General features: G+C 52.5%; 46 protein-coding genes, 1 tRNA gene and 1 pseudogene. 32 read left to right on the forward strand and 16 right to left on the reverse strand.

The features are described from left to right. Window positions 1-447 precede the first annotated feature (447 nt). The 4 genes from glyQ to QJQ48_RS24165 all read left to right on the forward strand — a co-directional run bounded on the left by glyQ (window position 448) and on the right by QJQ48_RS24165 (window position 4,491). Window positions 448-1,338: a glycine--tRNA ligase subunit alpha gene (gene glyQ / locus QJQ48_RS24150; RefSeq protein ID WP_346293811.1), complete on the forward strand. Its 891-nt coding sequence runs from the start codon at window positions 448-450 to the stop codon at window positions 1,336-1,338. Window positions 1,339-1,458: 120 nt separating this feature from the next. Continuing rightward, on the forward strand, window positions 1,459-1,941 hold the full coding sequence (locus tag QJQ48_RS24155) for a DUF4079 domain-containing protein (RefSeq protein ID WP_346293812.1): 483 nt from the start codon (window positions 1,459-1,461) through the stop codon (window positions 1,939-1,941). 124 nt (window positions 1,942-2,065) lie between these two features. Next, on the forward strand, window positions 2,066-4,324 hold the full coding sequence (locus QJQ48_RS24160) for a ComEC/Rec2 family competence protein (RefSeq protein ID WP_346293813.1): 2,259 nt from the start codon (window positions 2,066-2,068) through the stop codon (window positions 4,322-4,324). Window positions 4,325-4,404: 80 nt separating this feature from the next. Next, window positions 4,405-4,491, forward strand: a tRNA-Ser gene (locus QJQ48_RS24165). Between the two features lie 75 nt (window positions 4,492-4,566). Here QJQ48_RS24165 and QJQ48_RS24170 read toward each other — a convergent pair. The 3 genes from QJQ48_RS24170 to fraC are packed head-to-tail and all read right to left on the reverse strand — an operon-like array spanning window position 4,567 to window position 7,165. Next, window positions 4,567-5,346, reverse strand: a complete 780-nt coding sequence (locus QJQ48_RS24170) for an ABC transporter permease (RefSeq protein ID WP_346293814.1) — start codon at window positions 5,344-5,346, stop codon at window positions 4,567-4,569. Window positions 5,347-5,406: 60 nt separating this feature from the next. Next, entirely contained in the window at window positions 5,407-6,615 is a 1,209-nt protein-coding gene (locus QJQ48_RS24175) for a DUF5357 family protein (RefSeq protein ID WP_346293815.1), read from the reverse strand. Next, window positions 6,602-7,165 (reverse strand): filament integrity protein FraC, encoded by a 564-nt coding sequence (fraC, locus tag QJQ48_RS24180; RefSeq protein ID WP_346293816.1) that lies wholly within the window; start codon window positions 7,163-7,165, stop codon window positions 6,602-6,604. Before fraC ends, QJQ48_RS24175 begins: the two co-directional genes overlap by 14 nt. Window positions 7,166-7,259: 94 nt before the next feature. Here fraC and QJQ48_RS24185 point away from each other — a divergent pair, with 94 nt between their 5' ends. The 5 genes from QJQ48_RS24185 to QJQ48_RS24205 all read left to right on the forward strand — a co-directional run bounded on the left by QJQ48_RS24185 (window position 7,260) and on the right by QJQ48_RS24205 (window position 13,474). Then, the gene (locus QJQ48_RS24185; RefSeq protein WP_346293817.1) at window positions 7,260-8,393 is read left to right on the forward strand and encodes a cob(I)yrinic acid a,c-diamide adenosyltransferase; all 1,134 of its coding nucleotides are present in this window, start codon (window positions 7,260-7,262) and stop codon (window positions 8,391-8,393) included. A 69-nt stretch (window positions 8,394-8,462) separates the two neighbouring features. Next, window positions 8,463-9,809, forward strand: a complete 1,347-nt coding sequence (locus QJQ48_RS24190; RefSeq protein ID WP_346293818.1) for a cytosine deaminase — start codon at window positions 8,463-8,465, stop codon at window positions 9,807-9,809. 28 nt (window positions 9,810-9,837) lie between these two features. Continuing rightward, a complete protein-coding gene (locus QJQ48_RS24195) occupies window positions 9,838-10,614 on the forward strand; it encodes a cysteine hydrolase family protein (RefSeq protein WP_346293819.1) in 777 nt (258 codons plus the stop codon). An 82-nt stretch (window positions 10,615-10,696) separates the two neighbouring features. Further along, the gene (locus tag QJQ48_RS24200; RefSeq protein WP_346293820.1) at window positions 10,697-12,049 is read left to right on the forward strand and encodes an FAD-binding oxidoreductase; all 1,353 of its coding nucleotides are present in this window, start codon (window positions 10,697-10,699) and stop codon (window positions 12,047-12,049) included. Between the two features lie 297 nt (window positions 12,050-12,346). After that, window positions 12,347-13,474 carry a site-2 protease family protein gene (locus tag QJQ48_RS24205; RefSeq protein WP_346293821.1) on the forward strand — a complete coding sequence of 376 codons (1,128 nt, stop codon included), beginning with the start codon at window positions 12,347-12,349 and terminating at the stop codon, window positions 13,472-13,474. Window positions 13,475-13,697: 223 nt separating this feature from the next. Here the strand turns inward: QJQ48_RS24205 and QJQ48_RS24210 are convergent, their stop codons facing one another. From QJQ48_RS24210 to QJQ48_RS24220, 3 genes are all read right to left on the reverse strand, one after another. Continuing rightward, window positions 13,698-14,189, reverse strand: a complete 492-nt coding sequence (locus QJQ48_RS24210; RefSeq protein WP_346293822.1) for a cupin domain-containing protein — start codon at window positions 14,187-14,189, stop codon at window positions 13,698-13,700. A gap of 553 nt (window positions 14,190-14,742) precedes the next feature. Next, a complete protein-coding gene (locus QJQ48_RS24215; protein WP_346293823.1) occupies window positions 14,743-15,291 on the reverse strand; it encodes an REP-associated tyrosine transposase in 549 nt (182 codons plus the stop codon). A gap of 186 nt (window positions 15,292-15,477) precedes the next feature. After that, window positions 15,478-16,926, reverse strand: coding sequence for a M12 family metallopeptidase (locus QJQ48_RS24220; RefSeq protein WP_346293853.1), 1,449 nt, complete (start codon window positions 16,924-16,926; stop codon window positions 15,478-15,480). 276 nt (window positions 16,927-17,202) lie between these two features. Between QJQ48_RS24220 and QJQ48_RS24225 the strand changes: the two are divergent. Then, window positions 17,203-17,400 (forward strand): annotated as a pseudogene (locus QJQ48_RS24225) (phage integrase N-terminal SAM-like domain-containing protein); the annotation flags it as partial. A gap of 462 nt (window positions 17,401-17,862) precedes the next feature. Continuing rightward, window positions 17,863-18,108, forward strand: a complete 246-nt coding sequence (locus tag QJQ48_RS24230; RefSeq protein ID WP_346293824.1) for a hypothetical protein — start codon at window positions 17,863-17,865, stop codon at window positions 18,106-18,108. A 500-nt stretch (window positions 18,109-18,608) separates the two neighbouring features. Here the strand turns inward: QJQ48_RS24230 and QJQ48_RS24235 are convergent, their stop codons facing one another. Beyond that, window positions 18,609-19,244: a peroxiredoxin gene (locus QJQ48_RS24235; RefSeq protein ID WP_346293825.1), complete on the reverse strand. Its 636-nt coding sequence runs from the start codon at window positions 19,242-19,244 to the stop codon at window positions 18,609-18,611. 539 nt (window positions 19,245-19,783) lie between these two features. Between QJQ48_RS24235 and QJQ48_RS24240 the strand changes: the two genes are divergently transcribed. The 3 genes from QJQ48_RS24240 to QJQ48_RS24250 all read left to right on the forward strand — a co-directional run bounded on the left by QJQ48_RS24240 (window position 19,784) and on the right by QJQ48_RS24250 (window position 21,579). Next, window positions 19,784-20,134 carry a hypothetical protein gene (locus tag QJQ48_RS24240; RefSeq protein ID WP_346293826.1) on the forward strand — a complete coding sequence of 117 codons (351 nt, stop codon included), beginning with the start codon at window positions 19,784-19,786 and terminating at the stop codon, window positions 20,132-20,134. A 172-nt stretch (window positions 20,135-20,306) separates the two neighbouring features. Then, window positions 20,307-21,491, forward strand: a complete 1,185-nt coding sequence (locus QJQ48_RS24245; RefSeq protein ID WP_346293827.1) for a TPM domain-containing protein — start codon at window positions 20,307-20,309, stop codon at window positions 21,489-21,491. Then, complete coding sequence (locus tag QJQ48_RS24250; protein WP_346293828.1) at window positions 21,445-21,579, forward strand: hypothetical protein; 135 nt, start codon at window positions 21,445-21,447, stop codon at window positions 21,577-21,579. Before QJQ48_RS24245 ends, QJQ48_RS24250 begins: the two co-directional genes overlap by 47 nt. A 50-nt stretch (window positions 21,580-21,629) precedes the next feature. On the opposite strand, the gene QJQ48_RS24255 is transcribed toward QJQ48_RS24250, so the two are convergent. Further along, window positions 21,630-22,430, reverse strand: coding sequence for an HAD-IIB family hydrolase (locus tag QJQ48_RS24255; RefSeq protein WP_346293829.1), 801 nt, complete (start codon window positions 22,428-22,430; stop codon window positions 21,630-21,632). Window positions 22,431-22,470: 40 nt separating this feature from the next. Here QJQ48_RS24255 and QJQ48_RS24260 point away from each other — a divergent pair, with 40 nt between their 5' ends. Together QJQ48_RS24260 and QJQ48_RS24265 are read left to right on the forward strand one after the other, a co-directional pair. Continuing rightward, window positions 22,471-24,117 (forward strand): peptidase M15A, encoded by a 1,647-nt coding sequence (locus tag QJQ48_RS24260; protein WP_346293830.1) that lies wholly within the window; start codon window positions 22,471-22,473, stop codon window positions 24,115-24,117. Between the two features lie 104 nt (window positions 24,118-24,221). Continuing rightward, window positions 24,222-24,980, forward strand: a complete 759-nt coding sequence (locus QJQ48_RS24265; RefSeq protein ID WP_346293831.1) for a hypothetical protein — start codon at window positions 24,222-24,224, stop codon at window positions 24,978-24,980. Here the strand turns inward: QJQ48_RS24265 and QJQ48_RS24270 are convergent, their stop codons facing one another. Both QJQ48_RS24270 and QJQ48_RS24275 read right to left on the reverse strand, forming a co-directional pair. After that, complete coding sequence (locus QJQ48_RS24270; RefSeq protein ID WP_346293832.1) at window positions 24,981-26,249, reverse strand: glycosyltransferase family protein; 1,269 nt, start codon at window positions 26,247-26,249, stop codon at window positions 24,981-24,983. A 157-nt stretch (window positions 26,250-26,406) separates the two neighbouring features. Beyond that, a complete protein-coding gene (locus QJQ48_RS24275; RefSeq protein WP_346293833.1) occupies window positions 26,407-27,558 on the reverse strand; it encodes an RpoD/SigA family RNA polymerase sigma factor in 1,152 nt (383 codons plus the stop codon). A 602-nt stretch (window positions 27,559-28,160) separates the two neighbouring features. On the opposite strand from QJQ48_RS24275, the gene speB reads away from it, so the two are divergent. From speB to QJQ48_RS24290, 3 genes are all read left to right on the forward strand, one after another. After that, window positions 28,161-29,351, forward strand: coding sequence for an agmatinase (gene speB, locus QJQ48_RS24280; protein ID WP_346293834.1), 1,191 nt, complete (start codon window positions 28,161-28,163; stop codon window positions 29,349-29,351). A gap of 3 nt (window positions 29,352-29,354) precedes the next feature. Then, the gene (hypA, locus tag QJQ48_RS24285; RefSeq protein ID WP_346293835.1) at window positions 29,355-29,741 is read left to right on the forward strand and encodes a hydrogenase maturation nickel metallochaperone HypA; all 387 of its coding nucleotides are present in this window, start codon (window positions 29,355-29,357) and stop codon (window positions 29,739-29,741) included. Between the two features lie 61 nt (window positions 29,742-29,802). Further along, window positions 29,803-30,204, forward strand: a complete 402-nt coding sequence (locus tag QJQ48_RS24290; protein ID WP_346293836.1) for a DUF1622 domain-containing protein — start codon at window positions 29,803-29,805, stop codon at window positions 30,202-30,204. Here the strand turns inward: QJQ48_RS24290 and QJQ48_RS24295 are convergent. Continuing rightward, entirely contained in the window at window positions 30,174-31,574 is a 1,401-nt protein-coding gene (locus QJQ48_RS24295) for a sensor histidine kinase (RefSeq protein WP_346293837.1), read from the reverse strand. The two genes, QJQ48_RS24290 and QJQ48_RS24295, sit on opposite strands and share 31 nt — an antisense overlap. Window positions 31,575-31,928: 354 nt before the next feature. On the opposite strand from QJQ48_RS24295, the gene QJQ48_RS24300 reads away from it, so the two are divergent. The 10 genes from QJQ48_RS24300 to QJQ48_RS24345 all read left to right on the forward strand — a co-directional run bounded on the left by QJQ48_RS24300 (window position 31,929) and on the right by QJQ48_RS24345 (window position 41,942). Further along, window positions 31,929-32,468 carry a DUF2721 domain-containing protein gene (locus tag QJQ48_RS24300; protein WP_346293838.1) on the forward strand — a complete coding sequence of 180 codons (540 nt, stop codon included), beginning with the start codon at window positions 31,929-31,931 and terminating at the stop codon, window positions 32,466-32,468. A 235-nt stretch (window positions 32,469-32,703) separates the two neighbouring features. Next, on the forward strand, window positions 32,704-33,873 hold the full coding sequence (locus QJQ48_RS24305) for a pyridoxal phosphate-dependent aminotransferase (RefSeq protein ID WP_346293839.1): 1,170 nt from the start codon (window positions 32,704-32,706) through the stop codon (window positions 33,871-33,873). Window positions 33,874-33,936: 63 nt separating this feature from the next. Further along, window positions 33,937-34,308, forward strand: coding sequence for a hypothetical protein (locus tag QJQ48_RS24310; protein ID WP_346293840.1), 372 nt, complete (start codon window positions 33,937-33,939; stop codon window positions 34,306-34,308). Window positions 34,309-34,337: 29 nt separating this feature from the next. Continuing rightward, complete coding sequence (locus tag QJQ48_RS24315) at window positions 34,338-34,604, forward strand: hypothetical protein (RefSeq protein WP_346293841.1); 267 nt, start codon at window positions 34,338-34,340, stop codon at window positions 34,602-34,604. Between the two features lie 316 nt (window positions 34,605-34,920). Next, a complete protein-coding gene (gene pcrA, locus QJQ48_RS24320; RefSeq protein WP_346293842.1) occupies window positions 34,921-37,272 on the forward strand; it encodes a DNA helicase PcrA in 2,352 nt (783 codons plus the stop codon). Window positions 37,273-37,574: 302 nt separating this feature from the next. Beyond that, window positions 37,575-38,270: a hydrogenase nickel incorporation protein HypB gene (gene hypB / locus QJQ48_RS24325; RefSeq protein ID WP_346293843.1), complete on the forward strand. Its 696-nt coding sequence runs from the start codon at window positions 37,575-37,577 to the stop codon at window positions 38,268-38,270. Between the two features lie 89 nt (window positions 38,271-38,359). Then, window positions 38,360-39,409 carry an ABC transporter substrate-binding protein gene (locus QJQ48_RS24330; protein WP_346293844.1) on the forward strand — a complete coding sequence of 350 codons (1,050 nt, stop codon included), beginning with the start codon at window positions 38,360-38,362 and terminating at the stop codon, window positions 39,407-39,409. Window positions 39,410-39,502: 93 nt separating this feature from the next. Further along, window positions 39,503-40,345 (forward strand): ABC transporter permease, encoded by an 843-nt coding sequence (locus QJQ48_RS24335; protein ID WP_346293854.1) that lies wholly within the window; start codon window positions 39,503-39,505, stop codon window positions 40,343-40,345. Window positions 40,346-40,406: 61 nt separating this feature from the next. Next, on the forward strand, window positions 40,407-41,441 hold the full coding sequence (locus QJQ48_RS24340) for a sodium:calcium antiporter (protein ID WP_346293855.1): 1,035 nt from the start codon (window positions 40,407-40,409) through the stop codon (window positions 41,439-41,441). A 159-nt stretch (window positions 41,442-41,600) separates the two neighbouring features. After that, window positions 41,601-41,942 carry a hypothetical protein gene (locus tag QJQ48_RS24345; RefSeq protein WP_346293845.1) on the forward strand — a complete coding sequence of 114 codons (342 nt, stop codon included), beginning with the start codon at window positions 41,601-41,603 and terminating at the stop codon, window positions 41,940-41,942. Here QJQ48_RS24345 and trmB read toward each other — a convergent pair. After that, window positions 41,872-42,570 carry a tRNA (guanosine(46)-N7)-methyltransferase TrmB gene (trmB, locus tag QJQ48_RS24350; protein ID WP_346293856.1) on the reverse strand — a complete coding sequence of 233 codons (699 nt, stop codon included), beginning with the start codon at window positions 42,568-42,570 and terminating at the stop codon, window positions 41,872-41,874. The genes QJQ48_RS24345 and trmB overlap by 71 nt on opposite strands. A 158-nt stretch (window positions 42,571-42,728) precedes the next feature. On the opposite strand from trmB, the gene purB reads away from it, so the two are divergent. Next, entirely contained in the window at window positions 42,729-44,024 is a 1,296-nt protein-coding gene (gene purB / locus QJQ48_RS24355) for an adenylosuccinate lyase (RefSeq protein WP_346293846.1), read from the forward strand. Window positions 44,025-44,031: 7 nt separating this feature from the next. Here the strand turns inward: purB and QJQ48_RS24360 are convergent, their stop codons facing one another. Together QJQ48_RS24360 and QJQ48_RS24365 are read right to left on the reverse strand one after the other, a co-directional pair. Beyond that, window positions 44,032-44,826 (reverse strand): E3 ubiquitin ligase family protein, encoded by a 795-nt coding sequence (locus QJQ48_RS24360; RefSeq protein WP_346293847.1) that lies wholly within the window; start codon window positions 44,824-44,826, stop codon window positions 44,032-44,034. A gap of 60 nt (window positions 44,827-44,886) precedes the next feature. After that, a complete protein-coding gene (locus QJQ48_RS24365) occupies window positions 44,887-45,441 on the reverse strand; it encodes a PadR family transcriptional regulator (RefSeq protein WP_346293848.1) in 555 nt (184 codons plus the stop codon). A gap of 155 nt (window positions 45,442-45,596) precedes the next feature. On the opposite strand from QJQ48_RS24365, the gene acs reads away from it, so the two are divergent. After that, window positions 45,597-47,567 (forward strand): acetate--CoA ligase, encoded by a 1,971-nt coding sequence (acs, locus tag QJQ48_RS24370; RefSeq protein WP_346293849.1) that lies wholly within the window; start codon window positions 45,597-45,599, stop codon window positions 47,565-47,567. A 392-nt stretch (window positions 47,568-47,959) separates the two neighbouring features. Continuing rightward, window positions 47,960-50,170, forward strand: a complete 2,211-nt coding sequence (locus tag QJQ48_RS24375; RefSeq protein ID WP_346293850.1) for an NACHT domain-containing protein — start codon at window positions 47,960-47,962, stop codon at window positions 50,168-50,170. Here QJQ48_RS24375 and QJQ48_RS24380 read toward each other — a convergent pair. Beyond that, entirely contained in the window at window positions 50,167-50,298 is a 132-nt protein-coding gene (locus QJQ48_RS24380; protein ID WP_346293851.1) for a hypothetical protein, read from the reverse strand. The genes QJQ48_RS24375 and QJQ48_RS24380 overlap by 4 nt on opposite strands. A 143-nt stretch (window positions 50,299-50,441) precedes the next feature. Continuing rightward, window positions 50,442-50,979: HARBI1 family protein (locus QJQ48_RS24385; protein ID WP_346293852.1), on the reverse strand; the 538-nt coding region annotated here is incomplete at its 5' end.

A 50,979-nucleotide genomic window follows, 5' to 3' on the forward strand; every position in this document is an offset into this window, starting at 1 on the left:
CGGCTCCCTTGGCAAACTACCCACTCTCGTGTTACAGTCTTACCAATTTAGCCTCAGTTCTATCAAAATTGAACAGGACGTTTAATTCGTCTTTGGCTTTCAAACTATTTAACTGTCTAGGTCCGGCTCGCCCTCCAGGACTTCACTTCCGTGTCCCCCCTTCAGGCGCTTTACTAATATAGCCAACCGACACAGCACTGTCAACAAAAAAGTCTGCTTTTTTGAAAAAAGACTTGAAAACCTCATATTGCAAGGCTTTGCTGTTCTAAATGTTAGGAAGAAGGCGGCAGCAATTCGATTGATTAGCGCAGGCTGAGCAATTAAGTCAGAGCGAATCGAGAGAAGAAGGCGAGTGATCGATGCTGCAGGCTGCCAAGGTGTCTCTTCTTCCGAGGAGACAAGGTTTTAGCTATAGTCAGGCAAGATATCTGTTCGAGGGAGAAGCGAGTGAACTTTCAGTCGGTTATTGCTACGCTGCATCAGTTCTGGGCTGAGCGTGGCTGTTTGATTGTGCAGCCCTATGATACGGAGAAAGGGGCTGGGACTAAGAGTCCGCATACGTTCTTGCGGGCGATCGGGCCTGAGCCTTGGTCAGTGGCTTATGTAGAGCCTTGCCGACGACCTTCGGATGGCCGCTATGGAGAAAATCCCAATCGTTACCAGCACTACTATCAGTATCAGGTTCTGATTAAGCCATCCCCTAGCAACATTCAAGAAACCTATCTGGCGTCTTTGCAAGCTTTAGGTATCCGGCCTGAGGATCACGACATTCGTTTTGTCGAAGATAACTGGGAGGATGCAGCTGTAGGAGCTTGGGGTGTGGGCTGGGAAGTCTGGCTCGATGGGATGGAGATTACCCAGTTCACCTATTTTCAGCAGTGCGGTGGGATTGACTGCGATCCGGTTTCAATTGAGCTGACCTACGGATTAGAGCGTTTGACGATGTATTTACAGGAAGTAGACGCGATCGCCAAAATTCAGTGGAACGACCAGATCACCTATGGCGATGTCCACATGCAGGGAGAGATTGAGCATTCGGCCTACAACTTCGATGCCTCAAATCCAGAGCTTTTATTCATGCTGTTTGATCTCTATCGCAAGGAAGCTGAGCAGCTAATGGAGAAAAAGCTGGTACTCCCTGGCTACGACTACGTCCTAAAGTGCTCCCATACTTTTAATCTGCTAGATGCTCGCGGCGTCATTTCGGTCACAGAGCGCACCCGGTATATTCGTCAGGTGCGGGCTTTAGCAAGGCAAGTGGCGCATCTTTACTTGGAGCAGCGTGAAGCTATGGGTTTTCCGCTGTTATCAGAAAATGTATCAGTCCAGGCTGCTTGAGCGCAGTGTCTACAGCTAGTTGTTTAAGAAGGCTGTCTGTTCAAAACAGCACAGGTGACAGCCTCTGCTATTGATGGCCTGTTAGGAAATGTAAGCGTGAACTTGATTGGTGGAGTTGTCATGGTTTCTAATTTGAGAGCATCTTTAGAACCAATTGCGGGCTGGTTCCGCAATTTTGGTATGCCTGAGCCTATCGTCCACTGGGGTCATCCCCTGATGATGGGAATTGTTATTTTTGTCATGGGCACTTTTGTAGCCTGGGCTGGCTGGCGGGGACGTACTGCAGCAGACAAGGAAGTTGCGGTAGAGAATAAGTCTAATCACCGAAAGTTAGCTCCCTGGCTATTTACCTTCATTGCGCTGGGCTATACAGGGGGAGTGCTATCGCTAGTTATGCAAGAACAGCCCATTTTAGAAAGTCCGCATTTTTGGACAGGGTCAGTCGTGGTGGGTTTGTTGGCAACAAATGGTTTCATTTCCGCTACTAAGTTTGGCGGGAATCAGGCAGCTTTACGAACAGCGCATGCTTATCTCGGTACGGTAGCGATCGCGCTCATGTTTATTCATGCCTTTTTGGGACTGAGACTGGGGCTATCTATTTAAGTCTTCTGAGTTAGCTGAACCGAAACAGCATTTTTCCAGCTCTGCAGCCGCAGGGCTTTTTTTTCGATAATTCTGACAACTGAATGGGCTAGCTAGGGTGGGTGCCTAGAGGAACTAGCCTAAGATGACGCCAATGACTGGCCTGATTGTTTGCTTAGCCTATGTTTTAGGTTTGCTGGCATCGGGCTTACCAATTTTATGGTCAGACTCTACCAGCTTTTTAGGACTACCGCTCGGCGGTTATGGACTGGTTTTAGTAGGTTTGGGGTTGGCAGCTAGTTTGCCGCGCCGCTGGTATCAAGGGCCAACTAAGTCCGGGTGGATAATAGCCGGATTAGTGGGACTGGTGGCGGCGGGCTACTGCAGCTACCGCACACCTCAGCCTACCAGCACTGATATCAGCCAGCTCCTGGGCGAGCAAGGAGCGCAGCCGACTTTAACAGTACGCGGAGCGATCGCCCAGTCTCCTCGGCTCAACCGCAGCGACAAGGGCCAGCTTTGGGTCAACGTCCGCTCAGTGCGAGAAACCGGCGGCACTCGCGCTCTGGCTTTGACTGGCAAGCTATACGTTACGGCACCTAAGCTACAGATTACTGGACTGCGCCCAGGTCAGCAGGTTTTGATGTCAGGTCGGCTTTATGCCCCTCAGGCAGCTCAAAATCCCAATGGCTTTGATTTTCAGCAGTATCTGGCCAGTAAAGGCTGTTTTGCTGGATTTGTAGCAGACGAGCTAGAGCCTGCTGCAAAAGCGGGCTGGGGACTTTGGCTGTTGCGGCAGCGAATTGTGCAGGCCCAGGCACGATATTTGGGGAGTCCGGCAGGGCCGCTAATGAGCGCTATGTCCCTGGGGCGCAAAGCCGTAGATTTACCCTTTGATGTGCAAGATACTTTTATGCAGGCGGGTTTGGCCCATACGCTAGCAGCCTCTGGCTTTCACGTATCGCTAGTGCTAGGGCTGGTACTGAGCCTGACGCGATCGCGAACTGGTCTTACTCAGGTCATCAGCGGCGCGATCGCTCTGTTTGGCTATGTTTGCCTGACTGGCATCCAGCCCAGCGTCATGCGGGCAGCCTTGATGGGAGCAGGCGCGCTGGTAGGTTTAGCAACTGAGCGTAAAGTACACCCCCTAGGCTGTTTGCTTGTGGCTGTAACGGGCTTGCTCTTGTGGCAACCTACCTGGATCTGGGATATCGGTTTTGAGCTGAGCGTAGCAGCCACATTTGGCCTGATTGTGACAGCCCAGCCGCTGAGCCGTTGGCTAGACTGGTTGCCCAACTCTATTGCCATGCTAATAGCGGTTCCTATAGCCGCAAGTCTATGGACAGCGCCTCTACAGCTCTATTACTTCAATACGCTACCGACCTATAGCCTTTTGCTCAATGTGGTCGCCACGCCGCTAGTCACTCTCATCAGTTTAGGCGGCATATTCTCAGGCATCGTTGCTCTAGTTTGGCAGACGGGGGGCAGCGCGATCGCCTGGCTGCTTTACTATCCGATTTATCTGCTCATTGCTTTAGCAACCTTTTCCAATCAACAGCTCGGCAGCGCGATCGCGATTGCCCAGGTTTCAACTTTGCAGGTGGTGGGACTCTATAGCCTGTTCATGCTTGGTTGGCTGCAGCCTTGGCTGAGAGGGCGACAGTGGCTAGTGGGGGCGATCGCCTGTGGCTTGGTCATTTTTCCGGCTTGGTCTAGCGGAGCAACACTGCGACAGATCACGGTGCTGTCAGCGGCCCAGCAGTCTGCTCTGGTGATGCAGCAAGCTCGTCAGGCTGTGCTCATCAGTGATGGTGATGCTAAAACCGCTAGTTATACAGTCTTGCCATTTCTAAAACAGGCAGGCGTCAATCAGCTACAGGCAGGGATCGTACTCGACAACAGGCCAGAAACTATCGAAAACTGGGCCAGAGTTCAGCAGCAAGTATCCATTCAAAAACTGTTTGCGGCAGTCAATTTTGAATCTCAAAAGCTCAAAGCCCAACTATTGCCAGTCGGTCAAACCACCGAGCTAGCGATCGTTGAAGTCCAGAGCCTAGGAACCCAATTTCCCATTTTGCGGCTGACGTTTCAGGGGCAAGCTTGGCTAGCGGTCGGACAACTACCTGCTGAGGCTCAGCAGCAGCTAACGAACGCTGGAGAAGTGCTGCGCAGCCAGGTGATTTGGTGGACGGGCGATCGCTTAGAAGCTAGCCTGCTCGATGCTGTTCAGCCAGAAGTCGCCATTTATTCAGGCCAAAATCTAGACGAAGCGGTGATTGAGCAGCTTCGCGATCGCGGGATTAAAACCTTTTGGACCGGGCGGGACGGCGCGATTCAATGGACACCGGAGCTAGGCTTTCAAGCGGCTTTAGCTCAAGGCAGGGACGCGATCGCCCTAGAATAGCTAGTCCCCAGGACTTTAAAGTGATTTTGAGGGCGATCGCTATTTATAGGCAATCAACGCTAAAATAACTTGGATCGCGGGGAGAGGTGGCAGAGCGGTTGAATGCGGCAGACTCGAAATCTGTTATAGGGTCACACCTATCGAGGGTTCGAATCCCTCCCTCTCCGTTCTTTGTTTTTCCAAATCAATAACTATTATTTACGGGCAATGTCTTGAAGAGACGGACAAGCCTGCTTTGACAGTTAAAACTGCCGCCGCGAAAAAACGAGCGTAGCGATCGCCAAAAGCAGCACCGTGTACAGCAAGGCATATAGCACGTGACTTGCCAGCGCCAGCGGCTCTGGCAAAAGCTGCATCCCATAGATGGCTTCGTTACGCAGATTTAGCCGCTCTAGATCAGGCAAGATTAGATAGAGACCGTTCGTCACACGCTGGATAGCAGGATTTTCGCTCAGTTGCCCTAGCTCTACAATATCCTGACTGAGATGTCCCATGAGGTAGACCGCAAAGGCCAAAAGGGTTGCCAGAAGCGAACTGGTAAAGACGCCGAACAGCAGCGCGACTGCAGTGAGCAGCACCATCTCTAGAAACGTAAACAGAATTGCCAACAGAATACTCTCTAGGGGGTACTCAATCCCATTTAGGGTGAGCACGCCGAAGAAAATAGCTGAGAGCAGGCCAATGAGCACCGCGATAACGGCTGATAGGCCCAGATGCTTGCCCAGAATAAACTCCGTCCGGCTGACAGGTTTAGAAATGAGCACCAAGACTGTACGCTTTTCGATTTCTTTATTGATCAGTCCCGTACCGACGAAAATAGCGACAACCAGTCCCAACAGGCTGATACCGGCCAGCCCTAGATCCAGCGTAATTTTATCCTCAGTCCCGGCGGCTACTTCTGGCAGCAGCAGCGAAGCCGCTAACATCAGCAGCGCAAACAGGGCAATGAGATATAGCACGCGATCGCGGATGACTTCTAAAAAGACATTGCTGGCAATCACCCAGGTTCTGACAAAGCTCAAAGATCGCCTCCTAGCAGCAAGACACCAACCGTTCTAAAGTGTATCCCTACAGGCTGTACATTAAGGTAATCCCTCTACGAAATCGGTAGCTAGCTCGCAGTCTACAACCGCCAGCGGCGTTGGCGGCGGAGAGGGAGTGCTTTGCTCTGCGTTTTCATCCGTTGGGGTGGCTGGCGGCAACTGCCTGTTAACCGCGCAGGTTTTTTCTAGATAAAAACCATTTCCTGTAGACGTGGGTCCTAGCCAGATTGACTGTAGACGTAGCTCGTATCCTACGGGCGTTTCATAGGGACGCGGTGCCCGTAACCGCCAAAGATCGCGCTCTGCGGGTGCTTCTAAGCGATTTTTAGCAGCCTGTTCAATCGGGATGAGCTGATCTTCAATATTGAGCAGCCAGCGCTCAACCCGTGGCCAAGGCAGACCGTTAAGCTGCTGTTCGACTTCTGCTTCAGCCGCGACTAAAAGTGGAATTCCCTGCGGTAAACGCTCTCGGTCAGACGGCAGCCGATAGACGAAGTTGCTGTTGCTAAAGTCGCTGACTAACAGGGTGGGATACTCCTCTAACCACCGCTGTACCCGAAAATAGAACTGTAGCCAGCCGCTCAGCAGCAGGCTAAAAACAAAAAGTAGGGCTAACTGCTGTCGCGTAGAAATAGCAGGCTTTTTGAAAGTAAAGTTCCAGCGCAGCACGTTAGGCACAATAGCGATCGCAGCTGAGACGATTGGCCAAGTCACGATCGCAGGCGTCAAATTACCGTCATTGGCCCAAGGGCTAAAAACAAAGGCGCACAGCAGAGCACCACTAGCCCAGGGACTCAGCGGCATTCCGAACAGCTCTACATCGTTAACAGATAGTCCCCAGCCAGTCCCAATAATTAGAAAAATCCAACCGAAAGAACTGAGTAGGTTAATCGTCAGGGCATTGGCATTCACCAGCTCAGCCAGTAAAGAGGTCAGCCAAGAGAACAGGCTCAACATCAGTATCGTTTGCCACGAATTGTATTCTGTGACGGATAGGGCTGTGAGCAAACCCCAACCGCCGCCAATCGTCGTTAGCAACCAGCCAACTGTGATGACGAGATTGGCGGTAGATTCGTTAATGCCTAACTGAATAACGGCGATCGCCAGCAGTAAGCTGACCAACCCGATCAAAAAAATCGTTTGCCAAGAAACTAAGGTAGGCGGTCTAAAAACTCGGGTAATTTGGTCAAACGACTGCATAGGCGTTTCCACAAAGCCGATGATGGCAACAAATTTAGTTGATTTCAAACACTGCCTGCAACAGCAGTAAGAGAAAGATAGCGCTGAAACTAAGGGCATTAGCCTGCAGCACGGCAATGGACTGCTGAGAAGGGGCCTCAAAACCGAGTCCGCCCCGTCTGGCTCGCTGATAGCGTTCTTGGCGGGTGGCAGCGGGCTTTTCTTTCGTTTCCGTCTTAGCGTCTAATATGCGCTGCAGCCAGTCGAGTCCCTGCAGTTTGACGCCAAACGTTAGAAAGAAAGTGAGAAAACCAGCGGCAATAAAAAACAGGCCGATATTTTGTTCTGGATTAATAAAAAATTGATCAAAGAGAACAAAACTTAGGATTTGAGTTCTGAGTTCCGGCGGCAGCAGCGGCTCTAGAGCCAAAAAGGTAAACCATCCCAAACTGGCTGACAGCAAATTGATGGTCGTTGCATACTCAATACTGGTGCGATAGCCCAGCCTTAGCTTCTGCCTGAGAACGCTGGCCTCCAGCGCGATCGCCACCAGCAGAAACAAACACTGAAAAATAATGGCTCTGATTGGAAAAACAGACTCCATAGGTTCGAGCGCCATAGCAGAGATCTGGCTACAAGAGTATCCCGTTTTGTCCATAATTGACCTCCGGTTTCGCTAAAATGCTCATCTGGGCCATCAACGGGAACCGCAAATGACACGGGCTGGCATTGGCATTCGCACCGCTCAGCGCCATAATGAGCGCCTAGTCGGGCAAATTCATGTCTATGACGGAGAGGGAAAGGGTAAGTCCCAGGTGGCGCTGGGGGTAGTGCTGCGCTCAATTGGACTAGGCATTCAGACTTTCATGGAGAGCCGGGTGCTGCTGCTGCGATTTCTCAAGGGGCCGGGGCGTACCTATGACGAAGATGCCGCAATTGAAGCTTTGCAGCGAGGCTTTCCGCACCTAATTGATCAGGTGCGCACTGGACGGGCTGAGTTTTTTGGCCCGGAAGAAATTACCCGCTTTGACAAGCAAGAGGCGCAGCGAGGCTGGGACGTGGCTAAGGGAGCGATCGCCTCTGGTCTGTACTCCGTTGTTGTCTTAGATGAGCTAAATCCAGTTTTAGATTTAGGTTTGCTGCCGATTCATGAGGTGGTTAAAACGCTGAAGAACAAGCCAGAGCATTTAGAAATTATCGCCACCGGGCGCGGTGCCCCCCAGCCGCTGCTAGAAATTGCCAATCTACATTCGGAAATGCGGCCCCATGCCCATCTGGACACTCATTTTCAAGGCATTGACGGCATTGAGATCTACACGGGCAGCGGCAAGGGAAAGTCTACCAGTGCCCTGGGTAAGGCGCTGCAGGCACTGGGACGGGGGATCAGTCAGGACAAGTCCCACCGGGTACTGATCATGCAGTGGCTCAAAGGCGGGCAGGGCTATACCGAAGATGCGGCGATCGCGGCTCTGCGTCAGAGCTATCCCGACCTGGTTGATCACCAGCGCTGTGGCCGCGACGCGATTGTCTGGCGGGGGCAGCAGCAGGAAATTGACTATGTAGAAGCCGAACGGGGCTGGGAAATTGCCCATACGGCGATCGCCTCTGGAATGTACAAAACCATCATTCTCGATGAGCTAAACCCTACGGTGGATCTAGAACTGCTGCCAGAGGAACCAATTGTGCAGGCCCTGCTGCGTAAGCCGAAAGATACTGAAGTAATCATCACGGGCCGCTGCAAAAATCCACCTGCCTATTTTGAGCTGGCTAGGGTTCACTCAGAGGTCTTCAACCATAAACACTATGCTGAAAGCGGCGTCGATCTCAAACGCGGCGTTGACTTTTAGCGAAATCAGCGGTTTACCCCATTACTTTGTCAGAATAAGGGGGATTCCCATGTTACAAGGTTAGAATTCTTGAGTTCTTTTGCTACTCTGCCTGCGGGCGATCGCTATTGGCTGCTCAACGCCCGCGTTCCGCTCGTTTTTCTAGACTCCAGGCGCGAATGGTCACCGCTACCTCACCTCAGCCATCCCCCAGTTGCTGAAGACCTAGTTGCGGTAGATATCGAAATCAGCAGCGGCCAAATCACCTGTCTGCAGCCTGCAGGTCAGCCTTTGCCGCCAGAAGCGGTCGGTCTCGATATACAGAAAGGTCTGATATGGCCCTGCTTCGTGGATGCTCATACCCACCTAGATAAAGGTCATATCTGGGAGCGAATGCCCAACCCAGATGGTACCTTCGACAGCGCCCTAGCAGTCGTCGCTAAAGATCGAGAAAAGCGCTGGGACGCTGAAGATCTCTATCGCCGTATGAACTTCGGCCTTAAGTGCAGCTATGCCCACGGCACCCAGGCCATTAGAACTCATTTAGACGCCTTTGGAGATCAGGCCGCCACTAGTGTTGAAGTTTTTCAGGTGCTGCGTCGTGAGTGGGAGGGACGAATTGCGCTAGAAGGGGTTTGCCTAGTGTCTTTAGACTATTACCAAACCGCTCAAGGGGAGCAGCTAGCCGACTTGATGGCTGAGGCGGGGGGCATTTTGGGCGGCGTTACGCAAATGGGACCAGACTTAGACGATCAGCTCGATCGCTTATTTAGCCTGGCACAAGAACGTAATTTAGCGCTTGACCTGCATACCGACGAGAGCTTAGATCCCAACGATATTACCCTGCGCCACGTGGCTATGGCGAAGCAGCGACATGGCTTTAGCGCTCAGGTTACCTGCGCCCACTGCTGTAGCCTGTCCGTGCAAGCGCCCGCTGTGGCTAACGCAACGATGGACTGGGTAAAAGAGACAGAAATCGCTATCATCAGCTTGCCTATGTGCAATCTGTACCTGCAGGATCGTCAGCCTCAGAGAATGCCTCGCTATCGCGGCGTCACCCTGCTGCACGAGCTGAAGCAGCGCGGCATTCTAGTAATTTTAGCCAGCGATAACTGCCGCGATCCTTTCTTTGCCTATGGCGACCATGATGCCTTGGAGGTATTTACCCAGTCGGCTCGCATCGGCCACCTCGATCGCCCTTTTGCAGACTGGCCTTTAGCCGTGACTCGCCTGCCGGGTGAGCTGATGGGTCTGCCTGACAGCGGCCGAATTGCAACGGGTTCAAGCGCTGATTTGATCGTCTTCAAGGCTCGCACGTTCAATGAGCTACTGGCTAGACCTCAAAGCGATCGCATCGTGATTCGTAAGGGTCAGGCCATCGACACCACGCTGCCAGATTATGCCGAACTTGATGACTTGATGGCAGAGCTTGAGTAGAATTTGAGCGACGCGATCGGCCCCAACCATGTCAGACACACCGGAATTACGCACACTCGGAATCCCCCCTACGGCCTGGCAGGTCAATGCCGATATGGCTGATATTACCCGTCCGGCCCTGCCGCCGCGAATAGTGAGCTTTCTGACTCAGACCAAGAAACTGCAGGTAGACTTGAGCAAAACGGCCTGCATCGTGGTGGATATGCAAAATGATTTTTGCCACCCCGACGGCTGGCTAGCTCATATTGGCGTAGACGTGACGCCCGCTCGCCAGGCGATCGCGCCCCTTCAAACCCTGCTGCCCCAACTACGACAGGCTCAGATACCGATTCTTTGGGTCAACTGGGGCAACCGCCCTGACCTACTGAATATCAGCGCTGGGCTGCGCCACGTTTACAATCCCACTGGCGACGGTGTAGGACTGGGCGATCCCTTACCGAAAAATAAGGCACAGGTGCTGACCAAGGATAGCTGGGCGGCGGCGGTGGTCGATGAGCTAGAACAGCGGCCAGAAGACATCAAAGTCGATAAGTACCGCATGAGCGGATTTTGGGATACGCCCCTTGATAGCATTCTTAAGAATCTGGGGCGGACTACGCTCTTGTTTGCTGGAGTGAATGCCGATCAGTGCGTGCTTTGCACGCTGCAGGACGCTAATTTTTTGGGCTACGACTGCCTTCTGTTGCGGGACTGTACGGCGACAACTTCCCCTAGCTTTTGTATGCAGGCTACTGTTTACAACGTGAATCAGATCTTCGGCTTCGTGACCGAGTCGGCCCACATCTCAGCGGCGATCGCGGCCTAGAAATCCTATGCGGACGGGTTAAACAATCCATGTCCTAGGATTCCTGTAAAATCCCTATCAAAACCCGCCTCTACGAAAATCTATGACGACCACAACCAATTGGGATACCCTCGCTGCCGCGCTTGGCGATATTGAAATTATTCGCGATCGCGCCCAGGTTGAAAAACTGTCAAAGGATTACTACTATTTCAGCCCGGTGCTGCAGGAGCAGCTTGCCGATAAAACCGCTGATCTGGTGGTGCGGCCTAAGTCAGAAGCAGAGGTGTTGCAGGTGGCTAAAGCCTGCGTGGAGAGGAAGCTGCCCGTGACGGTGCGCGGCGCAGGGACAGGCAACTACGGCCAGTGCATTCCACTGGCGGGGGGAGTCATTCTGGATCTGAGCCGCCTGAATCAGGTGAAGTGGGTGAAGCCAGGAGTAGCCTGTGTAGAAGCCGGGGCTAAACTGTCTGCGATTGATAAGGTGACGCGGCAGTCGGGCTGGGAAATTCGCATGTATCCGTCTACCTACCGTACCGCGACGATTGGTGGCTTTATTGGCGGCGGCAGCGGCGGCATTGGCTCAATTACCTACGGCCAACTGCGCGATCGCGGTAATCTCAATGCCGTCCGGGTGGTAACGATGGAAGACGAACCGCGCGTGCTAGCCCTGCGGGGCGATGCCGTACAGCAGGTGCTCCACGCCTACGGCACCAATGGCATTATTACCGAGCTAGAAATTCCGCTGGGGCCTGCTTATCCCTGGGTAGAGCTGATTGTTACTTTTGATGACCTGATGGCGGCTGCCAAGTTTGGTCAAGCCCTGGGAGATGCCGACGGCTTAATCAAGAAACTCATTAGCATTCACGCTTGGCCCATCCCCAGCTACTTTCAGGCGCTCCAGCCCTATTTACCTGAGGGCAAACATGCCGCTTTGCTGATGGTGGCAGAGCCATCGCTAGAGCTGTTTGAAGAAATGGTCAAAGCCTGGGGGGCTGAAATTACTTACCGCAAGAGCGCTGTTGAAACGGGTAAAGGCACAGCGATCGCGGAGTTTACCTGGAACCACACCACTCTCCACGCCCGCAGCGTCGATCCCAACTTTACCTATCTGCAAACCCTGTTTCCCCATGATCCAGAGCTGAAGCTGGTAGAGCACATGATCAACCACTTTGGCGACGAAGTGCTGATGCATCTGGAATTCTTTCGGGTCGAAGGTAAAGTGATTCCGGCGGCGCTACAGCTAGTCCGCTACACCAGCGAGAAACGCCTGAACGAAATTATCCGCTATCACGAAGACAAAGGTGCATTTATCGCCAACCCCCACACCTACATCATGGAAGATGGCGGTCGCAAAACTATTAATCCAGCCCAGGTCAATTTCAAAGCCCAAGTAGATCCCTACGGCCTGCTGAACCCTGGCAAGATGCGGGGCTGGCTAGAACGGCGATCGCAGTAGTATGGGGCCTATTGGTATTGTGTCAGCCCAGCGATAGAGGAGTAAATCCGAACCGAAAGGAACGGTTCTCTAGCTGAGAATGAATTTACATTTTGTTACGATCTAAACTGTAATGAGTTAAGCAGCCATAGCTAATCAACCCTGTAAGGCCACGGCGCGACCTAACGCACCGCGACAAGATTCAATCGGTTCGCTGACGCGATCGCCCAATCTGCTGAAAAGCTAGGCTTCGGCTCATAGATCGCACCTGACTTAGTTCTCAGAGCGCGATCGCCCTGTAGTATCTTTGAGGTGCCCATGAACGGCGGTATACGTGCGGGCAATTTGTTCGGCATTCCCTTTTACATCAACACATCTTGGTTTTTTGTCTTAGCTCTAGTGACCTGGAGCTATGGCAGCGGCCTAGCCTATGAGTTTGACACCCTGACCGGGTTAGCCCCCTGGATTTTAGGACTGGTGGCGGCGCTACTGCTGTTTGCCTCGGTGCTAGCACACGAGCTAGGCCACAGCTTTGCGGCTATTCGTCAGGGAATCAAGGTGCGCTCCATCACCCTGTTTCTCTTTGGCGGACTGGCAGCCCTAGAGAAAGAGTCAGACTCGCCCGGAAATGCATTTTGGGTAGCGATCGCGGGTCCAGTGGTTAGCCTGATTTTGTTCGTGGCTTTGACCACAATCAATACCGTGCTGCCTACCAGCGGCCCAATCGAGGCAATTCTGAGTCTGCTGGCTTACCTGAACCTAGTTTTGGCTCTGTTTAACCTAATTCCCGGATTACCTCTAGACGGCGGTAACGTGCTCAAGGCACTGGTCTGGAAAATTACGGGTAATCCCTACAAAGGTGTGGGCTTTGCCAGTCGTGTAGGTCAGTTTTTTGGCTGGACAGCGATTGTAATCGGCGTACTTTCGGTTTTGGGCGTAACGCAGTTTGGCAGCGTCTGGACAATTTTGATTGGTTTCTTCCTGCTGCAAAACGCTAATCGCTCGGCTCAGTTTGCAGAAGTGCAAGAACAGCTAGACGGTCTTACCGCGGCAGATGCCATTACGGCTGACAGCCCCATTGTGCAGCAGTCGACTACGCTACGACAGTTTGCAGACGACGCCGTTTTGACCGCTGACAAGCGCTGGCGCAAGTATCTGGTCGTTAATGAGTCTGAGCAACTGATAGGCACAATTGCCGTGTCTGCTCTGCAGGATGTACCCAGAGAAGATTGGGAGACTGTCACCGTGAGCGATCGCCTGCAGCCGATCGAAAGCGTGGAAGAAGTTGGCTCAGACAAGCCTCTGCTAGACGTGCTGAAGCTGTTTGAAGAGAAGCGAGTTTCTGAGCTAGTGGTCCTCGGTGAAGATCGCAGCCTGCTAGGGCTTCTAGAAAAGTCGTCTATTGTGCGGCTGTTGCAGAAGCGATCGGAAGTGACGCCTGCATAAGGGCTAAAACTTTGTGAAATGTCAGAGGCGCGGCGTTGGCTGCGCCTTTTTGCTGTGGACTAGGCTAGAGCGCTCCGAGCGGAGACAGAATGAAATAAGGCGGGATGATTAGCTCTGGGTATGGCTGCGCCAAAGCGAAGCGTAACCCAACAAGATCCTTGCCGCTGTTGGGTTTTATTCCGTACAGCTTCCCAGAAGCGAGCTACACCCCAACCCAAAATCACTAAGCATCGTTCGCTGAGTCAAAGCTTTTGGCATCCGACATATTATAAATTTCTACAGCTTCCCCGAGTCTAAGCATTCGCTTACCTAAGCGAGGAAAGTCTGCAATTTCAATATCAAGATTCTCTCCGCCCATTAAATAAATTAGCAGCTCATCATATGGATTCCGCAAATGATGGGCTACTGATGGTGTTGGAAATCCCATAAAATCGCCGGTCCCGACTTCAAACTCTTCACCATCAATTTCTGCTATGCCGCGACCAGAAATGATATAAATCCATTCTTCTTCTCGATGATGAGCATGGTAAATAAATGATTCCTTCCCAGGAGGTATTTTTGCAAGACTTACACCTACTCGTTTGAGTCCAACTGTGGGGCTTAGTCGGGTTCCGCTGATTTGTGAATTAGAGTTTAGCGGATGAGAAAAGGTAGCTTCTTGCTCAGCTATTTCGCTGGCTCGCAAAAGATAGACTCTTTTCTCCGGCTTTGCCATATCAACGATTGCTCCTTGTCAAAATATCTTCGCAACTATTCTCTAAACCAGCGCTTTCGGTAACTCATCCAAGACAGTAGGTGGGAGCTAAATTTGACTGAATGCTGACGCATCAAATCAAGTTGACCTGCGATCGCCAGATTCAAAGCGGGGGGGTGTTACTGACGACGGGCATAGGTGAGGGAAATAGATTCGGGGATGAGGAGTTGCAAGCTCATGATTGGGAATGGAATGAACTACGCATTATTCTAGTCTTGCTAATGTGATGAAATTACTGACTGAAGAATAAAATTTCCCAACATTAGTTCATATATTTTGCAACAACTCTATTTACTCAACGCATCCCCTAGTTTTTTCCTTTTGTTGAGGATTATGAGCGGTTGAGCAGACAGTCACCGATGATGTACTGGTAGTCCGTAAAGCAACATGAGAAAAAATAACTGTGCATATTATACTGGGAACTACTGCTGCTATAGACAGACAAGCCGCATAACGAAAAAGATGAATGCGATTGCGGATCCTGTAGTGTGCGTTGCGGCAAGCAAACGCACCATTACTCCCATCGTCCATCCAGCCCAAACTCAACTGGGCATTCACCCCAATTTGGCGGATAAATCCCTTCAATAATCAATCGATGCACACTTGAAAATTGCCATTCTGTTGGCACTTGGCACAATTGATCATGCACTGGATTGTAGTGAATATAATCACAGTGTTGAGCAAAATCGGTTTCGTCTCGAATCAAATGTTCCCAAAATCGACGCTGCCATAGATTGCGCTCCTTCCGCTTCCTGCGAGAATCTGAAACATTCATATCAAGTTTTAACTGAGTTCCATAATGCCTTGTGACATAAGTTTTGATTAGACGCAGACGAGTGGATAAGTCGCTGTCGTTTTGAGGTAAAGTCCAAAGACAGTGGAAATGCTCGGGTAACAGCACGAAGGCATCAATCGCAAAAGGGCGAGTTTCTCTAACCTGATTGATAGCTGTCCGTAGCGCATGACGACCAATCTCACGACACAGCCAGGGCTGGCGTTGATAGGTGACTTGGGTGATGAAGTAGGTGCCGCCTGCAATTCCGGGTCTTCGATAGTCAGGCATGAGAGAATACAGGTCAAAGATTGATATTAAGACGCTCGACAAAATGGTGCGTTTGCTATTCAGCAACGCACCCTACAAGATCCGCGATCGCACTGCGTTATGCTAGGCATGCTGCCAAGCCGGAACCCCAAAAAACTTACTCCTCTTCACCAACCTGTTAAACAACATTACACGGGGCGTGTAATCTTAGTCGCCTGCGTTGGTTGCAAACGTCGGACCCTCGTTCCATTTGTTTGATCTATCGCGGTAACAATGCACGAGTTGATTTCCGCATCGTGCGACAATTTCGAGATTGTTGCCAAAGTTGCCTTGGATCAACGACACATCATCAACATCGCCTAGGTTGGTCAGATGTGTTCCGCCATTATGCCAGGGTACTCCTGACGCATCGTTGTCACGGTAATAATGGACAATCCCATTGCCGGACGCAGGTGCGACAACTTCAAAGTTGCCGCGAGTGCCATAGCGCCCTTGAATAAAGCCGGGCGTACCCCCAGCATTTGTAGCGAAGGTTGGCCCTTTTTGCCAGTTACTGCCTTCCTCACGATAGCAATGCACGAGCTGATTTCCGCATCGTGCGACAATTTCGAGATTGTTGCCAAAGTTGCCTTGGATCAACGACACATCATCAACATCGCCTAGGTTGGTCAGATGTGTTCCGCCATTATGCCAGGGTACTCCTGACGCATCGTTGTCACGGTAATAATGGACAATCCCATTGCCGGACGCAGGTGCGACAACTTCAAAGTTGCCGCGAGTGCCATAGCGTCCTTGAATAAAGCCGGGCGTACCCCCAGCATTTGTAGCGAAGGTTGGCCCCTTTTGCCAGTTACTGCCTCCCTCACGATAGCAATGCACGAGTTGATTTCCGCATCGTGCAACGATCTCCAAGTTGTTACCGAAGTTGCCTTGAATTAATGAAACATCATTGACGTTCCCCAAATCAGAGAAATGTGTAGTGCCGCTATGCCAGGGTACTCCTGACGCATCGTTGTCACGGTAATAATGGACGATCCCATTCCCAGATGCACCGGTGACAACCTCAAAGTTGCCGCGCGTACCGAAATCCGACTGTACAAAGAATCCTGATGATCGGATTCCATACATGAACTCGGCGGCCCGCAAGTCTCCTGTGCTTAAGTGATTTCGCTGCCCCATGCCGGCACATTGGCCGAGTTGATTCGAAATAGATCCAGTAATGTTGCCGTAATGCATTACGGAATCACAGTCATACGGTCCAATGAGCAATGCGTCGTTTTCAATGTCGTAGTTCACACCCGTTCCTGTCACATTTACGAAAGTGGCCCGATCAGAGCGTTGATGTTCATGATAGAGGCCAAGAGCGTGACCAATTTCGTGCATCACATTGCCCCAGTGAAAGGTTCCTGACACATTGCAACGGATTAGCTGTGCCACTCCGTCACGCTGACGTCCCACAGCCGTACGGCAGGACGATGTGTGCCCACGGAAGACAACGTGTTCGGCCTCACCATTCCGCGGAATTAATTGAACCACAGAGTTATTGTTCCAAAAGTTGATAGCCTGCTCGACTGTCTGTCGGTTTGCAGACCTAGCGGGAAAGTCACCGTCATGAATCTCAAACGGTACTCGACCAAGGGACCAACGGAATCTCATTCCGTCTCGGAACAATGCCACGGCAATTCTCCTTGTGGATTTGAGGTTTGCTGCCTAACTATTATTAGAGGGAAAGTTTCCACCTAAGATCCCCATACGGGTAAATAGGTGGAATTACGTCCGCCTAAGATCCTGTTTTGGGTAGATAGGTGGAATTACGTCCGCCTAAGATCCCCATACGAGTAAATAGGTGGAATGATTCAGTATAATCATCCCTCCGGTTTCAGGTTGAACTTGCTTAGAGTTTATTCATCAGCTCTTTTCAGGCGTCTACTCATGCCAGCAGAACCTCGCCCTAAGAAGCTACTCGACCAGGTTAGAGAGGCTATTCGTTTGAAGCATTATTCCTACCGCACGGAACAAACCTATGTGCAATGGATTCGCTGCTACATCTTGTTTCATGACAAGCGTCATCCCCAAGAGATGGGTGTTCCTGAAATAGAAGCCTTCCTCACCCATCTAGCGGTGCAAGAGTAGGTTGCAGCCTCTACTCAAAACCAGGCTTTTATACTCACGTACTCAACCGAGGGGGACGCGGCGTGAGAAGCCCTTTAGATGCATAGCTTCGCACCGCTATTGACGCCGATCGCCCAATATTCTAAACTCACTCATTAAGCTGTGGCGATGCAATCGTTACAGCCGTTCACACAGACTCAAAAACCTAGCGCTCCCTAGAGGTGTTGTCACCACCGCCTAGAGAGCTAAAGCCCCCAAACTATCAGCCAGTTCGGGATGGCTCTAGGGGTGATTTTACCCTTAGCCACCTCGCTTTGCGCTTCAAAGTTGCGGGGTGGCTATGTTTTTGTGCGCTGGGTGATGGGAAGCCCAGAGATTCACAGCGCCAGCGATAGAAAGTGCCTAGACGCTTTCAGCTACTCGCTGCTCGGTTTCTGGCTTCCCGCCCCAGACTCAAATTCACTCAAGGAGTAAAATTCCATGTTTCAAGAAAATCATTGCGGCGATCGCCCATCCTGCGCGATCGCCCCGCCTGCTCATGAGACATCTGATTCGGACGATCAGGTGCGCATCCTCATGTACGGCCCCTGGCCCTGCGTGCGGCTGGAAATTCATCGATTGCACGTGCTGGGCTATGCCGAAGCGATCGCCTGGAGCAAGCCCATGCCCACCGACCGCCCCGGTGAAGTCAAGGTCATCCTCACCAAGCGCTGCCGCCTCGACTAGGCAATTTCGATGCTGTTCAACCGGAGCTGTTAGGCATACCCTTCCTACAGCTCCGGTGCCCCATTTTTACCTGTTCCGCCCAGTAAGAAAACGGAGAGCGATCGCCCCTCCTCAGATCTAGTACGAGCACGGCAATACCGTGCTCCAATAGTAGGCTATGCTTCAATCGGTAACGCATTAGAAACCCCACGCCCTTGCCTAACCCGCTTTGAGCCAATTTGCTAGCCAGCGGCGGCGTACGTCCACAAAGGAGCCACAGTTAGCACATTTCCTGATTCCCCGCACACCAATTCGCAATAGCTGAGTGCTGTCGCAGTGGGGACACTGTCTCTGATTTCTCATAACAAAGCTTGACGGAATACTGGCTTTCACTACAGTTCTAACCAGAGAATTCCCTAAATCATTTCCAGCAGAGACACTGGCTCAAGTGTCCTACTGGCTAGCCAAAAAAAGGGGCGCATTCTAAAGAATGCACCCCGGTATCCCAGACGACTTAAAACTTACTTGTTGGGCTGAGGCGTCATACGCAAGTAAGGCTTGACCTCAGTAACTCCCTTGGGAAACTTCTGCTTAGCTTCTTCGGTAGGAATTGCCGGAGAAACCACCACATCTTCCCCTTCCTGCCAGTTGACAGGAGTGGCTACGCTGTAGTTATCCGTGAGCTGGAGGGAATCAATCACCCGCAGAATTTCCTGGAAATTCCGCCCGGTGCTGGGGGGATAGGTGATGGTGAGGCGGAGCTTATGCTGCGGATCGATCACGAATACCGTGCGCACCGTGACCTTAGCATTGGCATTGGGGTGGATCATGCCATAGAGGTCAGAGACTTTCTTGTCAGCATCCGCAATGATCGGATAGTTGACGTTGGTGCTTTGCGTCTCATTGATGTCGCTGATCCAGCCTTTGTGAGAGTCGGCATCGTCAACGCTGAGGGCAATGACCTTAGCATTACGCTTTTCAAATTCAGACTTAAGCTTGGCTACTTCGCCTAGCTCAGTGGTGCAGACAGGGGTATAGTCTGCTGGGTGAGAAAACAGCACAACCCAGCTATCACCGGCCCAGTCATAAAAATCGATTTCACCCTCAGAAGTCTGCTGGGTAAAGTTAGGGACTGTATCGCCAAGTTGAAGCGTCATATCGCTATTACCTAAATGATTTGCAAGGAGAAGACTAAAGAACAAACTCAGCCCGTTTACTAAGCTATCTTGCCATAAACCCCGGTTTTCCGGTCGGACTTTAGATGATTGTTTACAATCCTAGCTCAAAACGTTGTGCTGGCTACAGAATTCCGTATTGTAATACCCTCTATCGGAAGATTGAGCTTCTCTAAGATTTTCTTCGAGTCAGCTCGTTCTTCTGGAAGATGAAACTAGGCGATCGCTCACCTATAAAAGAATAAGGTCTTTGACTCTGACCTATATGAGTGATCAGCCCGATATTGCTGAGGCAGTCGGGGGCTGTAGGAGAAAACTTCGGTTGGCTTTTTACAGCCGTTAGGTGCCTGACGCCGGTCAGGCAGCTTTTGTCATCTCTAAGCTCAGTTAAATTAATCAAAATTAAAGACTCCGGGACACACAGACGCCTACTCTAGTCATACAGCCATTGGCAGACCCCTGCTTATCGGTTCGTGCTGTCCCTTTATTGTTGAAAGACATAGTTTCTGGAGGAACTTTGTATGAAATTGCTAGGTTTTAATTTTTCTAAAAAAGTTGTACGGGTGTGCTTGAGCTTTGCGATCGCTGCGGTACTCATGCTTTCCTACGTGTCTCCCGCAGCCGCTTTAGGCGGTCGTCAGAGCGCTCCTAATGAAGGCGTAGATCAGCTTCAGGGAGTGCAAGAGAAGTCTGAGCAAGCCCTCAAGCGTGAACCCCGTTCGAGAGAGGATGTGCAGTCCGATGCGGCCCAGGGCACTAATGAGATTCAAGGTGCCGCAGACGCTGAGAAAATGTATCGCCCTGAGAATTCTCAGGCTTCCGAGTCGATTGAGCAGCGGGTAGAAGAAGCCCTCAGCGACGTTACCCCCTAGTCTCGTTGTTTCTAGCGGTAATAGTTGCTCTAACAGGCCGCGATCGCTAGCCTGACGCTTATTTAGCCAAAATCTCTCTTCCCTGAGGAAGAGAGATTTTTTTGGTCGCTGTCTGAAATGTGGGTATTACTAGGTGTATCTAAACGATGGTATAGATGATACTCCTACACCCATGCTGATAAACAGACCCCAGGCTTTAACTCGGTGGATGCGACAGGGGATAGTAGCGACCATAGCGGCGATCGCCACCGTTCTGCTGTCCTTGAGTCCGCAGCTTGTCTTGGCTCAAAGTAGCTATCCAACTGCCAGCGATAACTACATCAATGACTATGCTCAACTGCTAACCCCCGAAGATACGGCTAGCGTTCGCCAATCGTTGGCGGAACTGGAAGCCCAGCATGGCGTTGAGGCCACCGTGGTTACTATTCAATCTATTCAGGATTACAACACAGGCGATCTCAGCATTGAGTCTTTTGCCACCAGTCTCTTCAACACCTGGGGTATTGGGGATGCTGAGAAAAACAATGGCGCTTTGCTTCTAGTGGCTGTAGGCGATCGCAAGGTCAGAATTGAAGTGGGATCAGGCTACGGTACGACTCTCGATTCAGCCATGAAAGCAATTATTGACCAGCAGATAGTGCCCCGCTTCAAACAAAATGACTATAGCGGCGGTATTCGGCAGGGGACGGAGGCCATCATTCAGCGCCTCACTCAGGCAACAACAGCTCCACAGACAGCAACGCCTGCGCAGCCGCTCTCTCAGGGCACAGCCCCAGCTCCTGCCTACAGCTCACCTCCCAGCGCAGCGGTGACATCTGTTCCGGCTAGTTCTGAACCGGGAGCGGGCTGGATAGTCGGCGGGGTCGTGGGGACAGGTGCCTCTCTCTTGGGCCTCAGGAAATATTTGCGCCATCGGCATCGTCGCTGCCGGGACTGCGGCACCTTGATGGTGCGATTAGACGAGTCTACTGATAACCAATACCTCAGCCAGGGCCAAAACATAGAGGAACATCTCAAATCGGTAGACTATGACGTTTGGCAATGTCCTACCTGTCAGACCCACGATATCAATCGCTACAACAGCCTGTTTTCCCACCACAAAACCTGCCCTAACTGTCGTTTTAAGACCCTGTCATCCAGCCGCCGCACCCTCAGCAGCCCCACCTACTCCTCCAGCGGCACGGCGCTTGTGACCGAGGACTGCCAAAATTGCAGCCATCACAATTCTTATACGGTGACCATTCCCCGACTAGAGCGCAGCAGCAGCTCTTCTTCGTCTAGTTCTTCCTCTTCTAGCAGCGGCGGCTCCTTTGGCGGCGGCAGTTCATCCGGCGGTGGGGCCAGCGGGTCTTGGTAAAAACGACTCCGTTGGCGGCTTTCGCGATCGCTTAGAGTTTGAGAGTATTGATGGCGATCGCTTCCGGCTGATCTGGGCTGGAACCTAAAATTACTGCTGGCGCAGCGAGCCGTCCCAGTGAACAGCCCAACTCTGTCCTTAGGAACGATGCTGGCGAGCAGCTAGAATTCTGGCCGCCAGTTCATTAAAGCCAGCGATTTCTGCCGCCTGGGTCATGTAGGTAGGCAAGTGCTGCAGGCGATCGCGGTAGTCGGCCAGGTTTGCCACGCCCACAGCGTTGGGAAACAGCGAAGAGTCAAATAGACTTTCATCATTGGGACTGTCACCCACCGTCAGCACGGCTTCAGGTGGAATCGCGGGAAAGTGGGTTTGCAGCACCTTACGCAAAGCCGGAGCCTTATCCTGCTGCAGCGGGCGAATATGACACTGCACCGTACTGTAGGTAAAACCCCAGCCTGCGGCCTCACAGGTTTGTCGCAGCCAGTCCAGCTCTGACACAGACAGGCCCGCGACATCAAACGTCCAGTCGGTCAGCCGAAAACGGTTATCGGCTGACTCCCGAATCTGCGGCAGTTCTGCCCGTAGCTGCGTAAACAGCTGGGCTAGGGTCTGGCGGTGGCTGTCCCAGTCAGCAACTTCGACGAGAACGTTCGGTTCAGCCTGCGTTTTGGTAAAAAAGAGGCCGCCATTTTCAGCGATCGCCCCCGCTACCGGCAAATAATGCGCTAGAGCGCTCACCCAGCCCGCCGATCGCCCTGTCACAATTAGAACGAATAGACCCGCAGCCTGTAGCTGTAGCAGCGTTTCTAACAACAGGGGCGAAAACTGCTCCTGCTGCGTCAACGTGCCATCGAGATCGGTGGCAATTAGCTTCAGTCCCGGCAAAAGATTTGCAAAAGAATCGGAGTCTAGTGCCTGCGAGGGCGAGATTAACGTCATAATCTTGGTGTTTGTCTCGTGGGAATGTGTTGGCTCAGCTATGGCACAGTTTGCAGATCCACAGCGCCACAATTACTATCAGGTCGAAGCGGCGCGGGCAGGTATCCATGCCCCCATCCTGCAGGCGCTATATCAAACTCACCAGAGTCCACAGCTAGCCGAGGGCGAAACGGGCTTAGGCATTGCCCCCGCTAACCGGATAGCAATTGATCAGGTCAATACTTTTGAGCAGCAGGTGCGCTATGCAGCCAATACGATCCGCAGCCTCACCGATAGCTTAACAGCCCAAGGATGGGGTAGCCGTGACTTGTGGAATATTCTGCAAGGGAACTACAGCGATCGCTTTGTGCAAGCCGTCGCAGAGGGCTATGTCCCTGCGCAGAGCGATCCCCTAGCCGCCCGTTTGGAAGCTACTGAGCCAGAAGCACTCTTGACGGCTTACAAAACTCAGGCCGCCCAGGCACTAGAGCAGCTCAGTGTCGATATTTCCCTCAGCCAGCTTGAACAGGCCCTGCTGCGCTTTGTTTCAACTTTGCCGACCCGCTATCATCGACTGCGCTTTGAGCGGCAGGCTTTATTGGAAATGGTGCGGATCTGGCGCAAACTGAATAACCTTGAAGCGGCGATCGCGACTCTCAACGTCCCTGTTCAGGGCGGCATACCCGATGTTTTGAGCCTAGATACGGCCCTGATGCAGTTTGGACAGCAGGTACCTACCCTCTATAGCGGCTATCCCCATCAGCGCGAAGCCCTGCTGAGGCTGGTACAGCTCTGGTATCAACTCAACTCTAGAACCGAGACAATCAATCAGCTACTAGCAGCGCCAGAAACCGCTGCCCTTCCCCTCCTTGATCCCGCCTTGATCGCCTTTGCCCAACAGGTCCCACATCGCTATCACGGTCAGGGAGCCTACCGCTTAGCGCTGACGGAAACTTTTCGGCTCTGGCACCAGCTCGACTCTCGTACAGCCGCTTTAGCCAAGCTAGGGGTGAGTGCTGACTATCTCAAGCTCAATGCCGAAGATACTGAGGCGCTGACTCAGGCAGCAGTCCAAGTCGATCAGGGCCTGCGACAGTTTATGCAACAAGTGCCGCAGCACTACCAGGCCCAGGCCCACCAGCGCGAAGCACTGCTGCAGCTAGTGCAGCAATGGCGCAGTTTGGACAACCGCAATAGCACCGTCCAGTCTGTTTTTGATGATCTCAGACAGCTAGAAGCGGCCAGTCGCGCTACAGCCGCCCCGTTGCCGCCAGCGGCCTTTCCGCCACCACGGCCTGAGCGCTGGGGAACCGGGAACCTACAGCTAGCCGCTACCATCATTCCTAATGGCAGCTTTACCTGGGCCGAGGCCACTCAGGGCGGGCTGCATTTACCTCAAAACCAGGCTGCTGTTGAGAGCATTGTGCAGCTAGCTCACCTGATTCAGCAGGCCCGCGATCGCATCGGCCATCCTTTTCACGTCGTTCGATGGTATGACCCCTCAGACCCTCCCCTACTTGCCTCCGGTATAGTAAGTGAGCGTCACGCTATTGGTGATACCGTAGTTTTTTACTGCGCAGAGCTGACAAGTAACCAAATTTACTGGTCGCTGTCTCCTTGGTGGCCAGGCGGCCTGTGCCGCAGCTCGCGGTTTCCGGCTTTAGTACAGGTAGATATGCGTGGCTATCGGGTGCGTTTCTCCGTATAGTTTGTCACATTTGTCTATTGAAAATCGGAATTTCCTCTGTCTTCTCCTGAAGTAGAAACGGGAATGCTGAAGGTATAGATATATCCGTCAGTTACTGAAGCCTTATGCAAACTCCTGCTGTGTCAGCTAATTCGACCTGGATTGCTCAAACACCGGCTCCACAGTCGCCGCTTGCACAGCCAGGACAAATTTGGCTGATGACATCCGGCGGGCTTTTCGTCTTACTTATTGGCCTGGGCCTCTTTTCTAAAATTCAGTACGACAAACTTTATAAACGGCTGCGATTTGAAGAATACAAAAATCGCGAGATGCAAAAAAAAGTGAAGCTGGCGCTCAGCACCATCACTAAGATGGAGCGCAACCCAGACCTAATTCACTCACGCGAGTTTAATCTAGACTATCTGCGTATGCGCATGGCGGAAGAGCTGTTTCACTTTTCTGTTCTGAACCAACTCAAAGTTAAAGTTAAGCAAAAGGTTTCAGTGGCCCTGCGTCCCCGCCAGGCCTCTCAGGGAATGGTCGGGATCGCCAGTAAGCCTCGCCAAGTAGATGAGATATTTGACGTTGAATACAAAACCAGCGAAGAATTAGGAGCCAGAAAGCGAGTTCTGTTCCGAATTCAAATCCGTCTGGCCAAAATTCCGACTCAGCCAACTTCTGCGACTATTAGCCAGATCATTGACTGTATTGAAACCTTTTTGAGTCCAGAGGCCGACCACCGTACCTGGCAGCCTACGCTACAGGGTCGCATTGCCTATATGCACTGGGATCAAAAGGCTAAGCCGACACCGCTATTGGTTTTAGAGCAGTCTACGGAAGGCGTCAACGTCACCCTGCGCAGCAATTCCCGCCGGGTGAGCTAGTTAAGGACTGCTGGTGAGGGACTGGAGTTGGGGAACGGGCTGAAACTGGAATCCAGCCGAAGCTCTGGCCTCGGCCATGTCGGCTGAAACCACTTCTCGAAGCTGCTCCCTGAGGCTAGGCATGACGGCGATCGCCCGCGTCCAGTCAGGAATTTGAGTCCCGGTCGGATCTTCTAAATACTGCTTTCCAGCCTGAACAATCACCTGTTCAAAACACTCTATGGTCATTTCTTCCTGGTGGCGATCGTAGAGCAGATGATTGAACCGGGCATCGACAAAATACTGCCGGGTCAGATTCTGGGCCTCGCGGCGAAACTTAACACGCAGCGCCTGCACGTGCTCAGCCGTAATCACAACCTGTTCGGTTTCAGTCAGCGTTCGTAGCACCGACTGTAAAATATCGCGGCACATTTTTTGTAACCCCTGATCGGCAGAGTCTCCTAGAGACTGATGCTTATGTTCAAACACGCCTAGGTCAATTTGGGCAATCCGCTTCAGGGCCACGTTGCGATAGACTTCTGCGAGCAGCCCTACCTCTAAACCCCAGTTAGCGGGAATGCGCGTATTTAAGGCCAGGTCGCTGCTGAGGGCAAATTCTCCCGAAAGTGGATAGCGGTAGGCATTGAGATAGCGCAAATAGTCGCGGTAGCCAAACAGCTCCATCAAAGAGGTAATTAAAGGAGCGACGAATAGCCGCGTCACCCGCCCATGAATGCTGCGAGGGTTGCTGCCAATGCGGGCATAGTAGGCTTTGCTGAAGGCGATACCAAATTCTTTCTCTAAAAGAGGGAACAAGAGCTTGAGCGGATAAGAGCGATCGTAAGTTGTAATGTCGGCATCGTGCAGGGCAATTGCATCCGCCATGAGGGAAGCGATCCCTAAGCCGAGCCAAACGGCGCGGCCCTTACCCCGATAGCGAATAATATCAATGCCGCGATCGCGCAGGGCTGACAAAAGGCCCGTGACGCGGGGGCCATTTTCCCAAAGAATCAGCGTTGGCTGCGGCAGAGACTCAAAGAACTGAACGGCCCGGATATATTCTTCCTGGGTATCTGCGTAGAGACAAATAACAATATGGTTAACAAAAGCACACTGCTGTAGGTGATCTCGAATAGTGGCTAGGGCCGGACGCTCTAGCTCTTCGTAAAGAGAGGGAATGATAACGGCGGTTGGCGAAGTTTGACTGAGCTGGATCAGGTGCCCCTCTAAACGGCTCAAATCGCAATTAAGATCGTGAATGGTGGTAATCAGTTCTTGCTTGTAGTCCATCAAACACCTTCGCCTAACTGCACTCCAATCATAAGGATTTTGTAGCACAGCACAGTGTCCGAAAAAACAGACAGGCTCAGAACTGGATTGACACAGCGAAATTATCTAAAGCACTTAGCTGCAGAACTATCACATACAGCTCCTGACGGCTACATTTCTAGCGCAGCCAGCCTTTCAGCCGGGAAGCGACCTGAGGGCGTCTGAGCTTGCGCATAGCCTTGGTTTGGATCTGCCGCACGCGTTCCCGCGATAGGTTAAAAATACCGCCGACTTCTTCTAGGGTGTGAGGCTCTCCGGTCGTTAAGCCATAGCGCAGAGAGATGATGTCCTTCTCTCGCTCACTCAAAACTTCAGCTAAGACGTTGCAGATCTCTTGGCGCATCATCGTCTCACTGATCTTAGATTCCGGCGACTGAGTGTTGCCATCCTCTAGCAGCTCCATCAGTTCTGTGTCTTCACCTTTGCCCACGCGATGATTGAGTGAAAGCGATCGCCGTCGTACCTGCTGCAGCCCTCTGAGCTGCTCAGGGGTAATTTCTAGAGCTTCGGCCAGTTCGGCCTCCGAAGGATTGCGCTGTAGTTCCTTGCGTAGCTCTCGGTGGGCTTTCTTCAGCTTGTTGAGCTTTTCAACGATATGAATCGGCAAGCGAATCGTACGGGCATCGTTAGCAATGGTGCGGGTAATGCCCTGACGAATCCACCAGTAGGCATAGGTGGAAAACTTGTATCCCTTGTCGGGATCAAACTTCTCTGCGGCCCGGTTTAACCCCAACGCGCCTTCCTGAATCAGATCTAGGAAAGGCACCCCTCGGTTGAGGTAGCGCTTAGCGATTGAAACAACCAATCGCAGATTGGAGCGAATCATGCGTCGCTTAGCGGTTTTGCCATGATGCAGTCGCTGCTTGAGCTGAGTTTCGCTCACGCCCAAAGCTTCAGCGAGTTCAGCCTGAGTCGGCGATCGCCCTAACTCTTCTGTCAGCGACTCATAACATTCTTCCGCTTGACTGGAAAAGTGAACCTGCCGCGCCAGCTCAATTTCTTCGTCAGCTCGCAGTAATGGGTAACGAGCCATCTCTTTGAAAAAAGCGCCTACAGCGTCGTCTGCTAGGGACTTGTTATAAGCGGGTGATGAGTTTTCCTGCTCGTCAGAGAAGTGAACGACCACTTCGTCATCACTGTTCCAATCAATTGCAGCCGTTTGTATTGACTCATCATTATTGTCAGCATGAGTACCCGACGGCTGGGAAATCTCATCACTCCGAGGCTGGGTTGTAGACAAATCAGAATGAGAATTTAGTGAGGCTGTCATATGTAAAACTTTTATTATTTTTCTTAGTTCAGGAACAATGACCCAATTTGACTACACTATAGCAATTTCGGAAAGTCTGACTACTTCTTCAAAGACCTGAACTGCTTTCTCAGCAGGGCTTTGAAGCTTCACCTTGGGTATGTAACGTTTCTTTATCCCCTTTGCATTGTGTAACACAATACTAAACGACTGATAGAAAACGGCTGTTTTTTCGGAGACTCAAAAATAGCCTGCTTCATCATCTCTTTTTGTTGCGCCGGACAACTGTTTGATAGAGCTGTGGCAAGAAATCTCAATCAGCAGTATTTTCTAGGCGATACTAAGTCATTTATTCAATTTGTCATATCGTCAGGAATACAGAATTGATCAAGTGAATTGGGCACTCAGTAGACAGCGATCGCGCTGTAGAGACGGCTGAGTCAGGATAAATCCAGCGGGGCCGCGTTTTTGGCAGTCACCAGAGTAGAGGCGGTATTGGGCTAGAAGTCAGCGGCTAGGGCAACGTCGCAGATTTGAGCCTGTGGTTTGTCAGGGTAGGTTTTGAGATGACAGGTCTTCGCTTACTATTGGATGACTAACGCAACTCATTGCCTAAGCCTGTAATGACTGAAGAATCTCAGACCCCTGCCGCTCATAACGATCCGGCGACGACAGAAGCCAATCAAGCCCTAGAGAAAGAAGCCCAGCTCCCCCTAACAGGCTGGCAGCAAGAAGTATCTCAAGGTTTAGAATTTGGTCTAGAAGCGGCTGCTAGCATCCGCGATCGCTCCATTTCTACTTTCTCACGGGGAGAACTGCCCCATTTCGCGGGCATCAATACCTTTCTGAAAGCGCCCTACATTGAAGACGTGCGTAAAGTGGGCAACTATGACGTGGCGATCGTGGGCGTGCCCCATGACTCTGGCACCACGTATCGCCCCGGCACCCGCTTTGGTCCCCAGGGAATTCGCCGTATTTCTGCCCTCTACACGCCCTATAACTTTGAGCTGGGGGTAGATCTGCGGGAGCAAATTACCCTCTGTGATGTGGGCGATATTTTCACCATTCCGGCCAACAACGAAAAATCCTTTGACCAAATCTCTAAGGGTATTGCCCATATTTTTAGTTCTGGAGCTTTCCCCATTGTTTTGGGCGGCGACCATTCCATTGGTTTTCCCACCGTACGCGGCATTTGTCGGCATCTGGGGGATAAAAAAGTCGGCATTATTCACTTCGATCGCCACGTCGATACTCAAGAAACCGACCTCGACGAGCGAATGCACACCTGCCCCTGGTTCCACGCCACCAATATGGCCAATGCCCCGGCTAAAAACCTGGTACAGCTTGGCATCGGTGGCTGGCAGGTACCCCGTCAGGGCGTGAAGGTCTGCCGGGAACGGGCCACCAACATTTTGACCGTGACCGACATTACCGAAATGGGCCTAGATGCGGCGGCTGATTTTGCCCTTGAAAAAGCGCTTGACGGGACTGACTGCGTTTGGATTAGCTTCGATATTGACTGTATTGACGCCGGGTTTGTCCCCGGTACGGGCTGGCCGGAACCGGGAGGACTCCTACCCCGCGAAGCTCTACACCTGCTTAAAAAAATTGTGCAAAACGCTCCGGTCTGCGGCCTGGAAGTGGTGGAGGTTTCACCGCCCTATGATGTCAGCGACATGACGGCGCTGATGGCTACCCGTGTCATCTGCGATACGATGGCGCACTTAGTCATTTCGGGGCAGCTTCCGCGTTCCGAAAAGCCTGCCTATATTCACGCTGAAGCTAACATGAACGTCGATCAGCGGTGGACGTAGGCCATGCACGAAGTAGATATGACTAAGGCGCTGATTCTGACGGTACGGGACTGGTGGGCTTCACAGCCAGAGGCACCTCAGATTGAAAAAATTCATCTGACGGTGGGTCAGTTTACCTGCGTGGAGCCTGCTAGCCTGCAGTATGCCTTTCAGTTACAGATCCAGAACACCTTTCTAGCGGCGGCAGAGCTGATAATTCAGGATATCCCTCTGATCGCTTTTTGCCAGACCTGCCAGCAGGAATACGCGCCGCAGATTGGCCTCCAGTATGCCTGCCCCACTTGCCAGTCCCCAATGGAAGACATTCGCTCTGGCCGGGAACTGAAAATCGATCGGATTGAATGCGCTCAGCCTGCTGCTGTCACTCAGGGTTCGGACTCGCTACTGTAGATTTATCAACGTTTTTAGCAGGCCAGGGCTTTTACGGCTGCTGGGCTGAACAATCAGCGCCATGTCGCTTGCAGGAATCGGGACAGAAATTTCCGCTCTGGTGCAGGGGCTTAACGTCATCTTGACTAGCCTCTGCCAGCTTTTGGCACTGTTTGTCATCGGCATTGGCATTGTCAGAGCCTTGGTAATTTTTCTGAAGGATACCTTGCTGAAGCCGCAGACGGCAGATGCTTTCCAGCGCAGCCGTTTGGTCATGGGATATTCCTTCTCGCTAGGGCTAAGCTTTCTGATTGGGGCGACTATTCTCAAAACGATGATTTCTAGCCGCTGGGATGACATTGCTCGCCTCGCAGCCATCATTGCGGTCAGGACAGCGCTGAACTATCTGCTTTTACGGGCGATCGCGCCGACAGCCCCGGCCACTGCTCCCGATCAGGCCAGCGGTAGCCAAATTTCAAACTGACTGCCTGTGTCAGCCGGAGGCTTAGCCTGAGCAAAAGTACGCGATCGCACATAAAATTTGCCCCCGTGTTTGCTGGTCACAATGTGATAGCTCATGGCTAGACTGGTTTCCTTCATTAGGCGCTGTTCTTCTGCAAACCGCTGCTGTACCTTTTGCTCAATTTCAGGGGCTAAACCGGGGCCATTGTCGCTAATTTGTAAAACGATCCAGCGGCGATCGCCCTCCCTTGGGCTTGGCTGATCGGGGAATGTTTTGATTTCGGTTTTTAGCGTCAGCGTCGGCACGTATTCAGCCTGAGTGGACTCAGCCCGATTAAATTCCGCTGCTAGGGTGCAGCGGATGGTCTGCTCTAGCAGCGTATCGACAGTCTTCGACAACAGGTTCATGAACACCTGGCTGAGCTGGCCGGCAAAGCAGCTTACCGGCGGCAAGCGTCCGTACTGGCGCACTACCTGGATAGGGGTCTGCAATTGGCTGGTGAGCAACAGCAAAACGCTGTCGAGTAAATCGTGCAGGCTAGCAGGCTTGGGGTAGACCTCATCAATGTGACAAAAATTCTGCAGGCTGGCCGCTAGCTGCTTGATGCGACTGGCGCCACTGCGAATGCTCATCAGCGTTTTAGGCAGATCGCTCTGGAGATAGTCAAGGTCAATATCGGCTTTGAGCTGATCAACGGCTGCAGACGGCTGCGGACAGCTAGCCTCATAAGCGGCAACGAGTTCGAGAAGCTGCTGGCCGTACTCTTCTAAATGTGCCAGGTTGCCCCAGATAAATCCGATCGGATCAGACAGCTCGTGGGCCACACCATCCACTAAGCGTCCCAAAGCGGCCATTTTCTCGTTCTGGAGTCGCTGCGCCTGAGCCCGCTCGTAGCGCACCTGGGTTTCAATGCCGCGAATCTGCCAGTAAGCCACCATCAAGTCGGGGGCGCTGAGGAGGCGATAGGTCTGGTCGCACTGTACGACTAGCGGATGCTGCTGTAGCTCTGGCGATCGCCGCAGAGCTTTCTGAGCGGCGGTAATAATGGGGGTGGTAGCTGGCAAGACTAGGGCGGGCGATCGCGCATAGCTCTGCAATACCCGCAGAGGCTGCTGCAGAAAAAGTTCCAGCCCTTGAGGTCGCAGCAAATATTCCAGAAAGGTTTGACGCGCAATCAGACCCAGCAGTTGGTCTTGCTCCATCAGCACAGCGCCCGGCAGGCTCGGATAGCGCTCAAAACACTGGGCCAAGGACAGCCCAAGGCAGGCCGCGTCTACCTGCAGCTCAAACAGCGGTAGGTCTGAGAGCACTGAATCAATCTTCAAAGCGCTGCTAGCTTCTACTTGCTGAGGCAGTAGAACCAAATCAGCTAAAAGACGGTTTTGCGTCATTAATTATGAAAAGCTGCGATCGCCGTTTCTCCATGATGGCTATTCTGACAGTCCAGCAGAACAGTAAAAGCCGATCTTAAGGCGTTAAGTTTACTGCAGAAATTTATCTTGGTCAGAAATTTCCGCAGGCTGGGGAGAGCTAATTTGTCACCCTCAGAAATAATCCCCAAAAATCAGGGTTACTCTCCCAGGCAGCCACTGTTCGCTATCAGGTTGAGCAATTGCCTACAATTTAGTACATTTGTATTGAAAGCGATGGCGCTAGCAGGGCTACAGCAATACCAGAATGACAATCGCTATCTTGCCCGCTTTGTTACTGTTGCAGCCTTGCTCGGTCACTCACCTGGATCAGCTATGACAATTGCGCAAACTAGCCAGCTCATTCAGCTCATTTTGAATTCAGTTTTGATGCTCGTAGTCTGCATCGGTCTGCTCAGCGGGCTAAGACTACGATACAACACGGTTCTGCAGCAGTTGCAGAATTTGCAGCAGCAGTCTTGGTCGCGATCGCAGCTAGGAGGCAGCCCCAGCCCACTGAGAGGGCAGCGCCAGCGACTCCAGCGACAATATCGCCTTGCCAGCAGCAGCCATCTAATCATGCATTATGTAGGGTTACTCTTCGTCGGCAGCACATTTGCCCTGGCGGCGAGAACTTTGCTGAACTTAGGCTGGCTGATTCCACTAGCCTTGTTTCTCTTCGTACTGGGCACAGGCGGCATGTTGCTCAGCTTAGCTCTAGCCCTGCTCGATTTTTATTACGCCCTGCAGCGTCCCCTGCCTCGTCAGCCAGAAGCCGCACCGCGTCTGCTGCCGCCGCGCCGCCGCCGCTCTCCGCGCCTGCTCAAGTCTTCTCAAGCTGTCATTCCGCCGCTGCGAGTCGGTGACGGTTCCTGAAAGCGGTTAATCAGGCATTCAACTTGCTTGCACCTTGGTAACGCCGAGTTCTTGGTTCTATAGCTACAGCTCAGACCCTCTCAATTTGCTCTTGCCAGGATAGGTACTGCAGGCGGTGGGGCACCGGTAGATAGCGCTAATTTATAGAACTGATATAGCTGACCCTTAACCTCTCTTAAAGCCTCGCGCTGAGCCTGAACGATACAGTAAGAACATCTTCTGCTGAGGCTTGGCTATGGATATCGCGTTTGCAGCTCGGATGGGGCGATTGGGCACAGAGTCGGCCTTTGAAGTGCTGGCCAAGGCGAAGCAGTTGGAAGCCCAGGGGCGCTCAGTTGTTCATCTAGAGATCGGTCAGCCTGATTTTGCCACAGACGCGGCTATCTGTGAGGCGGCCTACCGGGCGATGCAGCAGGGCTACACGGGCTATACCCCCGCTGCCGGACTGCCGCAGATTCGCGAGGCTGTGGCCCAGCACGTTAGCCAAACCCGCCAGATTACAGTAACGCCGGATCAGGTTGTGGTGATGCCGGGGGCAAAGCCGGTCATTTTCTTTACGCTGCTGGCCCTGGTAGACGCCGGTGATGAAGTAATCTACCCCAATCCCGGCTTTCCCATTTACGAATCGGTGATTGAGTTTGTTGGCGGCAAGGCGGTGCCGCTGCCGCTGCAGGAAGCGGTGGATTTTCGCTTTCAGATAGCCGATCTAGAAGCCGCTATTACCGAGCGCACCAAGCTGCTGATTTTGAACTCGCCCCAGAATCCAACTGGAGGCGTACTGACTCAAGAGGACCTGCAGGCGATCGCCCGCCTAGCCCAAAAGCACGACTTCTATGTGCTGGCCGACGAAATCTACTCCCGCATCCTCTACGATCAGCCTCACTACAGTCTGCTGAGCCTGCCAGGAATGGCCGCCCGCACTATCCTGCTCGACGGCTTTTCCAAAACTTACGCCATGACGGGGTGGCGGTTGGGCTATGGGGTGGCTCCGGTGGCGATCGCCCAAAAGCTAGAGCAACTGATGATTAACTCTAATTCCTGTACTGCCGCCTTCACGCAGATAGCCGGAGTGCAGGCGCTGCAAGGCTCGCAAGCTTCAGTTAAGGAGATGGTTAGTGAATTTAAGCGCCGACGCGATTTGATTGTGGCGGGGCTAAATCAGATTCCTGGCATTAGCTGCCGCACCCCACAAGGGGCCTTTTACGCCTTTCCCAATGTCCAGCAGATACCAATGGACAGCAATACACTGGCTAGCTACCTGTTAGAAAAGGCAGGGGTCGCTGTGCTCTCTGGCTCAGCGTTTGGCAAATACGGTGAGGGCTATTTGCGGCTGTCTTATGCCAACTCCTATGACAATATTCAGCAGGGCATTGAAAGAATTGCCTGGGCGATCGTATGTATATAAAGCTTAAAATAAAATCTTAATTGAGAATGTCTAACAATGTTATCGCCCAATCCTCAAACTCAAATGAAGCAATATAAATACGTGATTACTTGTACCAAAACTGTTGCTGCTAGAAACCGCCAGAACTTGGGATCAACGTTAGGAACCGATCCGGAGTTTAGCAGAGATACTGAAATATTTGAGTGGGAATATGAGACAAACACTCCCTTGCAGATCGGCGAAATAATTAGTACTGCAGGTTGGGGATGTTATGAAGTTAGAGCTATTTACCGATGGGTTGACATAGGTGAACGTGATCCTGAGAATCGCGTGCCAATCTCTCTGATAGACAGTAATCGCTACGTAAACAAAGAGGGACAGCATATTCTCTATGTTTTAACACGAGAAGTAGATTATCTCCTTTTAACTAAAGGCGTACACTCGGATGACATATAGCACATGAACATTTCAAGAAATAACAGACGATGAACAAGTTAAGTGAAAAACAAATTCCTGTGTTTAAAGCAGCCAGGGATAACTGGAATTTTGCAGAGGTTTGGATTGATCCAATGCTTTCACCTCCTTATATTTTGCTTTTGCTGGGCAGTGCTTCAGGTAGCTGTCGCATTCATGATCCGGCTAAAGACTACAAGATTGTGTTTGCTAGCGCTAGCTATGATGAAGCTCAGAACTGGCTTCTGGAAGATGAATATGAGCCGATTGAAGGTAGACTTGCAGCGCTGGAGCTTTAAATCTGCGGCCATTCTGGGTTTGTTTAGCTGGAGTAGATGACTGTAGCGATCGCCCAGTTGCGGGCGTAAATCCGCACAGTTTTCTCTGGGGCCAAGCCATTAGACTAGAAAAGGTGCTGGACTGGGATGGCTGGCGGGCAATGCTCGCTCTACTGGCATGACACAGCTAAAATTGGGGCTTTTGAGATTGGCGTTGAGGGATGGCTCGGCGGGTAATGCCCGCTCTACCGTGTCTCTGCGTCTTTGTGGCTGTCCCCGCTCTGTCCATCAGCCAGCCCTGACGTGATACTCTAAAGACCGCTTTATTACGGCTGCTATGCCTGCAACCACAGACTTTCTCAATCAGCTCAATGTTTCTCAGCGCCGCGCGGTGGAACACTACTGCGGGCCGCTGCTGGTCGTCGCTGGGGCCGGATCGGGCAAGACGCGAGCGCTAACGTTCCGCATTGCCAATCTGGTGCTGACCCACCGAGTAGACCCGGAAAATATCTTGGCGGTGACCTTTACTAACAAAGCTGCCAAAGAAATGAAGGAGCGGATTGAGAAGCTGTTTGCCGAGCAGATGGCCCAGGAAAAACATGGCAAGCCGCTAGAGACTTTGCCTGCTTATGATCAAACCAAGCTGCGATCGCAGGCATACAAAAACATCACTAAGCATCTCTGGATTGGCACATTTCATGCGCTTTGCTGTCGTATTTTGCGCTTCGACATTGAAAAGTATCAGACTCCTCAAGGGCACCAGTGGCAGAAGAACTTCTCAATTTTCGATGAATCAGATGCTCAAAGCCTAGTTAAAAACATCGTCATCGCCCAGATGAATCTGGACGACAAAAAGTTCAATCCGCGATCGGTACGCTACGCCATTAGCAATGCCAAGAACCAGGGGCTTTCCCCCGACGATGTTGAAAAAGATCAGCCCAACTACCGAGGGCGGGTAATTGCGGAGGTGTACCGGCACTATCAGCGATCGCTAGCCGAAAACAATGCCCTCGACTTTGACGATTTAATCTGGATTCCGGTTCAGCTCTTTCGCCAAAATGAGCAGGTCTTAGCTTACTGGCACAAGCGCTTCCGCCACATTTTAGTGGATGAATACCAGGATACGAACCGCACCCAGTACGACCTGATTCGCCTACTCACCACTAACGGTGAGCCAGTCGATCGCTTCAATGACTGGAACCACCGCTCCATTTTTGTCGTAGGCGATGCCGACCAGTCAATTTATTCCTTCCGCAGTGCCGACTTCACCATCCTGATGAATTTTCAGGACGACTTTGGCGACGGTCTGGCCGATGACGATACGCGCTCAATGGTGAAGCTAGAGGAAAACTATCGCTCCACCGAAAATATTCTTCATGTCGCCAATTACCTAATTGAAAACAACACCGAGCGGATTGACAAGGTGCTGCGACCCACGCGGGGTGAGGGGGAAACCATTCTCTGTCACCGAGCCGAAGACGAGCAGGCCGAAGCCGATTTTGTCGTTGGTCAAATTCGTAGCTTAGAGAATGCCCATCCCAAACTCAACTGGGGCGACTTTGCCATTCTCTATCGCACCAATGCCCAGTCGCGTACTTTTGAAGAACGGCTAACGTTTTATAGCATTCCCTATCAGGTTGTCGGCGGTCTGCGGTTTTACGATCGCCGTGAGATTAAGGATGTCCTTGCTTATCTGCGTACCGTTGTTAATCCCGCCGATACCGTTAGCCTCAAGCGCATCATCAACGTGCCTCGCCGAGGAGTGGGCAAATCAACCTTGGAGAAGCTGGAGCAGGGCGCCCAGACCCTGGGGGTACCACTCTGGGAAATCCTCAAAGATGAAACCTCAGTTAAAACGCTGGCAGGGCGATCGGCTAAGGCAGTGCTCGGCTTTGTCGAAGTGATCAAAACCTGGCAGGCGCAGCTAGAGTCGGCAGATGCCTCTACAGTGGTGCAGGGGATTATCGAGGATGTGGGCTATATCCGTGAACTCAAGGCCAAAGGAACCGACGAAGATTTCGATCGCGTTCAAAACGTGCAAGAGCTTTACAACGCTGTTCTACAGTTTCAAGAAGAAAGCGAAGATAAGTCGCTGCAAGAATTTCTGGCTAGTGCCTCTCTCGCCTCAGACCTCGACAATTTAGACGAACAGCAGCAGCAAAAAGTCTCGCTGATGACGCTGCACTCTTCTAAGGGATTAGAATTTCCGGTGGTTTTTCTCGTGGGTCTAGAGCAGGGCTTATTCCCTAATTTCCGCTCTCTGGAAGATCCCGCCGCGACTGAAGAAGAACGTCGCCTCTGCTATGTAGGCATCACCCGCGCTCAGGAACGCCTGTTTATCTCCCACGCCCGCATGCGCCGCCTATACGGCAGCCGCGAACCCGCCAGTCCTTCTTTATTCTTAGGAGAACTGCCCCGCGACTATATTGACACCAACGTAGCTGCCGCCATTCCGACTCGCTGGGCTAAAACTATGCGATCGGCCAAGGCAGAGGCCGCTGCTAGCGATCGCCCCGGCACCCACGCAGATGACTGGACGGTGGGTGACAAGGTCATTCACCAGGCTTTTGGCCCCGGTCAGGTGACGCATATTTTTGGCGCAGGCAATAAGATTTGCCTGGCGATCAAATTTCCCGGACACGGCCAAAAGATTGTCGATCCTAAAGTCGCTGTACTGAATCGGGTGTAGTGGTAGAAATCCTTTTTTGACGTAGCAAGAAGTGCCAGAAGCCAGTAGTTGAGAATAATTGTCTGTTAGGCTGCGGCTTTACCCAAATAAGACAGTAACTGGCAAGGCTGATTCAACTAATCTATCCCTACAGCGATCGTTTACCTATTGCGGTTTTTACAAGGATTAGAGTATGTTGAGGCCACTTTCAATAGCTGACTTATCCTGACGCTGAGCAAACTAGAGAGGTTCGGAGCGATCGCTCACCTGATACAACGACCTCTAAAGCCAGCCTCACAGACCACCCGCCGCTAAAGTTCTCCATGCACCAAACCTTTGACGCTGCCCTAGGCATCAACCTGCTCCACGCTAACCAGACCGATGCCGAACACAACCGGACACATTTTGACCAGTGGGGTATCACCTGCCTCAACCTGATGAGCAGCCCCGGTGCCGGAAAAACGGCCCTGCTAGAGCGCACCGTCGCTGCCCTCAGCCAGCAGTTGGCCCTAGCCGTCATCGAAGGGGACATGACCACTGAACTTGACGCCGATCGCCTGCGTCAGTTTGACGTGCCCGTGATTGCCATCAATACCGGGAGAGCCTGTCACCTAGACGCCAAGATGGTAGCGGGCGGACTGCACCAGCTCAGTCAGGAGTATAATCCTGCTGACTTTGACCTGGTAATCGTAGAGAATGTGGGCAATTTGGTATGTCCGGCTGAGTTTGAAGTGGGCGAACATGCCAAAGTAGCCTTGCTCAGCATCACTGAAGGAGAGGATAAGCCCCTAAAATATCCCATTATGTTCCGCGAAGCTGACTGTCTGCTAATCACTAAAACCGATTTAGCCCCTTACCTAGACGTTGATCTAGAGCAAATTGAGGCCAATGTCAGGCAGGTCAATCCGCAGGTGACGGTAATTCCGGTTTCAGCTAAATCAGGCGCTGGGCTAACAGACTGGCTGGCCTGGGTGCAGGCTTTCGTAGCGGGGCGATCGCCCCTGAGAAGTGGAGTTTAGGCGACAAGCTTTGCCGTTCGACTACGCTCACGGCACAGCTCCAGATAGGTTTCTGAAAGGACAAGGAATAGCAATACTGGGAGGTGAATATGCATCGCAGACAATTAGTTCCGCTCTTTCTCGCTTTTGTTTGTAGCTTGTTGATCACAGTGGGCTGCAATCAACAGACGCAGCCAGAGACAACCTCTGAGGAAACGGCTGAGCCTGTGACCGAGCAGGTCAGCGAGGAACCAATCCAGATGGGCTACAGCAGTTGGGCCGGATGGTGGCCTTGGGCGATCGCAGAGGAAGAGGGACTCTTTGAGGCCAACGGCCTGAACGTTGAGCTAATTTGGTTCGATGGCTATTTAGAATCTATGGAAGCTCTGGCTTCCGGACAGCTCGATGCTAACTGTCAAACCCTCAATGACACCATTTCCTTTGCTGACAGCGCTGTGAATGGGGAAGTGGCAGTGCTGGTCAACGATAACTCAGCGGGCAATGACAAAGTGATCGTTGCCGAAGAGATCAACGCTGTGCCCGATCTAGTGGGTAAAGAAATTGCTTTAGAAGAAGGGGTCGTAGGCGACTTTCTGCTATCGCTAGCGCTAGAAGACGCCGGCCTGTCCCGTGATGATGTCACGATTCAGAACTTAGAAACGGGTGCGGCAGCCACAGCCTTTGCCGCAGGGCAGACTGATGCATTCGCAGGATGGGTACCGTTTTGGGCCACGGCGCTGGAGCGTGAAGGTAGTAAGGAACTGCTCAGCTCGGAGCAGTTCCCAGGAGCCATTCCCGACCTACTGGTAGTGACGCAGACAATGGTGGATGAGCGCCCGGAAGCGGTGCAGGCACTGGTCAAAACCTGGTTTGATATTCGCGCCTTTATGACAGAGAATCCAGAAGCCGCCAACGCCATCATGGCTAAGCGGGCCAGCGTCAGCCCTGAAGAATTTGATCTTTACCTAGAAGGGACTCGCTTCTTCACGCTGGACGAAAACCTAGAAGCCTTCAGCAGCGGGGAAGAGATGAAATATATGCCCTATGCGGCTCAGCAAATGGCTGACTTCATGGTGAGCGTTGGCTTCATTCCCGAAGTGCCGAATTTAGAAGCCATTTTGGATGACCAGTTTGTTCAGGCTTACGCTGAATCCTCATAGCTTCTCATGGCTCCTAGTAGCCTCTGATGCATTTCCCCTCTTTCTAACTTTGGCAAGATGGGAAAGCTTTCTTGAATGTCTCAGCCCAAAACTATGGCCAATCCGGCAGCCAATTCGTTTGAACCGGCAACGCCCGCCGCTAGCAGCCTGAAACCTACCGTATTTTGGCGTTTGGGGGAAGATGTACCGCGATCGCTGAGCGCAGGGCTGCTAGTACTCTCAGTGGCCCTTCCTTTTGGCCTTTGGTGGGGTCTTTCTAGTTCTGGGTTAGTTAACCCTAAGTTCTTACCTTCCCCAGTAATGGTAGTACAGGCTCTGGTGGAGCTATGGGTTCAAGGCTATCTGCTAGGGGATATCCTGGCGAGTTTTGGCCGTGTCCTGGCCGGGTTTGTTTTGGCCGGACTGGTTTCGATTCCCCTGGGCATCTCAATGGGCGCCTTTGCCAGTATTCGAGCGCTGTTCGAGCCGATTATTGGCATTGTGCGCTATATGCCCGCCCCGGCCTTTATTCCGCTGCTCATTATCTATTTAGGACTGGGCGAAGAACCCAAAATTGCGCTGATTTTTATTGGCACCGTTTTCTTCAATACCCTGATGATTATGGACGCGGTTAAGTTCGTGCCCAAAGACCTGATTGAAACCACCTACACCCTGGGCGGACAGCGGCGACAAATTCTGTTTCAGGTAATTACTCCCTACGTTTTGCCTAATATTATCGATACGTTTCGCATCAACATGGCCTCTTCCTGGAACCTGGTGGTGGTGGCGGAACTGGTGGCGGCAGAAGTGGGCTTGGGCAAGCGTATTCTAATTGCCCAAAAGTTTTTTAGAACTGACGAAATCTTTGCCTGCCTGATTGTGCTGGGACTGATTGGGTTTTTGATGGACTTGTCTCTGCGCTGGCTGCAGAAACTCACTTGCAAATGGGCGCTGTAGTCAGCAGGTGGTAGATTCGTGGGAGAACAATATACCGCGATCGCCCGTTACCCGCCTCAGCATGAACTTTTCCCTATTGGTGTTTTACATCGTCCTAGCTGTTGTCTCAACGACGGTGGTTTGGAAATCAAGTTCTCTGCTGGAAGAGGCTTCTGAAAAACTGGCGCTCTATTATCAGCTACCGGAAGTGGTACAGGGCGCAGTGATTGCCGCTGTGGGGTCTAGCTTTCCAGAACTGTCGAGTACGGTGCTGGCGACGCTGATTCACGGCGAGTTTGAGTTGGGCATTGCCGGAATCGTAGGTTCGGCAATTTTCAACATTTTGGTGATTCCAGGGATCTCCGGGCTGCTAGGCGGACGCCTCGCCGCCGATCGCATCTTGGTTTACAAAGACGCTCAGTTTTACATCACCAGCGTGACGGTGCTGCTGCTGGCCTTTACCTTTTCGCTGATCTACAATCCAGTACCCGGCACGGAATGGGAGGGTTTAATGACGCGGGCGATCGCCCTGATGCCGCTAGCCATGTACGGTCTATACATTTTTCTGCAGCAGCAGGATACGGCAGAATATCAGGCAGAACTCGGCAACAGCGGCGCAAACCTGTCGCGGCGAGAAATCAACGTAGGCAGGCAATGGCTCCGGTTGCTGCTGAGTTTGGTGCTGATTGTAGTTAGCGTTGAGGGCTTGGTGCGATCGGCCATCGGCTTTGGCGATCTGTTTAATACGCCCACATTTTTGTGGGGACTAACGGTGATTGCCGCTGGCACTAGCCTGCCAGATATGCTGGTGAGTATTCGCGCCGCCAAGAAGGGCCAAGGCACTATTAGCCTGGCTAACGTGCTGGGCAGCAATATCTTTGACCTGCTGGTGGCAATTCCGGTGGGAGTGCTGATTGCGGGGGCTTCCCCGATTAACTTTGCCGTAGCCGCGCCGATGATGGCAATTTTGACCTTTGCCACCATTGTTCTCTTCGCTTTCATGCGCACTGGCCTAACGCTGCAAAAGCGGGAAAGCGTCGTGCTACTAGGGCTGTATGCCGGATTTATTATCTGGATGTTTTTGGAAACCTTTGGCGTGACCAGCGTAGTGCTGTGAGCCTTGCCTCAGAATGAAGCGGCTGCGGCCCGTCAGGAAGAAGGGTCAAGAGTTGCCAGCAGGTAGGGGATAGATAAAGGGTGAGCTCAGGCCGTAGAGGGCGATCGCGCCCAATGTATCAGCGCTACAGTAAAAATAGACGATTGGGAAATTTAGCCCATGAAAAAGCTTTTACTGATGGGTCAGTGCGTCGCTTTGCTCGTTGCAGTTGGCTGGTCGCTGCCCGCCGCTGCTGGAGACGTGCCCAGGCGATTTCAAACCTGCCGCACGACCTTCATTCAGCCTAGCTCCGCCGATCCCGCTAGCGAAGAAACCCCATCCAATGCGCAGCGCATCATTCGGCGCAACTGTTTTACCAATATTCGCCGCTTTCGGACAGGAACAGCTCTATGCGGGTTGACCGAGTTTGGCAATCCCCAACTGGGTGAGTTTAGGCAGTTTGAAACCGTTGAGCGTGGTCGGGTTGTCCGTTCTCAGCCTCAGCTAGTGCGCTGTCTGTAGACTGGCGAACAAACAGGCTGCGAAAAACAGGCTGGCCTTTTTCTAGCGTCATCTGTTCGCGCTCGGTCTGGGCGGGGAAGGGACTGTCGCTCAGCCAGCCTGGAGGCTGCTGCCCAAAGCTGGGCTGCTCGGCAAAGCGAGTGGTCATCTCAGTGGCGACAGCTTCTACGTCCGACTGGAGGACCACTTCTCCTCCCACCGGCAGCAATTCCGCTAAAGCCGCAATTAGCTCAGGCTGCACCACCCGTCGCTTCTGGTGGCGCTTTTTAAACCAGGGATCGGGAAACTGAATCGTCACCCGCTGCAGAGGCACCCCCGGCCAGCTAGCAAAAAGCGATCGCAGGGAGCGATTGGCATTACAAAAGACAAAGTGCAAATTGCTGAGCTGCTGTTCATCGCGCCAGCGAAGAGACTGCTCCACCAAGGGCTGACGAATTTCCAGTCCCAAAAAATTCCAGTCCGGCTGTAGCTGGGCCATTTCTCGAATGAAATAGCCCCGCCCGCAGCCGATATCAAGGTGTAGCGGCTGATCTAAACAGGCAAATTTTGCTGACCAATCCGATATGGTCGTTGGGGTCTGATATTTATCACTTAGGGGATTAACGTGCTGCCGTACCCGGCGAACCACAGCCACAAATACTGTCTCCTCGCGTTCGTTTTAATACTCTAGCGTAGCGGCTGAGGTCGCTTTTGTCGGCGATCGCGGCGGGTATAGTGTCAGAAATTCTGCGGCCAATCGGGAGCTAGGCAGGTAAAATAGAGCGGTTGTATTCTGCGACACTAGCCTTGATTGAACGCTACACCCTGCCCGAGATGGGCGATCTTTGGACCGATACCTACAAAATGAAGACCTGGCTTCAGGTCGAGATTGCCGTTTGCGAAGCTCAGGCAGAGTTAGGCTATATTCCTCCAGACGCGGTTGAGGAAATCAAGGCAAAAGCGGACTTTAACCCCGAACGGGTTTTAGAAATTGAAGCTGAAGTACGCCACGACGTTATTGCCTTTTTAACCAACGTTAATGAGTACGTCGGTGAAGCTGGGCGCTATATCCATCTGGGCATGACCAGCTCAGACATGATCGATACGGCCCTGTCGCTGCAGCTCCGCGACAGCCTGCACATTATTCTCAACCACGTGGAAAGCCTAATTCAGGCTATTCGCTATCAGGCCCAGCAGCACCGCGACACGGTGATGATTGGTCGCTCCCACGGCATCCACGCCGAGCCAATGACTTTTGGCTTCAAGCTGGCGGGCTGGCTAGCGGAAATGATGCGTCACCGCGATCGCCTCAACCGGGTGCAAGATCAAATTGCGGTGGGCCAAATTTCGGGCGCCGTAGGCACCTATGCCAACATTGACCCCAAAATTGAGGCGATCGCCTGTCAAAAGCTGGGCCTCAGACCCGATACCGCTTCGACCCAGGTGATTGCCCGCGATATTCACGCCGAGTTCATGCAGGCGCTAGCGTTGCTGGCCGCCTCCATCGAGCGCTTTGCGGTGGAAATTCGCAACCTGCAGCGCACCGATGTTTTAGAGGTTGAGGAATATTTTTCTAAGGGGCAGAAAGGCTCCTCCGCCATGCCCCACAAGCGCAACCCCATCCGCTCGGAGCGGCTGACAGGGCTGGCCCGGATTATTCGCGGCAACGCGATCGCCGCCCTAGAAAACGTGGCCCTCTGGCATGAGCGCGATATTTCTCACAGCTCAGTGGAGCGGGTGATTTTCCCCGATAGCTGCATTTTGGTTCACTTCATGCTGGTGGAAACCACGGACTTAGTGAAGCATCTGCTGGTCTACCCGGAAAACATGCAGCGCAACATGAACCTGTATGGCGGCGTTGTTTTCAGTCAGCGGGTCCTACTGGCGCTGGTGGAAAAAGGCATGTCCCGTGAGGCTGCTTACAAGATTGTGCAAACCTGCGCCCACGAAGCCTGGAATAAACCCGGCGGCGATTTTCACCAGCTCATTGTTCAACATCCAGAGGTCAAAGAGCAGCTCACTGCGGTAGAAGTTGAAGCCTGCTTCGATCCGCAGTACCACCTGCGTCACCTAGATGAAGTGTATCAGCGGCTGTGCATTTAACCGATGACTAAAGCAGAATACCAATCAGGCTCAGCACTGCGCCCATAATCAGGCAAATCATCATCGCCACTGAGGCATTGTGAGCGCCGCGATCGGCATTTGCGGTAAGCACGTCATCTGTTTTGAGGGAGATGATGTATTTCTTGTCCGTCTGGGTGGGTTTGCCTAAGGTCAGAGTGCCAGTGTGGTCGCTCACTTCTCCCACGACTAGAATCTTACGCTCTGCCGGCAGGACGGCTTCCGTGTAGCGATAGCCCAGTGTCCGCCGATCGCTTTGTCCCAGCGTCAGAGAAAATTTGCCCATCTGCAACATTCCGGCTGACGGATCGCCGGGGCGGAACTCGTTGAGTCCCGACACCGTTTCAATCTCAGCTTGGTCGGGATCGACCCAGATTTTGCCCGTGTCGTCTTGCAGGTAGAAAGGGACTGACTGCTGGTTACTGGCTACTGTTTCCGATCGCCGCTCGGTTTTGCGCTGAGTATTGCCCTCAGCGTCTTTAGTGGTCACGGTTTCTTCGTACTCGCGCTGCACTTTGAAACTGTAGTAAACACAGGGCGTCTGCTTCAGCTCAGAAACAAGCGGCTGCGGTGCCTCAATTTGGCCCCAGAGTTTCACATAGTCACGCCAGTCACCACCGCCAATTTCAGCGGCGATCGCTTCAGCCGTTTTACCCAGTTCCGCCACTGTCACCCGCCGGGCCGACTTGAGGCTAAAAGCCCGTGATTTTTGCTGACGCTGCACAAAGAAAAGAACAATGCCGACAATCAGCAAAATGATCCCAATCACTGTCCAAACGCTCATAGAGCCTCGCCTCGTTCATTGCTGCTACCAGATTAACCGCTGGCATTGCGCCCTAGGCTGCTATTTTGAGTTCTGTAACTTGGCGGGCTGCAGGTAGGCGATCGCCTCTTCGCACCAAGCCAGCCAGCTCTGCTCGTAGCGAATGCCGTTGCGCAGGGTCAGGTACTGAAACCGGGCGACCGGAGACAGCCGCTCTCGCTCTGGGAAGAACTCCTTTTCAATCGCTCGATATTCGTCTAGGCGGGTCTGATGCTGCTGGCGGTGATGCAGCAGATCCGTCACAATCACTTCTACGGGCACCAGGTAGCCGCCAAAGATCTTCACCAGCAAATCATCTTTGACCGGACTCACGGCTGAGGGTTCTGCCATCCAGTCTTTGAGAAAAGCTTTGCCAGCTTCGGTGACAGCATAAATCTTTTTGTTAGGGCGCGTCTCTTGCAGAATCTTTTCGCTAGTAACGTAATTCTGCCCCTCTAGCCTAGACAACTCCCGGTAAATCTGCTGATGGCCGGCGTCCCAAAAAAAGCCCACCGAACTGCCAAAGCGTTTGGCTAAATCGTAACCGCTACAGGAATGGTCGAGTAGAGCTACTAGAATTGCGTGGGCCAGAGCCATTTTGTAAATGCTGAATATGCCTTTTTTAGCATAAGGTACTGTTGTTCCCGTCGAACATTAAAGAAACCAAAGTCTCTGCTGTAGCAACGGCTAAAAACCGTATGGTTTTGAAAGCAGACTATAACGACATTAGCTAAACCCTTTAAACGAACCCTATGTCACAACCCACCATCGAATCTATTCTGCAGGAAAAGCGGCTGTTTCATCCTCCCAAAGCCTTTGCTGAGGACGCCCATGTCAAAAGCATGGCTGAGTACCAGGCCCTCTATGACAAAGCCGCTGCTGACCCGCAGGCGTTTTGGGCCGAACTGGCCGAGCAGGAACTGCACTGGTTCAAAAAATGGGATCAGGTGCTGGACTGGCAGCCTCCCTTCGCCAAGTGGTTTGTCGGCGGCAAGCTCAATATTTCCTACAACTGCCTCGATCGCCATCTCACCACCTGGCGACGCAACAAAGCCGCTCTGATCTGGGAAGGGGAACCCGGCGATGCCCGCACCCTTACCTATGCGCAGCTGCACCGGGAAGTGTGTCAGGTGGCCAACGTGATGAAAAGCCTGGGGGTGAAGAAAGGCGATCGCGTCGGGCTTTATATGCCCATGGTGCCCGAAGCCGCGATCGCCATGCTGGCCTGCGCCCGGATTGGTGCCCCTCACACGGTCGTCTTTGGCGGCTTTAGCGCTGAAGCGCTCAAAGATCGGCTCAACGACGCCGAGGCCAAGCTGGTGATCACCGCCGACGGCGGCTTCCGCAAGGATAAAACCATTCCGCTCAAGTCCGCCGTGGATGCGGCCCTCGAAAACAACGGCGTCCCCAGCGTGGAAAATGTGCTGGTGGTGCAGCGGACAAAAGAGGATGTGCAGATGGTCTCTGGCCGCGACCACTGGTGGCATGAGCTGCAGGCGGACGCTGCTGCCGACTGCCCCGCCGAAGAGATGGACGCCGAAGACATGCTGTTCATCCTCTACACCAGCGGCACCACGGGCAAGCCCAAGGGCGTTGTTCACACCACCGGCGGCTACAATCTCTACACCCACATGACCCTGAAGTGGGCCTTTGATATCAAAGACACCGATGTCTACTGGTGCACCGCCGACGTGGGCTGGATTACCGGCCATAGCTATATCGTCTACGGGCCGCTTTCTAACGGTGCCACTAGCCTCATGTATGAAGGGGTGCCCCGTCCCTCTAACCCCGGCTGCTTCTGGGACGTGGTGGAAAAGTATGGCGTCAATATTTTCTACACCGCACCTACCGCCATTCGCGCCTTCATCAAGATGGGCGACGACCTGCCCAGGGCGCGAGATCTTTCCTCGCTGCGGCTATTAGGTACGGTCGGTGAACCGATCAACCCGGAAGCCTGGATCTGGTATCACAACGTCATTGGCGGCGGTAACTGCCCGATTGTGGATACCTGGTGGCAGACGGAAACCGGCGGCTTTATGCTGACGCCGCTGCCGGGAGCCACGCCCACCAAGCCGGGTTCGGCCACCAAGCCCTTCCCCGGTATCCTGGCGGATGTGGTAGACCTGGAAGGCAACCCGGTGGGGGCCAATGAAGGGGGCTATCTGGTGGTGAAGCATCCCTGGCCCAGCATGATGCGCACGGTCTACGGTGATGACGATCGCTTTCGCCGCACCTATTGGGAGCACATTCCGCCTAAGGATGGGCAGTATCTCTACTTCGCGGGCGACGGGGCTCGCAAAGACGAGGACGGCTATTTCTGGGTGATGGGCCGGGTGGATGACGTGATCAATGTCTCTGGGCACCGTCTGGGCACGATGGAGATCGAGTCGGCGCTGGTGTCTCACCCGGCGGTGGCAGAAGCGGCAGTTGTGGGTCGTAAAGATGAGGTCAAAGGGGAAGACGTGTTCGCTTTTGTCATGCTGGAAGGTACCCACAGCCCCAGCGATGAGCTGAAGAACGAGCTGAAGCAGCACGTGGTCAACGAGATTGGCATCATCGCTCGACCCAGCGAGATTCGCTTTGCCGATGCCTTGCCGAAGACGCGATCGGGCAAAATCATCCGTCGCTTCTTGCGTAATCTGGCTAGCGGAGAAGACCTGGTGGGAGATGCCTCAACGATGGAAGACCAAAGCGTCCTCGACAAGCTCCGCCAAGGGTCTTAGCTTCTAAAATTTAGGTACTCGTAGGATGGGCAAAGGATGATAATCCGTGCCCATCTGCCTAAATGTTTTTGAGATGGGCGCGCTTTGCTTTGCCTTTACGCCGCCATTGCCGCCACCAACATTTAGATATGCCAGGGATGGGCACGCTTTGCTTTGCCTTTACGCCGCCACTGCCGCTACCAACATTTAGATATGCCAGGGATGGGCACGCTTTGCTTTGCCTTTACGTCGCCGCTGCCGCTATCAACATTTAGATATGCCAGGGATGGGCACGCTTTGCTTTGCCCATCCTACGGTGGCTGTGGCGGCATACTAGGATTTCGCTATGACTTCTCTATCTGTCCATCTGGGCTGAGGTTAGACTGGGAAAAATCTCTGGCGATCGCAACCTCATGACTGGATTTGAGCCGCTGATTGGCGCGGCAACGGCTGGCCTGACGGGACTGATTGGTAACGTCATTAAAGAGAAGGGCGGCAAGCTGCTGGAACAGGCGGATATTGACCTGTTCCAGGGACGGGAGCTAAACCGGGCAGTGCAGCGATATGTGCAGAACTACGCTGACCGTCATGGTCAGCTAAAGGTGGCCTGTGTACGCATGGACAGGCCCATGAGACTAGATGAAATCTACACGGCAGTGCAGCTTTTACCGCGATCGGCGCTGCGCTACTACGAATCTACGGCGTCGCTGCAGAGACTTTTTCGAGAGAGCGGTAGGCGCGGGTTTGAGCTGCACGATGTAGAGAAGCAGCAAGGAATTGAGGTGGCGAACGCCCAGCAATACCTGATGGTGCTAGGTGGGCCGGGGGTGGGCAAGTCTACCTTTTTGCGAAAGATGGGGTTAGAGGCGCTGCGCCGCCACGCCATTATGAATTTTGCGCAGCAGTCACCTGAATCTTTGCAGCCTCAAGAGCGTTACTACGCTCACGAATGCATTCCGGTGATGCTGGAGCTGCGGCAGTTCCAGGCCAACGACCTCAATATCAAAGACTTTATTGCCAGTGAGTTTGAGATCTGCGGCTTTCCGGAACCGCAAAAATTCACAGAGCTGATGCTCAAAAGCGGCAAGCTATTGATTCTGCTGGATGGGCTAGATGAGGTGCCGACAGAGGCACTGAACGCAGCCGTGACGCAAATTGAGAATCTGGTCGATCGCTACAGCGAGAATCGCTTCATTGCCTCTTGCCGGGTAGCGGCCTACACCTTTGGCGGCTTTAGGCGTTTTAACGATGTGGCGATGGCGGCGTTTGAAGATGAGCAGATTGAGCGATTTATTCAAAACTGGTTTCGCAAACCGCGCGACCTCGAAACTCAGACGGCAGAGCGCTGTTGGGAGCTGCTCAGCAGCCCAGACTACCAGGCAGCGAAGGAACTGGCCCAGACGCCGCTGCTGCTGACGCTGCTGTGCGTCATTTATGACGAGTTTCAGGATTTTCCCAAAAAACGGCATCAGGTCTATGGGGAAGCTCTGGACGTGATTTTGCGCAAGTGGGCAGCCGAAAAACGCCTGCAAAAAGAACCGATTTATCAACAGTTTGGCTCAGATTTAGAGCTGGAATTACTCTCAGAAATTGCCTACACCAGCTTTGTCGATGATCAGCTTTTCTTTGCTAAAGCAGATGTGCTGGATCAGATACGGACTTTTCAAGCAGATAATGAAAATGCGCCCAATTTAGACGCGGGCAAAATCTTACAGGAAATTGAAGTACAGCAGGGAATTTTGGTCGAGCGGGCTAGAGAAGCTTATTCTTTCTCTCACCTGACGTTTCAGGAATATCTGACGGCTAAATCCATTGTGGACAATCAAAAAGTGACTCAGCTTGTAAGCAATCATCTGGGCAATCAGCGCTGGCGCGAGGTGTTTCTGCTGGTGGCAGGACTGGTGCCGGGTAAGCGGGGAGCGGATGAGCTGCTGCTGGCGATGGAAAAACAGGCACAGAGCAAACTGCAAAGTGAAAGACTGCAAGCTCTAGTCAAGTGGGCAGACGCTGCCACGCAGGGATCTCCTGGTCAAATAAAGGCTGCCGCCAAACGAACCGCTGCCCTTGCCCTTGACCTTGACCTTGACCGTGCCCTTGCCCTTGACCTTGCCCTTGACCTTGACCGTGCCCTTGACCGTGCCCTTGCCCGTGCCCTTGACCGTGCCCTTGACCGTGCCCGTGCCCTTGCCCTCGACCTTGCCCGTGCCCTTGCCCGTGCCCTTGACCGTACCCGTGCCCGTGCTCATGCCCTTGATCGTGTCCTTGACCTTGTTGAAGAGTTGCAGCCATCAGGCGTTTTTAGAAAAGGTGAAATAGAGAATTCAGTTCAAAGACTAACAGAATTAAAGCAGATAATTCCTAACAATATTAATTATATAAAAGGATACTATCACTTTTTAGAGCCAATTAGAAAAGTCTGGGAAAATGCTATCAATTTAAAGCCAGATTTATTACAGCTTTCTGAGCAAGAATCTCAGGCTTTGAACGACTATTTCTACGCGGTTGAACTGATGATTCGCTGTAAGGAAGCGGCGGTGCGGGTGTCGCCGCCGGTGTGGGAAGGGATTGAGTCGCGGATTTTGACGGCAGCAGGGACCAGTCCTTTAGAAAGACTGGTCCCTTAGTCAAACATAAGGTGTTCGAGGGATGGCTGACGCTCCGTATCTGCCGTCTCAACGAACGCTTGGTAAGCTTGGGCCGTGCCTACCTGCTGACGAACTTGCTCAAACTTGGGCAAGGTTCCGTGACGCAAACCGACATACTCCTGATAGCTAGAAAACTCCCAGTCTTCAGGACGCTGTACCAGCTTCGCCTTGAGTGGGTTTAGATGAATAGACTTTATCGGAAATAAGAAAGGAATCGGTTGAAGTCACCATATCCTCTCACCGTTCGGGGTCAAGCGGCTTGACCCACTAGACGACCTGGCTTTGCTCGGTGTGTCAGGCGGAAGTTATGCAAGCCGCAGGCAGTCTCCATCACGTCATCGACATAGTGGTCCAGCCAATTGCGAAAGGGTTGCCTCAGAATTTGGCAGCGTTTGACGCCACCGATGTGGTGTTCCACTTCAACACGAAGACTGGAAATACTTCGGTTGTTCATCTTCTCAATGGTTGTCAGAGAGCGGTTGCGAGGTTTCTTCTTCGGTTGCTGAATCGTCACCCCCTCTGGGGCAAAGCCCTGAAACCCCGTATCCTGCCATAACGTACTGCCTTCAGGGAACGACAGGTGCTCGCTATCGGCAATCGCTTTGTCATGTTTCTTGCCTTCATAGGTGTCACTCAAGTAGCGCACCTTGCCCTTGCGGTCATGAATCACTAGATTCTTGACCGTATGTGCCTTCTTCTTGCCGCTGTAGTACTGCTTGCGGTCGGCTTTGTTTTTGGGGCGAGTGATCCGACGTTCGGTGCCATCAATGATGAACTCTAAACTGGGA

The sequence above is a fragment of the Sphaerothrix gracilis Ecp01 genome (genome assembly GCF_030405905.1).
In the GTDB taxonomy this organism is placed as follows: Bacteria; Cyanobacteriota; Cyanobacteriia; order Phormidesmidales; family Phormidesmidaceae; genus Sphaerothrix; species Sphaerothrix gracilis.

Coding starts and splice junctions, on each gene's coding strand:
- QJQ48_RS24155 (WP_346293812.1), top strand. CDS start 1,459: ATGGTTTCTAATTTGAGAGCATCTTTAGAACCAATTGCGGGCTGGTTC.
- QJQ48_RS24160 (WP_346293813.1), top strand. CDS start 2,066: ATGACGCCAATGACTGGCCTGATTGTTTGCTTAGCCTATGTTTTAGGT.
- fraC (WP_346293816.1), bottom strand. CDS start 7,165: ATGGCGCTCGAACCTATGGAGTCTGTTTTTCCAATCAGAGCCATTATT.
- QJQ48_RS24185 (WP_346293817.1), top strand. CDS start 7,260: ATGACACGGGCTGGCATTGGCATTCGCACCGCTCAGCGCCATAATGAG.
- QJQ48_RS24195 (WP_346293819.1), top strand. CDS start 9,838: ATGTCAGACACACCGGAATTACGCACACTCGGAATCCCCCCTACGGCC.
- QJQ48_RS24200 (WP_346293820.1), top strand. CDS start 10,697: ATGACGACCACAACCAATTGGGATACCCTCGCTGCCGCGCTTGGCGAT.
- QJQ48_RS24205 (WP_346293821.1), top strand. CDS start 12,347: ATGAACGGCGGTATACGTGCGGGCAATTTGTTCGGCATTCCCTTTTAC.
- QJQ48_RS24210 (WP_346293822.1), bottom strand. CDS start 14,189: ATGGCAAAGCCGGAGAAAAGAGTCTATCTTTTGCGAGCCAGCGAAATA.
- QJQ48_RS24215 (WP_346293823.1), bottom strand. CDS start 15,291: ATGCCTGACTATCGAAGACCCGGAATTGCAGGCGGCACCTACTTCATC.
- QJQ48_RS24220 (WP_346293853.1), bottom strand. CDS start 16,926: ATGAGATTCCGTTGGTCCCTTGGTCGAGTACCGTTTGAGATTCATGAC.
- QJQ48_RS24230 (WP_346293824.1), top strand. CDS start 17,863: ATGTTTCAAGAAAATCATTGCGGCGATCGCCCATCCTGCGCGATCGCC.
- QJQ48_RS24235 (WP_346293825.1), bottom strand. CDS start 19,244: ATGACGCTTCAACTTGGCGATACAGTCCCTAACTTTACCCAGCAGACT.
- QJQ48_RS24240 (WP_346293826.1), top strand. CDS start 19,784: ATGAAATTGCTAGGTTTTAATTTTTCTAAAAAAGTTGTACGGGTGTGC.
- QJQ48_RS24245 (WP_346293827.1), top strand. CDS start 20,307: ATGCTGATAAACAGACCCCAGGCTTTAACTCGGTGGATGCGACAGGGG.
- QJQ48_RS24255 (WP_346293829.1), bottom strand. CDS start 22,430: ATGACGTTAATCTCGCCCTCGCAGGCACTAGACTCCGATTCTTTTGCA.
- QJQ48_RS24260 (WP_346293830.1), top strand. CDS start 22,471: ATGGCACAGTTTGCAGATCCACAGCGCCACAATTACTATCAGGTCGAA.
- QJQ48_RS24265 (WP_346293831.1), top strand. CDS start 24,222: ATGCAAACTCCTGCTGTGTCAGCTAATTCGACCTGGATTGCTCAAACA.
- QJQ48_RS24270 (WP_346293832.1), bottom strand. CDS start 26,249: ATGGACTACAAGCAAGAACTGATTACCACCATTCACGATCTTAATTGC.
- QJQ48_RS24275 (WP_346293833.1), bottom strand. CDS start 27,558: ATGACAGCCTCACTAAATTCTCATTCTGATTTGTCTACAACCCAGCCT.
- speB (WP_346293834.1), top strand. CDS start 28,161: ATGACTGAAGAATCTCAGACCCCTGCCGCTCATAACGATCCGGCGACG.
- hypA (WP_346293835.1), top strand. CDS start 29,355: ATGCACGAAGTAGATATGACTAAGGCGCTGATTCTGACGGTACGGGAC.
- QJQ48_RS24290 (WP_346293836.1), top strand. CDS start 29,803: ATGTCGCTTGCAGGAATCGGGACAGAAATTTCCGCTCTGGTGCAGGGG.
- QJQ48_RS24295 (WP_346293837.1), bottom strand. CDS start 31,574: ATGACGCAAAACCGTCTTTTAGCTGATTTGGTTCTACTGCCTCAGCAA.
- QJQ48_RS24300 (WP_346293838.1), top strand. CDS start 31,929: ATGACAATTGCGCAAACTAGCCAGCTCATTCAGCTCATTTTGAATTCA.
- QJQ48_RS24305 (WP_346293839.1), top strand. CDS start 32,704: ATGGATATCGCGTTTGCAGCTCGGATGGGGCGATTGGGCACAGAGTCG.
- QJQ48_RS24310 (WP_346293840.1), top strand. CDS start 33,937: ATGAAGCAATATAAATACGTGATTACTTGTACCAAAACTGTTGCTGCT.
- QJQ48_RS24315 (WP_346293841.1), top strand. CDS start 34,338: ATGAACAAGTTAAGTGAAAAACAAATTCCTGTGTTTAAAGCAGCCAGG.
- pcrA (WP_346293842.1), top strand. CDS start 34,921: ATGCCTGCAACCACAGACTTTCTCAATCAGCTCAATGTTTCTCAGCGC.
- hypB (WP_346293843.1), top strand. CDS start 37,575: ATGCACCAAACCTTTGACGCTGCCCTAGGCATCAACCTGCTCCACGCT.
- QJQ48_RS24330 (WP_346293844.1), top strand. CDS start 38,360: ATGCATCGCAGACAATTAGTTCCGCTCTTTCTCGCTTTTGTTTGTAGC.
- QJQ48_RS24335 (WP_346293854.1), top strand. CDS start 39,503: ATGGCCAATCCGGCAGCCAATTCGTTTGAACCGGCAACGCCCGCCGCT.
- QJQ48_RS24340 (WP_346293855.1), top strand. CDS start 40,407: ATGAACTTTTCCCTATTGGTGTTTTACATCGTCCTAGCTGTTGTCTCA.
- QJQ48_RS24345 (WP_346293845.1), top strand. CDS start 41,601: ATGAAAAAGCTTTTACTGATGGGTCAGTGCGTCGCTTTGCTCGTTGCA.
- QJQ48_RS24360 (WP_346293847.1), bottom strand. CDS start 44,826: ATGAGCGTTTGGACAGTGATTGGGATCATTTTGCTGATTGTCGGCATT.
- QJQ48_RS24365 (WP_346293848.1), bottom strand. CDS start 45,441: ATGGCTCTGGCCCACGCAATTCTAGTAGCTCTACTCGACCATTCCTGT.
- acs (WP_346293849.1), top strand. CDS start 45,597: ATGTCACAACCCACCATCGAATCTATTCTGCAGGAAAAGCGGCTGTTT.
- QJQ48_RS24375 (WP_346293850.1), top strand. CDS start 47,960: ATGACTGGATTTGAGCCGCTGATTGGCGCGGCAACGGCTGGCCTGACG.